At 52.3% G+C, this 56600-nt stretch carries 60 protein-coding genes (2 of these 60 only partly in view); 45 read left to right on the top strand and 15 right to left on the bottom strand.

The window, feature by feature from the left end; all coding sequences use genetic code 11:
* The 10 genes from D467_RS0110615 to D467_RS0110570 all read left to right on the top strand — a co-directional run.
* Positions 1-245, top strand: partial view of a hypothetical protein gene (locus D467_RS0110615; RefSeq protein ID WP_244147822.1) — the 3' portion only. Its footprint begins 313 nt before the window's first position; the window shows 245 of its 558 coding nt (coding positions 314-558); the start codon falls outside the window, past its left edge; the stop codon is at positions 243-245.
* A gap of 61 nt (positions 246-306) precedes the next feature.
* A complete protein-coding gene (locus tag D467_RS0110610) occupies positions 307-783 on the top strand; it encodes a YbhB/YbcL family Raf kinase inhibitor-like protein (RefSeq protein WP_018917502.1) in 477 nt (158 codons plus the stop codon).
* A 77-nt stretch (positions 784-860) separates the two neighbouring features.
* Entirely contained in the window at positions 861-1202 is a 342-nt protein-coding gene (locus D467_RS0110605) for a zinc ribbon domain-containing protein YjdM (protein WP_018917501.1), read from the top strand.
* 243 nt (positions 1203-1445) lie between these two features.
* On the top strand, positions 1446-1910 hold the full coding sequence (locus D467_RS0110600) for an SUF system Fe-S cluster assembly regulator (protein WP_018917500.1): 465 nt from the start codon (positions 1446-1448) through the stop codon (positions 1908-1910).
* Between the two features lie 67 nt (positions 1911-1977).
* The gene (gene sufB / locus D467_RS0110595; RefSeq protein ID WP_018917499.1) at positions 1978-3420 is read left to right on the top strand and encodes a Fe-S cluster assembly protein SufB; all 1443 of its coding nucleotides are present in this window, start codon (positions 1978-1980) and stop codon (positions 3418-3420) included.
* 79 nt (positions 3421-3499) lie between these two features.
* A complete protein-coding gene (gene sufC, locus D467_RS0110590) occupies positions 3500-4249 on the top strand; it encodes a Fe-S cluster assembly ATPase SufC (protein ID WP_018917498.1) in 750 nt (249 codons plus the stop codon).
* Complete coding sequence (gene sufD, locus D467_RS0110585) at positions 4246-5589, top strand: Fe-S cluster assembly protein SufD (RefSeq protein WP_018917497.1); 1344 nt, start codon at positions 4246-4248, stop codon at positions 5587-5589. Before sufC ends, sufD begins: the two co-directional genes overlap by 4 nt.
* A 40-nt stretch (positions 5590-5629) precedes the next feature.
* Positions 5630-6895, top strand: a complete 1266-nt coding sequence (locus tag D467_RS0110580; RefSeq protein WP_018917496.1) for a cysteine desulfurase — start codon at positions 5630-5632, stop codon at positions 6893-6895.
* An 8-nt stretch (positions 6896-6903) separates the two neighbouring features.
* Positions 6904-7473 carry a putative Fe-S cluster assembly protein SufT gene (gene sufT, locus D467_RS0110575; protein ID WP_018917495.1) on the top strand — a complete coding sequence of 190 codons (570 nt, stop codon included), beginning with the start codon at positions 6904-6906 and terminating at the stop codon, positions 7471-7473.
* Between the two features lie 18 nt (positions 7474-7491).
* Positions 7492-8214 (top strand): SanA/YdcF family protein, encoded by a 723-nt coding sequence (locus D467_RS0110570; protein WP_040460354.1) that lies wholly within the window; start codon positions 7492-7494, stop codon positions 8212-8214.
* 3 nt (positions 8215-8217) lie between these two features.
* Here the strand turns inward: D467_RS0110570 and D467_RS0110565 are convergent, their stop codons facing one another.
* The 4 genes from D467_RS0110565 to D467_RS0110550 all read right to left on the bottom strand — a co-directional run bounded on the left by D467_RS0110565 (position 8218) and on the right by D467_RS0110550 (position 11214).
* The gene (locus tag D467_RS0110565) at positions 8218-8664 is read right to left on the bottom strand and encodes a hypothetical protein (RefSeq protein WP_018917493.1); all 447 of its coding nucleotides are present in this window, start codon (positions 8662-8664) and stop codon (positions 8218-8220) included.
* Positions 8665-8752: 88 nt separating this feature from the next.
* Positions 8753-9661: a 30S ribosomal protein S6--L-glutamate ligase gene (gene rimK, locus D467_RS0110560; protein ID WP_018917492.1), complete on the bottom strand. Its 909-nt coding sequence runs from the start codon at positions 9659-9661 to the stop codon at positions 8753-8755.
* A gap of 40 nt (positions 9662-9701) precedes the next feature.
* Positions 9702-10142 (bottom strand): ATP-dependent zinc protease family protein, encoded by a 441-nt coding sequence (locus D467_RS0110555; RefSeq protein ID WP_018917491.1) that lies wholly within the window; start codon positions 10140-10142, stop codon positions 9702-9704.
* Positions 10143-10179: 37 nt separating this feature from the next.
* Entirely contained in the window at positions 10180-11214 is a 1035-nt protein-coding gene (locus tag D467_RS0110550) for a DUF3549 family protein (RefSeq protein ID WP_018917490.1), read from the bottom strand.
* Positions 11215-11500: 286 nt separating this feature from the next.
* Between D467_RS0110550 and D467_RS0110545 the strand changes: the two genes are divergently transcribed.
* Positions 11501-11833, top strand: coding sequence for a YqcC family protein (locus tag D467_RS0110545; protein ID WP_018917489.1), 333 nt, complete (start codon positions 11501-11503; stop codon positions 11831-11833).
* A 109-nt stretch (positions 11834-11942) separates the two neighbouring features.
* On the opposite strand, the gene putP is transcribed toward D467_RS0110545, so the two are convergent.
* From putP to D467_RS0110520, 5 genes are all read right to left on the bottom strand, one after another.
* Positions 11943-13433 (bottom strand): sodium/proline symporter PutP, encoded by a 1491-nt coding sequence (gene putP, locus D467_RS0110540; RefSeq protein ID WP_018917488.1) that lies wholly within the window; start codon positions 13431-13433, stop codon positions 11943-11945.
* 293 nt (positions 13434-13726) lie between these two features.
* Entirely contained in the window at positions 13727-16918 is a 3192-nt protein-coding gene (gene putA / locus D467_RS0110535) for a bifunctional proline dehydrogenase/L-glutamate gamma-semialdehyde dehydrogenase PutA (protein ID WP_018917487.1), read from the bottom strand.
* 143 nt (positions 16919-17061) lie between these two features.
* Positions 17062-17901: an AraC family transcriptional regulator gene (locus tag D467_RS0110530; RefSeq protein WP_018917486.1), complete on the bottom strand. Its 840-nt coding sequence runs from the start codon at positions 17899-17901 to the stop codon at positions 17062-17064.
* A gap of 32 nt (positions 17902-17933) precedes the next feature.
* On the bottom strand, positions 17934-18293 hold the full coding sequence (locus tag D467_RS0110525) for a hypothetical protein (RefSeq protein WP_018917485.1): 360 nt from the start codon (positions 18291-18293) through the stop codon (positions 17934-17936).
* A gap of 247 nt (positions 18294-18540) precedes the next feature.
* Positions 18541-18948: a CBS domain-containing protein gene (locus D467_RS0110520; protein ID WP_018917484.1), complete on the bottom strand. Its 408-nt coding sequence runs from the start codon at positions 18946-18948 to the stop codon at positions 18541-18543.
* A 281-nt stretch (positions 18949-19229) separates the two neighbouring features.
* Between D467_RS0110520 and D467_RS0110515 the strand changes: the two genes are divergently transcribed.
* The 8 genes from D467_RS0110515 to D467_RS0110480 all read left to right on the top strand — a co-directional run bounded on the left by D467_RS0110515 (position 19230) and on the right by D467_RS0110480 (position 25578).
* Positions 19230-19910, top strand: coding sequence for a YqaE/Pmp3 family membrane protein (locus D467_RS0110515; protein WP_018917483.1), 681 nt, complete (start codon positions 19230-19232; stop codon positions 19908-19910).
* Between the two features lie 99 nt (positions 19911-20009).
* A complete protein-coding gene (locus tag D467_RS0110510) occupies positions 20010-20879 on the top strand; it encodes a carboxylate/amino acid/amine transporter (RefSeq protein ID WP_018917482.1) in 870 nt (289 codons plus the stop codon).
* Positions 20880-20964: 85 nt separating this feature from the next.
* Positions 20965-21897, top strand: coding sequence for an NAD(+) kinase (locus D467_RS0110505; protein WP_026285719.1), 933 nt, complete (start codon positions 20965-20967; stop codon positions 21895-21897).
* Between the two features lie 2 nt (positions 21898-21899).
* Positions 21900-22850: a metallophosphoesterase gene (locus D467_RS0110500; RefSeq protein ID WP_018917480.1), complete on the top strand. Its 951-nt coding sequence runs from the start codon at positions 21900-21902 to the stop codon at positions 22848-22850.
* 243 nt (positions 22851-23093) lie between these two features.
* Complete coding sequence (locus D467_RS0110495) at positions 23094-23945, top strand: rhomboid family intramembrane serine protease (RefSeq protein WP_018917479.1); 852 nt, start codon at positions 23094-23096, stop codon at positions 23943-23945.
* A gap of 10 nt (positions 23946-23955) precedes the next feature.
* Complete coding sequence (locus tag D467_RS0110490; protein ID WP_018917478.1) at positions 23956-24240, top strand: YeaC family protein; 285 nt, start codon at positions 23956-23958, stop codon at positions 24238-24240.
* Positions 24241-24268: 28 nt separating this feature from the next.
* A complete protein-coding gene (locus D467_RS0110485; protein ID WP_018917477.1) occupies positions 24269-25069 on the top strand; it encodes a DUF2797 domain-containing protein in 801 nt (266 codons plus the stop codon).
* Positions 25070-25152: 83 nt separating this feature from the next.
* Positions 25153-25578, top strand: a complete 426-nt coding sequence (locus tag D467_RS0110480) for a CopD family protein (protein WP_018917476.1) — start codon at positions 25153-25155, stop codon at positions 25576-25578.
* A 21-nt stretch (positions 25579-25599) separates the two neighbouring features.
* Here the strand turns inward: D467_RS0110480 and D467_RS0110475 are convergent, their stop codons facing one another.
* Positions 25600-26061: a DUF2231 domain-containing protein gene (locus D467_RS0110475; protein WP_018917475.1), complete on the bottom strand. Its 462-nt coding sequence runs from the start codon at positions 26059-26061 to the stop codon at positions 25600-25602.
* A gap of 35 nt (positions 26062-26096) precedes the next feature.
* On the opposite strand from D467_RS0110475, the gene coxB reads away from it, so the two are divergent.
* Genes coxB through D467_RS0110455 form a run of 4 tightly spaced genes read left to right on the top strand, consistent with a single transcriptional unit; the run spans position 26097 to position 32245 of the window.
* Positions 26097-27164, top strand: coding sequence for a cytochrome c oxidase subunit II (coxB, locus tag D467_RS0110470; protein ID WP_018917474.1), 1068 nt, complete (start codon positions 26097-26099; stop codon positions 27162-27164).
* Positions 27161-29689 (top strand): cytochrome c oxidase subunit I, encoded by a 2529-nt coding sequence (ctaD, locus tag D467_RS0110465; RefSeq protein ID WP_018917473.1) that lies wholly within the window; start codon positions 27161-27163, stop codon positions 29687-29689. The genes coxB and ctaD overlap by 4 nt, the downstream gene beginning before the upstream one ends.
* A gap of 3 nt (positions 29690-29692) precedes the next feature.
* The gene (locus tag D467_RS0110460) at positions 29693-30049 is read left to right on the top strand and encodes a hypothetical protein (protein WP_018917472.1); all 357 of its coding nucleotides are present in this window, start codon (positions 29693-29695) and stop codon (positions 30047-30049) included.
* 9 nt (positions 30050-30058) lie between these two features.
* On the top strand, positions 30059-32245 hold the full coding sequence (locus D467_RS0110455; protein WP_018917471.1) for a heavy metal translocating P-type ATPase: 2187 nt from the start codon (positions 30059-30061) through the stop codon (positions 32243-32245).
* A 22-nt stretch (positions 32246-32267) separates the two neighbouring features.
* On the opposite strand, the gene D467_RS0110450 is transcribed toward D467_RS0110455, so the two are convergent.
* The gene (locus tag D467_RS0110450) at positions 32268-32579 is read right to left on the bottom strand and encodes a winged helix-turn-helix domain-containing protein (protein WP_018917470.1); all 312 of its coding nucleotides are present in this window, start codon (positions 32577-32579) and stop codon (positions 32268-32270) included.
* A gap of 84 nt (positions 32580-32663) precedes the next feature.
* Between D467_RS0110450 and D467_RS0110445 the strand changes: the two genes are divergently transcribed.
* From D467_RS0110445 to D467_RS0110430, 4 genes are all read left to right on the top strand, one after another.
* Positions 32664-33473, top strand: coding sequence for a helix-turn-helix transcriptional regulator (locus D467_RS0110445; RefSeq protein ID WP_026285717.1), 810 nt, complete (start codon positions 32664-32666; stop codon positions 33471-33473).
* Between the two features lie 86 nt (positions 33474-33559).
* Positions 33560-34822, top strand: coding sequence for a tyrosine--tRNA ligase (gene tyrS, locus D467_RS0110440; protein ID WP_018917468.1), 1263 nt, complete (start codon positions 33560-33562; stop codon positions 34820-34822).
* A 171-nt stretch (positions 34823-34993) separates the two neighbouring features.
* Entirely contained in the window at positions 34994-36178 is a 1185-nt protein-coding gene (locus D467_RS0110435; protein ID WP_018917467.1) for a Na/Pi cotransporter family protein, read from the top strand.
* Positions 36179-36188: 10 nt separating this feature from the next.
* On the top strand, positions 36189-36419 hold the full coding sequence (locus D467_RS0110430; protein WP_018917466.1) for a hypothetical protein: 231 nt from the start codon (positions 36189-36191) through the stop codon (positions 36417-36419).
* Between the two features lie 100 nt (positions 36420-36519).
* Here D467_RS0110430 and D467_RS0110425 read toward each other — a convergent pair whose 3' ends face one another.
* Positions 36520-37605 (bottom strand): PA0069 family radical SAM protein, encoded by a 1086-nt coding sequence (locus D467_RS0110425; protein WP_018917465.1) that lies wholly within the window; start codon positions 37603-37605, stop codon positions 36520-36522.
* Between the two features lie 258 nt (positions 37606-37863).
* Between D467_RS0110425 and D467_RS0110420 the strand changes: the two genes are divergently transcribed.
* The 4 genes from D467_RS0110420 (at position 37864) to D467_RS0110405 (ending at position 41003) form a co-directional block, all read left to right on the top strand.
* Entirely contained in the window at positions 37864-39303 is a 1440-nt protein-coding gene (locus D467_RS0110420; RefSeq protein WP_018917464.1) for an alkaline phosphatase, read from the top strand.
* 84 nt (positions 39304-39387) lie between these two features.
* Positions 39388-39858: a hypothetical protein gene (locus tag D467_RS0110415; protein WP_018917463.1), complete on the top strand. Its 471-nt coding sequence runs from the start codon at positions 39388-39390 to the stop codon at positions 39856-39858.
* Between the two features lie 139 nt (positions 39859-39997).
* Positions 39998-40450 carry a hypothetical protein gene (locus tag D467_RS0110410; RefSeq protein WP_018917462.1) on the top strand — a complete coding sequence of 151 codons (453 nt, stop codon included), beginning with the start codon at positions 39998-40000 and terminating at the stop codon, positions 40448-40450.
* Entirely contained in the window at positions 40443-41003 is a 561-nt protein-coding gene (locus D467_RS0110405; RefSeq protein WP_018917461.1) for a cysteine hydrolase family protein, read from the top strand. Before D467_RS0110410 ends, D467_RS0110405 begins: the two co-directional genes overlap by 8 nt.
* A 195-nt stretch (positions 41004-41198) precedes the next feature.
* Here D467_RS0110405 and D467_RS0110400 read toward each other — a convergent pair whose 3' ends face one another.
* Both D467_RS0110400 and D467_RS0110395 read right to left on the bottom strand, forming a co-directional pair.
* Positions 41199-41513 carry an AzlD family protein gene (locus D467_RS0110400; RefSeq protein ID WP_018917460.1) on the bottom strand — a complete coding sequence of 105 codons (315 nt, stop codon included), beginning with the start codon at positions 41511-41513 and terminating at the stop codon, positions 41199-41201.
* Positions 41510-42232: an AzlC family ABC transporter permease gene (locus tag D467_RS0110395; protein ID WP_040460352.1), complete on the bottom strand. Its 723-nt coding sequence runs from the start codon at positions 42230-42232 to the stop codon at positions 41510-41512. The genes D467_RS0110400 and D467_RS0110395 overlap by 4 nt, the downstream gene beginning before the upstream one ends.
* Before the next feature lie 180 nt (positions 42233-42412).
* Between D467_RS0110395 and D467_RS0110390 the strand changes: the two genes are divergently transcribed.
* The 14 genes from D467_RS0110390 to D467_RS0110325 all read left to right on the top strand — a co-directional run bounded on the left by D467_RS0110390 (position 42413) and on the right by D467_RS0110325 (position 55376).
* The gene (locus D467_RS0110390) at positions 42413-43549 is read left to right on the top strand and encodes a C4-dicarboxylate TRAP transporter substrate-binding protein (RefSeq protein WP_018917458.1); all 1137 of its coding nucleotides are present in this window, start codon (positions 42413-42415) and stop codon (positions 43547-43549) included.
* Positions 43550-43611: 62 nt separating this feature from the next.
* The gene (locus tag D467_RS0110385; RefSeq protein WP_018917457.1) at positions 43612-44241 is read left to right on the top strand and encodes a TetR/AcrR family transcriptional regulator; all 630 of its coding nucleotides are present in this window, start codon (positions 43612-43614) and stop codon (positions 44239-44241) included.
* Complete coding sequence (locus D467_RS0110380; protein ID WP_018917456.1) at positions 44238-44738, top strand: TRAP transporter small permease subunit; 501 nt, start codon at positions 44238-44240, stop codon at positions 44736-44738. Before D467_RS0110385 ends, D467_RS0110380 begins: the two co-directional genes overlap by 4 nt.
* A gap of 10 nt (positions 44739-44748) precedes the next feature.
* Entirely contained in the window at positions 44749-46056 is a 1308-nt protein-coding gene (locus D467_RS0110375) for a TRAP transporter large permease (protein ID WP_018917455.1), read from the top strand.
* A gap of 23 nt (positions 46057-46079) precedes the next feature.
* Positions 46080-47306 (top strand): metal-dependent hydrolase family protein, encoded by a 1227-nt coding sequence (locus tag D467_RS0110370; RefSeq protein WP_018917454.1) that lies wholly within the window; start codon positions 46080-46082, stop codon positions 47304-47306.
* A 227-nt stretch (positions 47307-47533) separates the two neighbouring features.
* The gene (locus tag D467_RS0110365; RefSeq protein ID WP_018917453.1) at positions 47534-48130 is read left to right on the top strand and encodes a GNAT family N-acetyltransferase; all 597 of its coding nucleotides are present in this window, start codon (positions 47534-47536) and stop codon (positions 48128-48130) included.
* 384 nt (positions 48131-48514) lie between these two features.
* Positions 48515-50341, top strand: coding sequence for a DUF4209 domain-containing protein (locus D467_RS0110360; RefSeq protein ID WP_018917452.1), 1827 nt, complete (start codon positions 48515-48517; stop codon positions 50339-50341).
* A gap of 136 nt (positions 50342-50477) precedes the next feature.
* The gene (locus D467_RS0110355; RefSeq protein ID WP_018917451.1) at positions 50478-51416 is read left to right on the top strand and encodes a DUF4238 domain-containing protein; all 939 of its coding nucleotides are present in this window, start codon (positions 50478-50480) and stop codon (positions 51414-51416) included.
* A gap of 87 nt (positions 51417-51503) precedes the next feature.
* A complete protein-coding gene (locus D467_RS0110350; protein ID WP_018917450.1) occupies positions 51504-51809 on the top strand; it encodes a hypothetical protein in 306 nt (101 codons plus the stop codon).
* Between the two features lie 283 nt (positions 51810-52092).
* Entirely contained in the window at positions 52093-52605 is a 513-nt protein-coding gene (locus D467_RS0110345; protein ID WP_018917449.1) for a hypothetical protein, read from the top strand.
* Between the two features lie 127 nt (positions 52606-52732).
* Positions 52733-53686, top strand: coding sequence for a restriction endonuclease (locus tag D467_RS0110340; protein ID WP_018917448.1), 954 nt, complete (start codon positions 52733-52735; stop codon positions 53684-53686).
* Between the two features lie 182 nt (positions 53687-53868).
* A complete protein-coding gene (locus D467_RS0110335; RefSeq protein WP_155826473.1) occupies positions 53869-54441 on the top strand; it encodes a hypothetical protein in 573 nt (190 codons plus the stop codon).
* Positions 54442-54565: 124 nt separating this feature from the next.
* Positions 54566-55000 carry a GNAT family N-acetyltransferase gene (locus D467_RS19565; RefSeq protein WP_018917446.1) on the top strand — a complete coding sequence of 145 codons (435 nt, stop codon included), beginning with the start codon at positions 54566-54568 and terminating at the stop codon, positions 54998-55000.
* A gap of 100 nt (positions 55001-55100) precedes the next feature.
* Positions 55101-55376: a hypothetical protein gene (locus D467_RS0110325; protein WP_018917445.1), complete on the top strand. Its 276-nt coding sequence runs from the start codon at positions 55101-55103 to the stop codon at positions 55374-55376.
* 191 nt (positions 55377-55567) lie between these two features.
* Here the strand turns inward: D467_RS0110325 and pgi are convergent, their stop codons facing one another.
* Positions 55568-56600: the 3' portion of a glucose-6-phosphate isomerase gene (gene pgi, locus D467_RS0110320; protein WP_018917444.1), read on the bottom strand. 629 nt of this gene lie beyond the right edge of the window; 1033 of the gene's 1662 nt are visible here — the last part of the coding sequence; its start codon lies off the right edge, out of view — the gene reads right to left on this strand; it ends in the stop codon at positions 55568-55570.

Genomic DNA, 56600 nt, shown 5'->3' with positions numbered 1-56600 from the left:
TAGGCGAAATTGGCTTGCCCGCCGTGCCTCTGCTGTTTTCACGTTTGGATACACACGATGAGTATGAGCAAATGCTGGTGCTGTATGCGCTACAGCTGGCAACGCAAGATCCGCTCTTGATGATGAACACAGGTGGAAGCTACGTTCAGCTGCCCACCGTGCTGAATCCTGCCGGTAACGCAGAAAATACCGTAATCGCTCGGCAGTGGTGGCAACAACACTCAGGTTCACTGAACCGGCCTTGATCGCGTCACTATTTCCAGCCACCCTGTAATAAGCGTTATTGGCTAACCCAAGGAGAGACAAATGGCATTTGCACTATCATCCATGCAAGTTACCAGTACGGCTTTTGAGCAGCATCAAGCGATTCCTGCCCGCTATACCGGCGAAGGTGACGATGTATCTCCACCACTTGCCTGGCATAACGTGCCTGAAGGTACCAAAGGGTTTGCGGTGATCTGCCATGATCCCGATGCGCCGCTTGTTAAAGACGGCAGCTACGGGTTTATCCACTGGAGCCTTTATAATCTGCCGGGGGATATCACCGGCCTTGACGAAAATACCCCGATCGGTACGCCCGGCAGCAACGACTTCGACAAACGCGGCTACGGCGGCCCAATGCCACCCGAGGGGCATGGTAAGCACCTTTACTACTTTATGGTGCTGGCGCTGGATCATCAAACGGCGCTGCCGGAAGGGCTCAGCATGGCCGAGCTTTTAAAAGAAGTTGAGCCGCATCTATTAGGCATTGACCGCTTGGTGGGCACTTACCAGCGGGGCTGATAGTCTCTCAGGCTGGAGCATTTTGTCCATTCGGTGTAGGCTCCATCGCTTTCTTATTGCCCGCGATGGAGCCGTCCATGAACGAACTGCCTAATTGTCCTTCCTGCGCCTCGACTTTTACGTACGATGACGGACTGCAGTACGTGTGCCCGGAATGTGGCCATGAGTGGTCAAAAACGGCAAATACCGACGCGGCGGATGACGTTCCAAGCGTGCGTGATGCTAACGGTAACCCGCTTTTTGACGGCGACAGCGTCACGGTCATCAAGGACCTGAAGGTAAAAGGCAGCTCTTTGGTGGTTAAGGTAGGCACGAAGGTCAAGAGTATTCGCATCGTCGAGGGCGACCACGATATCGACTGTAAAGTTGATGGTATTGGCCCTATGAAGCTCAAATCAGAGTTTGTTAAAAAGGCCTGATCGCTTAATGAACGACAAAACCTACCCCTTTACGCGGTAGGTTTTTTTATACCTGACGGCAAATAGATTTTTTAAATGATAATGATTGGCGTTTTTGATGCCATCTGCGCCGAACGTGCCCAGAATTAAGCTAATTTTCCAATGATTGTGCGTTAGGGCTTCACATCAAATTTATACAGGACTAAAATGGTACCCAATTAATACGCAGCCAGCTTGATGACTGACTAATCAATGGGAGTCGACATGCTAAAGCTTTCTCGGCTGACAGATTACGCCGCTGTGGTCATGGCGCAGATTGCCCGTCATCCGCAGGCTTCGCACGCCGCGGCTGATCTTGCTGAAGCCGTGCAGTTGCCGCACCCCACGGTTAGCAAGACGCTTAAAATGCTGGTTAGGGCAGGGCTCTTGGCATCCCAGCGTGGCGCTCAGGGTGGCTATCGGCTTGCCAGGCCTGCCTCGCAAATCACCGCAGCGGATATTATTTCGGCTATTGAAGGGCCCGTTGCGATGACCGAGTGCAGTCAGGCACAAGGTGAGTGTGAACTGGCCGCCACGTGTGGTGTGGCAGATAACTGGCAGCGCGTGTCGCTGGCTATTCGAACGCTGCTGGAAAGCGTGACGCTGGCCCATTTGGCGGCGTCGACGCCCCTCAAGCTGCCCGTGCAATTACCGATTCAAAGTATCAGTCTGTCGGCGGTTTCTGCGTAACGACTAGACAACTTATCCTTATTGACGGCGAGGAGACCTCGCCACCAACTGCCCGGAGGGTAACACCATGGCAACTGAAGAAATGGAACAGTTGGTTCGTCGCGAATACAAAGATGGCTTTGTAACCGATATTGAAAGCGACACTCTTCCCCCTGGCCTGGATGAAGACACTATTGCCTTTATTTCCAAGAAGAAAGGCGAGCCAGAGTGGATGCTTGAGTGGCGTCTTGACGCTTATCGGCAGTGGCTGAACATGAAAGAACCCTCCTGGGCGCACCTGGATTACCCGCCGATCGATTATCAGGCTATTTCCTATTTCAGTGCTCCCAAGCGCCCGGAAGATGGCCCGCAAAGCCTGGATGAAGTCGATCCCAAGCTGCTGGAAACCTACGAGAAGCTGGGTATTCCGCTGCATGAGCGCGCAGCGCTTGCCGGTGTGGCCGTCGATGCCGTGTTTGACTCAGTATCGGTCACCACCACGTTCAAGAAAGAGCTGTCCGAAGCCGGGGTTATCTTCTGCTCCATTTCCGAGGCGATTCGCGACTACCCCGAGCTGATTAAACAGTATCTGGGCACCGTGGTGCCGGTGGCGGATAACTATTTTGCCGCGCTTAACTCGGCGGTATTTACCGACGGTTCGTTCGTGTTTGTACCGGAAGGCGTTACCTGCCCGATGGAGCTATCCACTTACTTCCGTATCAACGCCGCCAATACCGGGCAGTTCGAGCGCACGCTGATTATCTGTGAAAATCGTGCTCAGGTGTCTTACCTGGAAGGCTGTACCGCGCCGATGCGCGATGAGAACCAGCTGCATGCGGCGGTTGTTGAGCTTGTTGCGTTAGATGATGCGTACATCAAGTACTCCACCGTACAGAACTGGTACCCCGGTGATGAGAACGGCAAGGGCGGTATCTATAACTTTGTGACCAAGCGTGGCGATTGCCGCGGTGCGCGTTCGCGCATTAGCTGGACGCAGGTTGAAACCGGCTCGGCCATTACCTGGAAGTACCCTTCTTGCGTGCTGCGCGGTAAAGACAGCATCGGTGAATTCTACTCTGTCGCCGTCACCAACGGCCGCCAGCAGGCAGATACCGGCACCAAGATGATTCACATCGGTGAAGGCACGCGCTCTTATATCGTGGCCAAAGGTATCTCGGCAGGTAAAAGTGACCAATCCTACCGCGGCCTGGTGAAAATTGGCCCACGTGCCAAAGGCGCACGTAATTTCACCCAGTGCGATTCGCTACTGATTGGTGACAAGTGCGGCGCGCATACTTTCCCTTATCAGGAAATTGGCAACAGCACGGCCACTATTGAACACGAGGCTACCACCTCCAAGATTGGTGAAGACCAGCTGTTCTACTGCCGTAGCCGGGGTATTTCCGAAGAAGACGCGGTCAGCATGATCGTGAATGGTTTTTGTAAGGATGTATTCCAGGAGCTGCCGATGGAGTTTGCGGTAGAAGCGGAAGCGCTCTTGAACGTGACGTTGGAAGGCGCGGTAGGCTAATCGTTTAGCCGGTTTGCCGTACAAATTACTTTGATACGCGTCGCGCCAGCGACTCGCCAGAATTAGAAGGTTTAAGATTATGCTGCAAGTTACTGACTTACACGTCACCGTTGAAGATAAAGAAATCCTCAAGGGCCTGACCCTGACCATCAATGCAGGCGAAGTACACGCCATTATGGGTCCTAACGGCGCGGGTAAATCAACCCTGTCAGCGGTGATTGCCGGTAAAGATGGCTATGAAGTCACCCAGGGTAGCATCACCTTTGAAGGTAAAGACGTACTTGAAATGGAAATCGAAGAGCGTGCCCAGGCGGGCCTGCTGTTAGGTTTCCAGTACCCGGTTGAGATTCCGGGGGTTAAAAATATCTATCTGCTGAAATCCGCGCTTAATGCTCAGCGTAAAGCCCGCGGTCTTGAGGACATGCCGGCACCTGAGTTCATGAAGCTTGTTAAAGAAAAGCTCGGCTTTATGAAAATGGATGCCAGCTTCCTGCAGCGCGCGGTTAACGAAGGCTTCTCCGGCGGCGAGAAGAAACGTAACGAAATTCTCCAGATGCTGGTGCTTCAGCCCAAGCTTGCCATGCTGGATGAAATCGACTCAGGCCTGGATATCGATGCCATGAAAGTGGTGGCCGACGGTGTTAACAGCCTGCGTGCCGAAGAGCGCGCGATCCTGCTGGTAACTCACTATCAGCGCCTGCTCGACTACATCGTTCCCGATAAAGTCCACGTTCTGGTGGATGGTCGAATCGTCAAAACCGGCGATGCCGAGCTTGCCAAGCAGCTTGAGGCCAATGGTTACGAAGGTATTGAGGAGTCCGCGGCATGAGCGATACGCAAACCTTTCTGGACACGCTGAAAACGCGTAGCCAGCAACGCGGGGCGGAACCGACGTGGATTGCCGCGCGCCGTCAGGCGGGCGCTGCACGCTTTGAAGCGCTGGGCTTCCCCACACGCCGTGATGAAGAATGGAAATACACCGACGTTCGCGCCATCGCCCAGGGCAACTTTGCGCTGGCCGATGACGCTAACTTTTCGCCGGCGCAGGCGGCAACCGTCACGCTGCCTATCGTGGGCTATCGCCTCACGTTCGTCGACGGCGTGTTTGCACCGGCGCTTTCAGACCTGGACGCACTTCCCCAAAGCGTTCATGTGCTGCCGCTTTCCAAAGCGCTTAGCGAAAACCATGAAGCGGTGGGTGGCCCGCTTGGTCGTCTGACCGGTGTGGATTTCTCTTCGTTTGCTGCGCTGAATACCGCATTTATGGAAGAGGGCGCTGTGGTACGTATCGCGCCCGGTACGGTGGTGGATAAACCCATCGTACTACAGTTCCTCTCCAAGGCTAGCAGCACGCCAGTGATGAGCCACCCGCGTATTCTGGTAGAAGCCGGTGCACGCAGTGAAGCTACGTTGATCGAGCACTATTGCGGTGATCAGGATGCCGCTAACTTTACCAACGTGGTGGGCGAGTTCATGCTTGACCGCGGCGCTATTTTCAATCATTACAAGCTGCAGGAAGCGCCGCTTAACGACATGCATATTGCCAGCATGCATGTTGAGCAGAGTCGCGACAGCCGCTACACCTCGTACAACCTGAACCTGGGCGGTGCGCTGGTACGCAATGATCTGATCAGCGACTTGAACGGTGAAGGTGCTGAAACGCACTTCTACGGTTTGTTCTTCGGTCAGGGTCGTCAGCATGTGGACAACCACACCAAGGTCAATCACAACGCGCCCTTGACGTTCTCCAACGAGAACTATAAAGGCATTTTGGATGACCGTGCTCACGGTGTATTTAACGGTAAGGTCTACGTCAAGCGTGACAGCCAGAAGATCGAAGGTTTCCAGAGCAACCAGAACCTGCTGCTGTCTGACCGCGCCCAGATTGATGCCAAGCCTGAGCTTGAAATCTACGCCGATGATGTGAAGTGCTCTCACGGCACCACGACCGGTCAGTTGGATGAAGAGGCGATTTATGCCCTGCGTACCCGCGGTATTGATGAAGCCACGGCACGTGGTCTTCTGACCCTGGCGTTTGCAGGCGAAGTGCTGGACAAAGTCGCGCTGGATGAAATTGCCGAGCGCGTCGAGCTGGCCGTTGCCGGTAAGCTGCCTGAACGCTTCAACCTGGCAGGCCTGGTGGAAACCGCCGTCGCGCTTAACGACTAATCTTAACGACTAAGCTCAACGCTTACATGAGGAGTGATGAATGTCGTCAACGGTTCTTGAGAAAGCGACAGCGAGTAGTCAGGCATCCTATGATGTGCTGGCGGTTCGTGAAGACTTCCCGATTCTTCGTCGGGAAGTCCACGGCAAGCCGCTCATCTATCTAGACAACGCCGCGACCAGCCAAACGCCGCAACAAGTTATTGACGTGTTTAGCGATTACTACTCGCGCTATAACGCCAATATCCACCGTGGCCTGCATACGCTGGCCGATGAAGCGACGGCGGCGTTTGAAGGCACGCGTGAGCGCGTAAAAGCGTTTCTCAATGCCGAAGATACTCGTCAGATTATCTTTACTCGTGGAACGACGGAAGCGATCAACCTGGTGGCTCAAACCTGGGGGCGCGTTAACCTCACCGCGAGTGATGAAGTATTGATATCGCTGCTTGAGCATCACTCCAATATTGTGCCCTGGCAGCTGCTGGCCGCTGAGCGCGGTTTTACCATCAAGGTCATTCCGGTCGACGACACGGGTGCGCTGGATATGGCCGCTTATCGTGAGCTTTTGAGCGAGCGCACCAAGCTGGTCGCCGTTAACCATGTCTCCAATGCGCTGGGCACAATTAACCCGGTAAAAGACATGGCGGCGCTTGCTCACCAGCACGGTGCGCTGATTTTTGTCGATGGAGCGCAGGCTGCACCGCATCAAACCGTCGACGTGCAGGCGATTGATGCCGACTTTTACGCCTTCTCCGGTCATAAGGTTTATGGCCCCACCGGTATTGGCGTGCTGTATGGTAAAAAAGCGCTGCTCGAGGCCATGCCGCCTTGGCAGGGCGGTGGTGAGATGATTAAAACCGTCTCTTTCGACGCGGGCACCACCTTTGCCAGTATTCCGCATAAATTTGAGGCGGGTACGCCAGCCATTGCGGAAGTTATCGCGTTGGGCCGGGCGCTTGAATGGGTTGAAGGCGTGGGGATCACCGCGATTGGTCAGTGGGAGGGCATGCTGCTTGAACATGCCACTCAGGCGGTGCAGCGTATTGATGGACTGCGTATCTTGGGAACTGCGCCGAACAAGGCGGGCGTGCTGTCGTTCGTGGTTGACGGCGCACATTCTCAGGATATCGGCCTGCTAATTGACCAGCTGGGTGTGGCCATTCGTACTGGGCACCACTGTGCACAGCCGCTGCTGCATCATTTTGGCGTGGATGCCACGTGTCGCGCTTCGTTTGCTGCGTATAATACCTTCGACGAAGTGGATGCGTTTGTCGCAGCACTCAATCGTGTTATTGGTATGGTGCGCTAAGGAACTCTATGGATATCGAGCAAATCGCTAGCCTTGATCGAGGTCAGAAACTGCCGCTCCAGCGTGATGTGGAGGCTATTGCGATTCCGTTTGGCAAAACGGAAACCTTGGCGGAAGATAGCATCGTCAGCGTTATGCAGGCGAAAGGTAGCTCGGTCAGCGTTGGTTTTGAAGGGCGCCTTTATCTTATTGAAGGACGCAACCTGGACGCCTTGGGGCTTGAGGCGCTGCCGCGCCCAACCCTGGCTGAAAGTGCCAGTGAAGATGAGATCGAGCAGTTTGTATGGGAACAGCTGCGCACCTGCTTTGACCCGGAAATCCCCGTTAATATCGTGGATCTGGGGCTGGTATACGGCTGTCGTATTGAGCGCCTGATTACCGGCGAGCGGTTAGTAACGATTCGCATGACGCTAACGGCCCCCGGCTGTGGCATGGGAGATGTCATTGCGGCAGATGCACGTAATAAAATTTTAGGGGCGCCGCAAATAAATAAAGTGCACACCGAGATTGTTTTCAGCCCCCCCTGGAGCCGTGACATGATGAGCGATGAGGCTAAGCTTGAGCTCGGCATGTTTTAAACGCCTCTGGGTCGCTAGATGTACAACATGTTGTTGAGGTGGGCAAAACGTCTGCTGATGTCGCTAGGAGCCTTGTTGCTGCTGGCGGCATTGTTGTTTGTGCTTGGTAATTTATATGTGCTCGGCAGTACGGCACGCTATATCGATCGACAGATACTTGAGTGCCGTCCGGCGGATGTAGGCATCGTTTTCGGCACGTCTCACTGGACGCGTAGCGGGTTACGCAACCCTCACTTTCACGCGCGTATGCGCACCTCCGCCACGTTGATTGCCGAGCAGCGTGTATCGCATCTGCTGCTATCCGGCGATAACCGTACCCAGGCCTATAACGAGCCGCGTGCCATGTGGCGTGATCTGCATCGGCGGGGGGTGCCTGCTGACCAGCTCACCATGGATTTTGCCGGCTTTAGTACTTACGACACGCTGGCGCGGGCTCGGGATGTTTTTCAGCTTGAACGTGCGCTATTGGTAACCCAAAGCTGGCATTTGCCGCGGGCAATATTCATTGGCCGGGCGCTGGGTATGGATGTGACCGGGTGTGTGGCCGAAGAAAGACCCACCGCCGATGAATGGCGTTTGAAAGCGCGCGAGTGGGCGGCACGCGTAGCCACGCTTGGGGATATTTACGTGTGGGATAGGCAGCCCTACTTTTTAGGACCCGCCGAGCCGATAGAGCTGCGAAGCGTCGAGCCAGTCATTACGCCGACGCTTTATATATTTGAACCGGAATCAAGCGAATAGATGCTAGCGGTGCACTTTACGTTTTTGTAGCCCGTAAAGCTCACGAATCAGCTTACGACATCCCTGCATGCACTCATCAACGACCGGCTCGATAGGGTCGGGTAGTGGATGGGTAAAGAGGGTGGATAACGCCTGCATCAGCACACGCTCTTGCTCTAACAGTTCATTGATCAATACTTGGCTATCGTTGCCCACAAAACTTTTAAGACGGCTCCAGAGCCATAAAAAATCATCGCGTTCAACGTCAGCATCTCGGGGTAACATCTTTAAATGCGCACGCGCCAGTTCCTGCAGTTTACGCATCTGTTTTAACCGCGCAGTGTAGTGCGGTTTCAGAGCATCGCGCAGCGAGGGGCGCAGGCGTTCGATATTATCCTGGAAATAATCAATGCTATCGGCCAGCGCTTCCAGAACGCTGTCCATCGCCACTTGGCGATTGTCGAGAAACATGAGCGTCTACCTCCTTCGGTGACGCAGATTGTGGGGGCGGCAGAGACTATTTGCCACCCCTAATGCGGATTATTTTTGGTTTTTCCCCTTAGCCTTTAGGCTTGGGAGGCGCTTTAAGAACCGGAGAGGCATTTTTTTCGATATGCTCGATAATCATGCCCGCAATATCTTTGCCAGTGGCATTTTCAATGCCCTGCAAACCGGGCGAGGAGTTAACCTCCATGATGACCGGCCCGTGGTTAGAGCGTAAAAGGTCAACACCCGCCACACGAAGCCCCATGGCTTTCGCCGCGCGAATCGCTGTAGAGCGCTCTTCAGGCGTAATGCGAATAATGCTGGCGGTACCGCCGCGGTGAAGGTTGGAGCGAAATTCGCCCTCTGCCGCTTGGCGCTTCATCGAAGCAACCACTTTATCGCCAATCACGAAGCAGCGAATATCCGCACCGCGCGCTTCCTTGATATATTCCTGAACCATGATGTTGGTTTTCATGCCCATAAAGGCTTGGATAACCGACTCGGCCGCCTGGTTGGTTTCGGCGAGTACCACGCCGATACCCTGGGTGCCTTCCAGCAGTTTAATGACCAGCGGTGCGCCCTTGACCATGGTAATCAGGTCGGGGATATCATCCGGCGAGTGGGCAAAACCGGTAATCGGTAGCCCTAGCCCCTTGCGTGACAACAGTTGCAGCGAGCGCAGCTTATCCCGCGAGCGGGCAATCGCCACGGAATCGTTGATCACATAGGTGCCCATCATTTCAAACTGACGCAGCACCGCGCAGCCGTAAAAGGTGACCGACGCGCCAATCCGTGGAATAACCGCATCAAACGGCTCGATCTCCTGGCCCTTGTAATGAATTGAAGGGTGATGCGAGGCGATACTCATATAGCAGCGCAGCGTATCCACCACGCGCGCCGTATGGCCCCGAACCTCCGCAGCCTCAATAAGGCGGCGGGTAGAGTACAAGTTGCGATTACGTGAAAGTAGAGCGATGTGCATTCAGGACTCCGGGCCAAAAAAAGGACTAGTCATCGTTAGGTCAGGGCTCGCCATGTAAAAATGCAGCGCCTGGGGCAACCAGCAGGCGACGCATGGCGCGGCGTCCAAGCAGCATAGGGTGACGCATATTGCTGCGGTCTGTCAGGGTGAGCTCAACAAAAAAGTTCAACTGGCCCATCTGCATTGGTGTACGGATCACGTAGCGCCACTCACTGTGTCCGTTTGAACTGGTGATCCGGCGCCGATCATGAAGATGCAGTTTGATACGGTGTTCAGGCGTTGTCGGCCCGCCGCTATGGGTAATGAAGCTTACCCATAGCTGGCCGTGCTCATCTTCATGAGTTTGAATATCTTCGGCGTGCAGCGCTGAAGTCCGGGCGCCTGTATCTGCTTTACAGCATAGATGAAGGCCCAGTTCAGGCAACGTTACCATCTCGCGGCGGCCAATGACCGCTTTAGCCTGATAGGGTAATTCCTTCACGGTTTACTCCTTGCAATACATAGATAGCGCTACCCGTTTAACGGCTAGCTGCCTGTGTCATGACTGCCAGCCGACGCTGTACCGCTGAGTCTGCCGGCGCATCCCGCAGCGCCATCATGACAGGTAACCGCAAACGGGGGACAAGCGCAATATCACGCACGACAGCGGCAAAATTAGTCCGCTCATCTTCAGCCAAACGGGTGAGAAAAAGCGGTAAACGGTACGCGTCTTCCAATAATAGCCAGCCGCGCCCGGCAATTGCTGCGAGTACATCTGGCCCGCAGGCGTGTGTATCTTCTAAAAGGCTCGAGTACCAGTCGCCAACGGCCGACTGCGAGGTGCTACCTACTGCACGTATACAGGCACATAGCGTTTCCATGTCGCCTCTACTCGCTGCCTGCTCGCCAGTCTCACGCAGCGCCAATACTACTGGTTCTGGCAAGGGCTGGTGTTCTAAACAGTAGCAGAGTGAGTGCACAACGCTAGTAGGTAGTGTCGCAAGCCGAGAAGTAAGGGCCTCGGCCTGGGTGTCGTCCAGCCTGACCGTATAATCGGCGATACCCTGAAGCCCCAATGCTTGCCAGTCGATGGCTAGCTGCCCGCTCAAATAGGCGTCAACCGGCTCAAAATGCTGGCTGGCGGGCAATCCTCGCTCCAGGGTAGCGTAGGCATTAAGCATCGCCTGAAAGGTGACACTCGGTGTAAAAGCGAGCGGATTATCCTTCATTAGATGATCCACGTCTTTAACGTTTTGCCCCACTTTAGCAACATTTTTTCCCAGGGTTTCTATCAGCCGATTTAAAAAGCCGTCGCGCTGGGCAGGGGAGAGTAATCCTTGTTCATCCAAAGGCAGTGCTAAAAACCAGATCGCAGGCTCGGGCATATCCCCAAGGCGAAAAACCGCCGCTATTCGCGCCTGGCCTTGCCATGGTTCGGGCCAGGCGATTTGGCCCTGCTCAAAGCTTGCCAGCGTGTCGCGAGCGCAGGCGGTAACGCGTCGGCCCATATGGTAGATCGTAACCTCGGCGCCGCTGCGTATAAAAAATTCATCAATAGTCTGAATCGGTTGCATGATGTCCTTCCGCATTTCAAGCTTGCACTCTACCTTGCCCACCGCACAGTGTCAGCCGAAACGGCGGTTAAATCGCTGCTTTCTTTAGGCGAATGATCAAAAAATGAACAATTTCCTGTAAGCCTTCTGAGAGTAGCGATTGCGACACCTTTCCATAGTTTATCCACAGGCTCTTGCAGGTTTTCTGTGAATCGGTGGGTAACTGTTAATTACTGGGTATAAGTAGCAACTCAAGAATAGAGTTGGGATAATAAAGGTGAACCGTTACTGATTAATTAAGGTGTTTATGAGCGTCCATCAACAGCTTCAAACCGCGCTTCTCGAGCTTGAAGCCGCCATGAAGGCCGCCAACTTATGGCGTGTCGAAACTCCCCAGGCAAGTGCTTTTGCAAGCCAGGAGCCCTTTTGTATCGATACCATGTCGCTACCCCAGTGGGTGCGCTTTGTGTTTGTCGCCCGGCTCAATGCGCTTATTGATGCCAACGCGCCGCTGCCTGCCAAATGTGAAGTAGCCCCTGCTATTGCCGCCTATCTTATGCAGGAAAAGGTGCGTCCCAGTGATCAGTTTCTGGTGGTGCGTGCGTTTGAGAAGGTTGACCAGCTAGTCACGGAAAACTAGGTGTTAATCCACCGGGTCTGTGTAGTGGCAGGCCCGATGGGCAAAGATGGGTGGCGCATGAAAAAGGCCACCCGAAGGTGGCCTTGAAAGATAGCATCAGACTCTTTGTCTATCGCTCGATATGCTGATATTCGCCCGCATCGGCCGTCATGCTGCTCACCACCATAATGGCAATGAAGGAAGCAATGAAGCCAGGAATGATCTCGTAGACGCCAGGGCCGCCCATGAATTCGCCATTCCAGCCCAGTGCAATCCAGACCATGACGGTGACAGCACCGACGATCATGCCTGCGATGGCGCCAGCACCGTTAGTGCGCGACCACATCAGCGACAGGATGATCAGCGGGCCGAACGCCGCACCAAAGCCTGCCCAGGCGTTACTAACCAGCCCAAGCACCTGAGAGTTAGGATCAGAGGCAATAAAGGCTGCCACCAACCCTACCAGCACGACACTGATCCGACCGACGGTAACGGTCTGCTTTTCCGATGCCTGCTTGTTCAGGAAGAGACGGTAGAAGTCTTCGGTGAGTGAGGAAGACGCCACCAGCAGCTGGCTGGAAATGGTACTCATGACCGCCGCAAGCAGGGCCGCATACAGGAAGCCGGTAATCAACGGGTGGAACAGCAGCTCCGCCAGGATAATGAAGATCGTTTCCGGATCCTGAATATCCATACCGTTACGGATAGCGTAGGCCCGTCCAAAGATGCCGAGTGAAACCGCACCAATCAGGGAAATCGCCATCCAGCCCATACCAATATTACGCGCAGTAGGTACATCCTTCAGGTGTCGAATGGCCATGAAGCGCACGATGATATGCGGCTGGCCGAAATAACCTAAGCCCCAGGTAACGGCAGAAAGCCAGCCGATAAAGGTCAGGCCGTCCGTCCACGACAAGAGCGTGGGATCGACTTCGTTAAGCGTCTGCGATGCTTGAGTGAAACCGCCGCCGCCTTCACCAAAGAGTACGACTGCCGGCATGATAATCAGTGCCAGCATCATGATGCAGCCTTGCACAAAATCCGTCATGCTCACGGCCAAGAAGCCGCCCACTACAGTATAAATAAGCACCACGCCGAGGGTGATGATAATGCCCAGAGCGTAGTCACTCATATCGCCAATGTTGATGATTCCCGCAAAGGCGCTTTCGAACAGCTTCCCGCCAGCCACTAGGCCTGAGGCCGTGTAAACTGCAAAGAAGATCACGATAACGATCGCGGATACCGTTCTCAGCGACATCGCCCGCGTAGGGAAGCGATTGGCCAGAAAGGCTGGAATAGTAATCGCATTACCATAGTGAACGGTTTGCTCACGCAGGCGTGGTGCGACTAATAACCAGTTAAAGAAAGCGCCAACGAACAGGCCAATACCTATCCAGGCCGAGCCCAAGCCAGATACGAACATCGCACCGGGCAACCCCAGCAGCAGCCAGCCGCTCATGTCTGATGCACCCGCTGACAGGGCCGCTACTTTGGGGCTCAAGGTTCGACCGCCCAGCACATAATCTTCAGAGGTCGAGGTGGATGTGCGCATGGCATAAAGGCCAATGCCGATCATAAGCGCAAAGTAAGCAAAAAGGCTGATCCAAACGCCAATAGCCATGAAATTCTCCCGTTTATCAAGTCGGATAACCCCGACCGGTGAGTGCGCTTACCGAGCAACGCTTGGTAATCGCACAGACTTATTGTTGTTAACCCTGTCTCTAATTCACGTTACGACCTTCGAATGTTCATCGAAGGTACCGTCAACAAGAGGTGTAGGACGTTTATGTGTAATGTTCCCTATGCCTAATATCCCCCTCCTGTAGAGGGGGTATGTGAAGGCTATTGCGCTATTATTTTCAACCATGAGAGATCCTTTTTGAGGAGTTCAGGTTCGTTATTAAGATGAGCTATTTACTCATCGCCTAGCGCCAGCAAAGACGCGTTACCACCTAAAGCGGCGGTGTTATTGGTAACGGTTTTTTCGGTGATAAAGCGCTGCAGGTAGTTCGGCCCGCCCGCTTTAGGACCTGTACCTGAAAGCCCTTGGCCACCAAAGGGTTGGACGCCCACCACGGCCCCAATGATATTACGATTGATGTACACATTGCCCGCACGAATTTTCTGCGCAATTTCAGCAGCAAAGGACTCATTGCGGCTATGCACCCCAAAAGTCAGGCCGTAGCCACGGCCATTGATATCGCTGATTGCCCGGTCAAGCTCGCTGGCCTTGTAGCGCACAATGTGCAGCACAGGACCAAACTGCTCTCGGGTCAACGAATTGATACTGTCGATGGTAAAGGCCACTGGTGCCACGAAAGTACCGTTCTGAGTATGCTCGGCAGCCATCGGCGTTTCAGCGACTAAGCGGTTTTCGCCTTTAAGCTTTTCGATATGCTCAAGCAGGCCTTTGCGGGCTTCTTCGTCAATCACCGGGCCTACGTCGGTCCCCAAATCGCGCGGATCACCGATACGCAGCTCGCTCATTGCGCCTTTAAGAATCGTGATGACGCGGTCGGCAACATCGTCTTGCAGGTAAAGAACCCGCAACGCCGAACAGCGCTGGCCAGCGCTTTGGAACGCAGACTGAATAACATCGACCACAACCTGCTCGGGCAGGGCGGTAGAGTCGACGATCATGGCGTTCATGCCGCCGGTTTCAGCGATCAGCGTGGGCAGCGGTGCGTTTTCACGCGCAGCCAAGGCGCGGTTGATAATCTGCGCCGTGTCGGTGCCACCGGTAAAGACCACTCCGGTGATACGCGGATCGGACGTCAGCACGCTGCCCACGGTCGGGCCATCGCCCGGCAGTAACTGAACCACATCGCGCGGCAGGCCTGCTTCGTAAAGCAGCTCAATCACACGATGAGCAACAATCGATGTTTGTTCGGCAGGCTTAGCCAGTACGGTATTGCCCGCAACGGCAGCGGCAACAATCTGACCGCAGAAGATCGCCACCGGGAAGTTCCACGGGCTTATCGCGGCAAACACACCTTTACCGCCCATGATCAGGCGGTTGGATTCGCCGGTAGGGCCAGGCAGGTCAATTGGCTCGCCGAAAGATTCCTCGGCACGCATGGCGTAGTAGCGGCAGAAATCGACGGCTTCCTTGATTTCGTCCACACCGTCCGTCAAGAGCTTGCCGCCTTCGCGTGAGCAAAGGGTCATAAGCTCCGGCATGTTGTCTTCCATCAGGTCGGCCAGGCGACGCAGTATGGCCGCGCGCTCGACAACCGGCGTCGCTTCCCAGCGGGGGAAGGCATTCCAGGCCGCATCCAGTGCCTTGGTTGCCTGCTCTTTTGTCGTCCATTGAATGCTGCCTACGCTTTGACGACGATCAAACGGGCAGGTCACGCTGTGGGTATTGGCGGCATCGTCTGCCACGTCGAACGCCAATAGCGGTTTGGCCAGGTACGGCTTATCCATGAAGGTGGCCATCTTATCCATCAGCGGATAGAAGTGGCTGCGGATATTTAGGTTAACGCCCCGCGAGTTACGCCGCTTGGGTCCGTAAATATCCTTGGGTAATGGAATCCGCGTATTGGTCAATGATTTCTGCTGGCGCAAGGTCTCAATCGGGTGCTGGCAAAGCCATTCCACCGGAACTTCCGGATCAACCAGCTGGTGGACGAACGACGAGTTGGCACCGTTTTCCAGCAGGCGGCGCACCAGGTAGGGCAGCAGGTCTTTATGCGCGCCTACCGGGGCGTAGATGCGACAGTACGTGCCTTTGGGCGCGCGCTCCAAGGCCGCATCGTAAAGCGCTTCACCCATACCGTGCAGGCGTTGGAACTCAAACGGCCGACTGTTATGGTTGGCAAATTCCAGAATGTTGGTGACCGTATGAGCGTTATGCGTGGCGAACTGCGGAAAAATGCGCCCGACGGTATCGTTTGAAAGCAGGAACTGGGCACACGCCAGGTAAGCAACATCGGTACATGCTTTACGGGTATAAACCGGGTAGCCATCGACACCCAGCTGCTGCGACTCTTTGATTTCGCTATCCCAGTAAGCGCCTTTCACCAGGCGCAGCGGAACCTCATCGCCTTGCTCATCCGCCAAGCGGTTAATGTAGTGAAGTACCGGCAGGGCGCGTTTGGAGTATGCCTGTACCACCAGGCCAAAGTGGCCCCAGCCTTTCACCGCATCGCTTGAATACACGGCGCGGAAAACTTCCAGCGAAAGCTCCAGACGATCGACTTCTTCGGCATCAATGGTAACGGCAACATCCAGCTCGCGGGCTTTGGCTACCAGTTTGATAACGGTGTCGACAAGCTCTGCGAGTACTTGCTCACGACGGCCAAATTCATAGCGCGGATGAAGCGCAGAAAGCTTGATGGAAACCGACGGCGCGGGCGTCTTGTCACCCAGCGTTTTAGATGTTTTACCCACCTGCTCAATGGCGCGGGCGTAATCATCAAAGTAACGCTTGGCGTCATCACGCGTACGCGCGGCTTCACCCAGCATGTCGTAAGAGTAGGTGTAGCCTTTATTGAAAAGCGGTTTGGAGCGTTTCAGGGCTTCGTTGATATCACGCCCCAATACGAACTGCTTACCCATGATTTTCATCGCTTCAACCATCGCGCGACGAATCACAGGCTCGCCCATACGATTAACCATGCGGTTAATAAAGGTAGCTGGCTGGCCATCCCGCGGGTGGTCGAGCTTTAAAACGCGGCCGGTCATCAACAGACCCCACGTGGAAGCGTTGACCATCCATGACTCGCTTTTGCCTGCATAGGACTGCCAGTCGGCCGGGCCCAGCTTGTCTTCAATCAGAGCGTCGGCGGTCGCCTTATCGGGGATGCGCAGCATGGCTTCGGCCAGGCACATCAGCATCAACCCTTCATGGGTATCCAGGCTGTACTGCTGTAAAAGCTCATCAATGGTGTCGACGGCGGTGTCCATGGCACGTACATCGCGTATCAGCGCTGCCGTGTTAGCCTCAATGCGGGCAAAATCTTCGCGATCCGTATCCAACAGCTTGATAAGTTCGCTAACGTAGGTTTCTTCGTCCACCAGGTAGTGGTCGCTCACCTGGGCCATCAGCGTATCAAGGTCAGTTTGCCAGGTGGCAGAATCACGCATTTTTTTAGCGTTGAGCATTGAGGCCCCCGAAAATCTAGATAAAGATGAATAGGTGGTAGGGCTTTTCGCCCAAGCAGCGCTCGAATGTAGAGTGCTATCCGGTTCGGTGTATGTCGGTTTCTCGGAAAAATATGTCAATATCGTGGCAAGCGTCGCGATTTTTAGACTTTAGTGGCATGTTTTTGTGCTGCCAACGGATTTTTACCTCCGACGGGTGACGCTTTAGCCAGCGGTGCCGTTGTCGCCTGGCGCAGCATACGAGGCGATACGCCATAGCTGCGTCTGAACGCATGAGAAAGCGCGCTCTGGTTGGCAAAGCCGGTTTGAATGGCAATATCGGTTAAAGGTAGTCGGCTTTGCAGAATAAGCTGACGGGCGGCATGCAACCGCTGGCGCTTGACGTATTGCCAGGGCGAAAGCCCGGTTTGGCCTCGAAAGCGCTCCGAAAAGTGCGCCTCACTCAGGCAAGCGAGCTTAGCTAAATCAGCCACACGCAGCGTATCGGCCAGGTGACGGTTGATAAAACGATCAATCTGGTTAAGGTCGATCCGCCGCTGGTATGCTGAATCGGGTTTGCCAAGCCGGGCTTTTAACGAGCCAAGTAGGGTGGCGGCTAAACGGTCCTGTTGAAAGCAGGCGCCGGACGTGTCAAATCCCTGGGCGAGTTCGCTCTCCATAAATGCCAGGTAATGGCGTAACGGGTTATCCAGGGCGAAAAAGCGCGGGGCATCAAAGAGGGCGACCAGCTCGCGATGCTCGCCGGTAAGCGCTGGCGCATCTTCTGGAAGATCAAGAATGAGCTGCCGATTGAGGCCCTGACCTGAGTAGTAGTGCTCATGGTTCGCCGGCACAATGCAGCCTGAAAAGGCATTTACGCGGCCACCCAGCCCCTCAATCTCAAATTCCGATGAGCCACACAGGGTTATCACGATTTGATGAAAATCATGCGCGTGATGGTGAGTGGCGCTATCCAGTGGGATTCTGCGGATGGTACTCGGCATGGCTATTATCTCCTCGGCGCGTTCAGCCGCATCTACTTCTGATGCAACGCCGTATGGGCCGCCAGATGATCGCGTAATGCTTGCAGCTCTGCCTGCCCTTCATGATTTAAAAGCGGTTTACCCTGAGCGATCAGCCAGCGCCGACCATGTAGCTCCATTAGGTGCGCGGCACGTCGGCGAACCCCATCCAGATACTCATTATGGCGTATCGGGTAGCCGATAATCGCATTCCACTCGGTTTCGCTCACCTGGCTATCTAACGCCTTGTCAAAAAGGGCCAGCAAATCTTTTGGCTCGGTGCGATAACGGGGTGTCCCCGCCGTCATCAATACCAGTAAAACGGCACCTATCACCAACAGGCAAACCCCGAGTACCAGTAGGTAAAGTGCCATGCATTCACTCCTAGCCACTTTCGCGTATATGTAGGCTTTAGTATACGCGTGCACCCCTTCGGAGACGAAAATTTTACGTTTTAGAGAACTTTTTGATTAGAGAGTGTCTGAGTTAGTACAGGCAACGTAGCGATAGCAGTCGCTAATAGTGTTGTCCTAGCTATTGTTTTCGATCCCTTGCTTCCGCTGCTTTTTAAAGCAGCGGTTTTTTTTGATTATTGATCAGCAGTTAGCTTGCTATTAACGCTCAATGGCAGCGAATTTTGAGTAGCGCAATCAGGATATCACGCCGGGTAACAATACCTACCAAGCGAAGCTGCTCCACGACCGGATAGACTTTGGGCTTTTTGCCGAGCATTTCCTGAGCAAGATCGGTAATGCTTTTATTGGGGGTAGTCGTCAGCACCTCATGGCGCATTAGCTCGCCGACCAGGGGTGTCTCATGGTCATGATAAAGGCAATCGAGCACGCGACCCAATACATCCTGTTCAGAAATAAAGCCAACTAATCGGTCTGACGCATCAACAACGGGTGCGCCCGGCAGGCGATGAAGCGCCAAGCCTTGCGCCAGGTTGGTAATGGATGTTGAGGGTGAGACGCGGTAGCAGTCACGGGACATAATATCGCGAACGGTATGCGGGGCTTGCTGGTTCATAGGTCACTCCTTATGCACACTTCTTATATAAATCACCTTGTGTGCAATGAGATCTTAAAGCGTGATAGCTAAGTGCAACGCAGGCCAGGTTATTCGATAATACTTAGATTCGGTAATACCTAGAGTCAGTAATACTTAGAGTAACCTTGCAAACGTTCTCACAGCTTAAACGTTTTACAGCTTTAACGCTTTTACCACTGTAGATGATTTAGCCATGCTTGGTATGAACAGGCACTATTTACATTCAACGCTTTGCGTATCGTTTACTTAAGGAGCTTCACATGGATGCACGCGAGTACCTTAATCGCAAAGGTGTGGGCGTTGAGCGGGAGCCCGATCGCCCGAATACCCTCGAGGAAAAATCCTGGGAACGCGCCCGTGGGGCAGGGCAGCAGCGACCCAAGTCCGGAACACCACACGACTGGGAAGATTGGGAGCGCTATCACGATGATCTTGCTCAGGGTGCGAACGAGTTAGAACAAAAAATCGATAAGCAGGCCCATCGCAAAGAAGCCCGTGAGCAAGCCGACACTCAGCGTGCCCAACCGGTAGTGGAGCATTTTACGCCTCCGGTATCTTCTTCCCAGTCCAAGCCATCGTCATCTTCTGCCAAGCCAGGTAACGCTCATTTGGAGGCGCAGTTTGATGAGAGCAGGGTTGATGAGAGCAGGGTTGATAAGACCAGAGTTGATGTGACCAGGGTTAATGAGGCCAAAGCAGATGAGATTAAGCCCGAAAAGGCTCAGCCTAAGAAGGTTCGTGAAGAGCCTAACGCAGCCTCATCAGCAAACGAGCCTAAGGCGTTGAAGGCTGCCTATATGGCGCTAGCAGTTTTATTACCACCATTAGCATTGGGATTAACCGGTGCCGGGGGCCCGCGTATTCTTATCGGCGTGGTGCTTACTCTGCTTGGCTGGCTGCCTGGCGTAATTTATGCCCTGTGGTGGGTGAAGCGTGTGTAGAACTCCGTTAACTAATATATTTATACAGGTTTACCGATTGGCAGGCCCAGATAAGTCCGTATAATCTGCGTAAACCATTTAAATAAACGAGGTTTACCAGTGGGCTATCTGATTAGTGTAACGGCGCTATGGGCGTTTTCATTTTCTTTAATAGGCGTTTACCTGGCGGGTCAGGTCGATGGCTATTTCGCGGTGCTGGTTCGGGTAACGCTGGCAATGCTGGTTTTTTTACCTTTTTTACGCCCAAGCCTGCTGCGCGGTAAGCAGCGCCTCGCTTTGATGGGCCTTGGTGCGATACAGCTTGGCGTGATGTACACGTTTTTTTACCAATCTTTCTTGCTGCTTTCCGTACCGGAAGTACTCCTGTTTACTATCTTTACGCCTGTGTATATCGCTCTGCTTGACGATTTACTGTTTGGCCGCTTTACACCTATGTATCTCATCACCGCGCTGTTGGCGGTAATCGGCGCCGCCATTATTCGCTACGATGGGATTGATAGCGGTTTTTGGCAGGGGTTCTTTGTGGTTCAGGGCGCCAACCTTTGTTTTGCGCTTGGCCAAGTTGGCTATCGCCGCTTAGCGGCCGACCTGCCGCCAACGCTTGCCTGGCATAACGTGTTTGGCTGGTTTTTTATCGGCGCCATGGTAGTTGCGCTGCCCGCTTACCTTCTGTTTGGCAATAGTGCAGCGCTGCCCAGCACGTCACTGCAGTGGGGGGTATTGGCGTGGCTGGGCCTAGTGGCTTCAGGCGTGGGTTACTTTGCCTGGAACCAGGGCGCTACCAAGGTAGATGCGGGTACGCTGGCGATTATGAATAATGCCCTTATTCCGGCCGGTTTACTGGTCAACCTGCTAATCTGGAACCGTGATGCGGATATCGTGCGGCTAGCATTGGGCGCGCTCATCATGGTCGGGTCACTATGGTTGAATCATTGGTGGCTGACGCGTCGAAGCGCAAGCGTGGCCTGAGTTATTACCTTGGTTTCGTTAAGCTTATTTGCCCGATACTCCTGGTATCGCCATAATGTGAGGCTGATGCCAGCGAGAGCCGCCCATGCTTAACACTCCACCGCCATCTTCCGCGCCGTTATCCGGCGAAAGGAGTACACGGCCCTTTAAAACGATTGGTTTGATTGGTCGTTTAGGCAGTGACAAAGTCGTCGACTCGCTTCAACGGCTGATCAGCTATCTGGTAGCGCACGGCTATAACGTGTTGGTTGAAGATCGCACGGCCACCGTGATCCCGAGCCACGGCCAGCCCGAAGCCAGCCGGCGGATGTTGGGCGAACTGTGTGACTTGGTGATTGTGATTGGTGGTGACGGCAGCCTGCTGGGCGCGGCACGCACGCTTTGCCGCAGCGGCACGTTGATGTTGGGCGTGAACCGGGGGCGGCTGGGGTTTCTTACCGATATCTCGCCCGACGAACTGGAAAGCCGGGTGGGTGAAGTGCTGGCCGGCGAGTTTGAAATTGAAGAGCGCTTTTTGCTTGATGCAGTGCTGTATCGTAACGGGGTCGCCGTAGGCAATGGTGATGCGTTAAACGAAGTGGTCGTGCACCCTGGCAAAGCCGTGCGCATGATCGAGTTTGAGCTGTTCATTGATGGCCAGTTTGTTTATAGCCAGCGCAGCGACGGGTTGATTATTGCAACGCCGACGGGTTCGACAGCCTATGCGCTTTCCGGCGGCGGCCCGATTATGCATCCCAAGCTTGATGTGGTGACGTTGGTTCCCATGTTTCCGCATACGCTTTCCAGCCGCCCCATCGTGGTTGATGCGGCCAGCGAAATTCGAATTCATATTGGTGAAACCAATCAGGCCTACCCACATATAAGCTGTGATGGACAAACACGGGCAGTGGCCAAGCCAGACGACATACTAGTCATTAAGCGCAAGCCAGAGCGCGTCAAGCTTGTACACCCTATTGGGCATAACTTTTATGAGGTGCTGCGCAGTAAATTAGGTTGGAGCCACCGGCTGGGAGATTAAGCATGGAAGGTTACGACCTGATTGGTGATGTGCATGGTTGCGGTGCAACGCTGATTGCCCTGTTGGAAAAACTGGGTTATCGCGACTGTGGGGGCGTTTATCGTCATCCCCAGCGAAAAGTTATTTTTCTAGGCGATTTAATTGATCGTGGCCCGCGTATTCGTCTTGCCGTCACCGTTGCACGGCGTATGGTGGAAGCGGGGGAGGCGCATATCGTCATGGGTAATCACGAGCACAATGCTCTGACGTATACCCACCCGGCGCCGCCAGACAGCCATAAACGCTGGCTGTGTGAGCACACACCGCGCCATAACCGTATTATTGAAGCCACTTTGGCCCAGTACCAGGATTATCCAAGCGAGTGGGAAGACACCCTTGCCTGGTTTAAAACGCTGCCGCTTTTTCTAGAAATAGACGGTATTCGCGTAGTACACGCCTGCTGGGATGATGCGCTGATTGGGCAACTAAAGCAGCGACTGCCTAATGGCTGTCTGGATGACCAGTTTTTAATTGAGTCCGCCGACACATCTACCGAGGCTTATCGTATTATCGACCGGCTAACCCGGGGAGCGAATATCCCGCTGCCTAGCGGCATTGCCATTCAATCCGGCGATGGTTATACCCGGCAGAGCTTTCGGGCGCATTTCTGGTCGGCTCACCCTGAGCAGTGGGGCGATGTCGTTTTTCAACCGGATAACCTGCCGGGCGATTTGGAAGAGCGTGTGCTTTCCGAGAGTGAGCACCAGCGCCTGAGCTATTATGGCCCGGAAGAGCCACCGCTTTTTATAGGCCATTATTGGTGCGAAGGAATCCCCGCATTGCCTACCCAAAATATCGCCTGTCTGGATTATAGTGCGGTTAAATATGGCCGTTTGGTGGCTTATCGGTGGAGCGGAGAAAAGCAGCTAAGTTCGGATAATTTTGTTTGGGTTCAAGTGGTTAACGAAGGTTAAAAGTATTTTTCACTAAATGCGAAAGATTTTGATTAACCTGGGTTAGTCGTAGATACAACTGGTTACATTTTTTTTATGAAACTGCTGAACTAACTGTGCGGTCGGCTATCAGAGTAAGTGTTCCCTTGAATGATCCCTTGCTTTTTTCCGGCGGCCCCTCCGCCGGATTTTTTTTGTCTATAGATTGGCGGCTTGATCTATAGGGTGGTGGTTAAGTTTCAAGGCCTTCAACAGGGAGAGGCTATGCACCCCGTTATACGTTTACCCAGTGGCGTCGATACGCAGGAATTGCGTAAAGCACTATGGCACTACCGGATCGGCCACCGTATTACTGATGAAGCCGATGGCCCGCTGTTATGGGTGGCCGACCCGCGCCAGCATGAAGAATTAAAAGCCCTGGTAGGGCGTTGGGAGCGTGGTGAACCACTGATTCTGGATCGGCCTGCCACACGTAAGCGGACGACAGGCAATATGCTGGCGCTGCTGCGTCGCGTGCCGGTAACCGTGCTATCCATTGCGATAAGCCTTGCGATATTTGCCTTAACCGAAATGTTTGGTGACGTTATCGTCATGGCTTTGACCATTGTGCCGGTAGGCATCGAGGGCAATCAGCTGGTGTACGGCAATTTAACGCAAGCCCTGACGTCTGGTCAGGTGTGGCGCCTGCTTTCTCCGGCATTTCTGCATTTCGGCTTGATGCACCTTATCTTCAATCTAATGTGGCTATGGTATTTTGGGCGCCAAATCGAAGCGTTACAGGGCAGCCGTACCATGCTGCTTATGCTGTTAATCGCCGGTATTGGCGCCAACCTCGCCCAGTACGTCACCGGCACGGTGCTGTTTGGCGGAATGTCGGGCGTGGTATATGCCTTGCTGGGGCATGTCTGGCTGATGTCTCGCCGCGTGCCGCATAGCGGTTTTTTCGTTCCGCAAATGCTGGTCGTATTCATGTTGGGGTGGATGGTATTCACCATGACGGATCTGGCTGGTTCAGTAGGGTTTGGCAATGTCGCCAATGAAGCACATTTAGGTGGGCTTCTCGTGGGGCTTGTCACAGGCTGGTATTATTCTTCACGCCGTTTGAAAACAGATTAAGAGGCCCGCTATGAGCGATATGACGTTTGATAAAATGATCAACCAGATGACCCCGGCGATTTATGAAAGCCTTAAACAGGCTGTGTCGTTGCGTAAATGGCCCGACGGCCGCTTTCTGACCGCCGAACAAACAGAGCTGTGTCTGGAAGCGGTAATGCGCTACGAGGCCGAAAATAACGTTGCTGAAGAAAACCGAGTGGGCTACCTGGAACAGCGTACCTGTGGTGCAGCGTCATCAGGTGCTGGCGTTACACCGGAAATGGCAGGTCTGGGTCGGGATGCAACGCGTGACTGAACAGGTAGTGCAAGGGTGTTTACGTAAGATGTCCGCCACATTGCCCGACCAGCCTGGCGACAAGGTGGTCTATCACCTGCGGGCAGGAGATCAAGAGATTCCACTCAATTCACGTATTGGAATGCCGTTATCGCTTGAATGGAGCGGCGCCATTGCCTGCACGCACTGCGGGCGGGCAACCAAAAAAAGCTTTGCCCAAGGTCACTGTTATCCCTGTTTCAAACGCTTGGCGCAGTGCGATACCTGCATTATGAAGCCTGAAACCTGCCACTTTTTTCTGGGTACCTGCCGCGAGCCGGAATGGGGTGAAACACACTGCTTTCAACCACATATTGTTTACCTGGCTAATTCATCAGGCTTAAAAGTAGGTATTACGCGTAAAACGCAGATGCCTACTCGCTGGTTGGATCAGGGCGCCATTCAGGCGCTGCCCATACTCGAAGTCAATACGCGTCAACAGTCGGGGTTTGTCGAGATGCTTTTTAAAGAGCAGGTAAGCGACCGCACTAACTGGCGCGCTATGCTGAAAGGGGAAGTCGAGCCGCTTGACTTAAACGCTGAGCGCGATCGCCTGTTGGATGTATTGAGTGACGGATTAGACAAGCTACGCGATCTGCATGGGCAGGACGCTATCCGCACGCTGGATGAGGCACCGTACGCCTTTGACTACCCGGTTGAGACGTTTCCACGCAAGGTGGTATCGCATAATTTTGACAAGCAGCCGCGGGTCGAGGGAGTGCTTCAAGGCATTAAAGGACAGTATCTGATATTGGATACTGGCGTAATTAATCTCCGAAAATTCACAGGTTACGAAATTAGCCTCACGTAAATCGGCTAGCTAGAGTGGCAAGTGTTGGCTAAGGTATAGGGAGCGCAATTCATCCAAGCCTAACGCAACGCAAGGAAGCCACAATGCCTTGGCTAAAACTTCTGCATATAGCTTCGCTCGTTATCTGGTGCGGCTCACTTTTATACCTGCCTGCGTTACTGAGCTACTCGCTTCAGCTGCGTAAAGACGCGGGTTTTGCTCAGGGCTCGCCTCCCATGCCGCGGTTTTTTTATATCTCCGTGGCAACCCCCGCAGCCCTGGTCGCTATATTTTCGGGCACCGCCTTATTTCTATTGCACGGATTAATGGGCGGTTGGTTAGCTTTTAAACTAGCCGCGGTAGTGGCCATGGTCGCGGCGCATGGCAGCTGCGGCTGGTTAATCCTGCGTTTGGAAATGGGCATTTATAAAGGTGTAAAAACGGCCTCGATTCTAGCGTTGCTGCTGGCTTTGGCGGGTATTCTCAGCGTATTAGGGTTTGTATTGGCTAAACCCTTGGACTGGAGTTAACCCGCCATGACCAGTGCCAAGCTATTCCTCTACTTCAACACCCACCGCATGTTCATACACCAACTGGCCACCCAGCCAGCCAGCCAGTGCCACCAAGCCCGCGGTGATTACGGAAATAGCAATGCCCCAGGGCAGTACCATTTCGGGCTGATTAAAGCGTATCAGCCAGTTAAACGATGCAAGCGAAAGCATGACAACGGCAACAATGGCGTGACTCCAGCCCGTGATCAAACGGCGAATCTGCCCAACGCTGACCAGGTCAATCGTGCCGGCGATGCTCGCAAGCCAGCCGCCGAGCGCGCCAATGCCCGCCAGCCAAAGTCCGACGCGCAGCCAGAACGGGTCGGCGGTATACCAGTAGCCCAAATCGCAAGCTACCAAGGTCATAAGCGCAGCAACGGGAAAATGCACCATCAGCGGGTGCAACGGGTGGCCAGCAATCGCGGCGCGGCTTTTAATTGTGCGCCTATTAGGGTTTGCCATAATCACTTCCTGTGGGCAGAAATAGGGATAAAAACATGAGGGAACGCTACTTATATCACGTCGCCTCGTTATGTATTCAACGTGCTGTTACGCGGCGGGTCAACCGGTTAACGTACGTTTCGCTGGTGGTTCTGCTTGGACTCACGGGCTGTGCCGGTGATAAGTCTATTCTAGACCCCGCTGGGCAAGCTGCACGCGATGTAGTGCTTATTTGGTGGATCATGCTGACCTTTGCCACGGTCGTGTTTATCGGGGTCATTGCGCTGTGGCTTTATGCGTTTAAGCGCAAGCACCAAGAACGGACACCTCAGCAAGAGCGTAAAATTGCCCGCCGCTGGATTGTGGGGGGCGGAATTTTATTGCCCGTGTTCAGTGTCAGCGCGCTCCTCATTTTTGGCGTGCCGACCGGCAAACGTATGTTGCCACTGCCGTTAAGCGAGCCACCGGAGGTCATAGAAGTTATCGGCCACCAGTGGTGGTGGGAAGTACGCTACCCAGGCGCAGAGGGTGGCGAAGTCGTGACCTCGAACCAGCTGATTATGCCGGCCGGTGAGCCCGTGGACTTTCACGTTACCTCCGCTGATGTGATCCACGCGTTTTGGGTGCCACGATTAGGTGGCAAGATCGATATGTTGCCCGGCCGGGTTAACGTTATCCGTCTTGAGGCCGATGAGCCGGGCATTTTTGGCGCTCAGTGCGCCGAGTTTTGTGGCGCGCAACATGCCCATATGAACCTTTACGTCGAGGCCGTCGAGCGCGAGGAGTATGAGGCATGGCTGGCTGATCGGCAGGAGGAACGGTTGGCCGAGCTGGCCATTGCCAATGAGAACTTTACCCAGGCCCGTGAAACCTTTGCCTCCACCTGCGCCGCTTGTCATAGCGTGGCCGGACTTTCTTCATCGTCCATCGGACCCGATCTTTCCGATATAGGCGCACGATACACCTTGGGCGCTGGCGTATTGCCTATGGAAGAGGGCGCCATCCATTACTGGTTGGAAAATCATCAAACGCTTAAACCGAGTAACAAAATGCCGCCGCACGATTATATGGATACTGCCACCTTGGAGTCCCTGGGTGCTTGGCTGGAGACCCTGACACCATGACCACGAGAAACCCAGAAGCAACCGGCCCAGAAAATCTGCAAAAACTGCATGATGACCTGTCTGATGTTTGGGGAAATCCACGCGGCTTAAAAGCCTTAACCATCGTTAACCACACCACGCTTGGCCTGCGGTTTATGGTCACCGGGATGGCATTTTTTCTGATTGGCGGCATATTGGCGATGCTGATTCGCACGCAAATTGCGACGCCCGATCAGAACTTTTTGACCCCGGATATCTACAGCCAAGTGACCACCATGCACGGCACGGTGATGATGTTCCTGTTCGCCATTCCCATCTTGGAAGGTTTGGCGATCTACATGATCCCCAAGATGATTGGTGCACGCGACTTGGTGTGCCCACGGCTAACTGCCCTGGGTTACTGGTGTTATCTGTTTGGCGGCATCATTTTGTGCTTCAGCATGGTGCTGGAAATGGCCCCGGACAGCGGCTGGTTCATGTATACACCGCTGAGCAGCAGCGAATACTCGCCAGGGCTTGGGTCCGACTTCTGGCTTTTGGGTATTACGTTTGTTGAGATCTCCGCATTGTCTGCTGGTGTAGAGCTGGTGGTTTCCATTCTGCGTACTCGTACGCAAGGTATGGCGCTGCATAAAATGCCGCTGTTTGCCTGGTATATCCTCGCCATGGCGCTAATGATCGTGGTGGGTTTTCCGCCGTTGATTCTGGGCAGTATTTTGCTTGAGCTTGAACGTGCCGTGGGTATGCCGTTTTTTGATATTGCAGGCGGCGGTGATCCGGTACTTTGGCAGCACCTTTTCTGGCTATTTGGTCACCCTGAGGTTTACATCATTTTCTTGCCGGCTGCGGGCATTGTGTCAACCATCATTCCCGTATTTGCTGGGCGGCCTATCGTAGGATATGGCTGGGTCGTCTTTGCGATTACCGTCATGGGGTTCGTCAGTTTCGGCCTGTGGGTTCACCATATGTTCACTGTGGGCATCCCTCAACTGGCCCAAGCGTTTTTCTCGGCAGCCAGTATGCTGGTGGCGATTCCGACCGGGATTCAGATATTTGCCTGGTTGGCCACGCTATGGCTTGGCAAGCCTAAAATGAAGCTGCCCATGCTATGGATCGTCGGGTTTCTGGTGATTTTTGTATGCGGTGGTTTGACCGGCGTCATGCTGGCGCTGGTGCCGTTCAACTGGCAGGTCCATGACACTCACTTTGTGGTCGCGCATATGCACTATGTGCTGGTGGGGGGCATGCTGTTTCCGCTGATGGCGGGCATTTACTACTGGCTGCCGCTGTTTTCCGGGCGTATGCCGTCTGAAACGATCGGCAAGTGGGGCTTCTGGCTGGTGTTTATAGGCTTTAATGCCACGTTCTTGATCATGCATTGGACAGGGCTTTTAGGTATGCCGCGGCGAGTGTATACCTACGATACCGGCTTTGGTTGGGACATATTCAATTTACTGTCGTCTGTCGGCAGCTTTGTGATGTCCGCCGGGTTTGCCATGGTACTGATCGATATTGCCTTGCACTTTCGCTATGGCAAGCCTGCCAAGACCAATCCATGGAACGCCGATACGCTTGAGTGGGCCAACCAACTGCCGCCTAGCCCCTATAACTTTGTCAGCCTGCCACCCGTCGAAACCCGCCACCCGCTTTGGGAGCATCCTGAACTGCCGCAGCAGATGCAGGAAGGCAAGCATGGCCTGGCGGCAGCCGACCACGGCCGCCGTGAACTATGGGGTACTGACCCGCTGACCGGCAAAGTGCGGGAAATCATTCATTTGCCCGGTAACTCCTGGTGGCCATTGTTTGCGGCCATGGCGTTGGCCGTGGTGTGTATCAGCCTGTTGCTGCGCTGGTATCCAGTGGCTGGGGTCGGCGTGTTGATTGCCATCGGCTTTCTACTACGCTGGTCGTGGGAAAATGGCGCTCACCCCAGAGCGGCGCCCGATGCCAAGGTGATGCCCGGCGATCCCCCGCTTCATTCGCGTACCATGGATGGCCCTGGTTTATGGGCCATGACCACGGCGATGATCGCCAACGGGTCTTTCTTCCTGTCTTATCTTTTTGGCTGGTTCTATTTATGGACCGTGTCGCCAGGATGGCGGATGCCTGACGCCTCACCGCTTTCATTAGTTGCGTTAGTGGTCGCCGGGGTTGCCTTGCTGGGAGGTTCGGCGCTAATGGAGAGCAGTGTCAGTAAACTGCGTAAGCAGCAGGACAGCGGCTTGGCGATGCGCCTTTACGGGGCAGCGATTTTAGGCGCCTTACAGTTTGCGTTGATTTTATGGGTAATGTGGCGCGCTGATTTGGCAGTTACGGAAACCTCCCATGACGCTATCTTAATGGTAGGCCTGTACTACGCATTGCTGCACAGCGCCTTGGGAGCAGTAATTTCTCTGCTTCAAGGTATGCGTGTTGGCTATCGCTATGTAGGCGTTCATGCGCCGTTTGAGCCCGTGGTAGTGGCCTATTTCTGGCGTTATAACGCAGTGGTGTTCTGGATGCTGATTGTTGCGCTGGCCGTGTTACCTAGAGTGATTGGGAGCTAAAGCATGAAAGCTATTATTCAGCGTTTGCATCTCACTCATCCGGGCCATTTTGTCGGCGGGCTAACGCTTTGGAGTATCTGGTTTATCACGATATATGGCGGCCTTTCGGTCGCCTGCGCCGTGGCGCCCCCCGACCCCGCGCAGGGTGCCCTCACCTCAATCAATATCAGCCTGTTATTGTTGAGCCTGCTGACTGCTTTGCTACTGGCAGGGCTAGCCTGGGGATGTTTCCAAGAAGCCAAAATGCATGAAGGACGGCGGCACTTTAACGCCTTTGTTTCCGCCTGGCTTTATGTGTTTTCTGCGGGAGGCGTGATGTTTGTTGCCGGGCCGATGGTGGGTCTGCCGCCTTGTTTATAAGGGTTTAGTGTGGCAACTCAAACGGCACCGGGTGAGCCGGGCAATAACGAGGCGCTCTATACGCTAAACGGTATGTGGTGCACCAGCTGTGCGCTCGCCGTTGAGGGAGTGCTTAGTCACCGTAAAGGTGTTGAGAGTATCAGCGTGCATTACCCAACGGCCACGCTATGGGTAAAGGGCGCCAGCGAAACTATCTCGCTCGAGGCCCTGGCTCCTAAAGTAAAGCGCCTGGGCTACCGTTTAACCGCGCTGGAACCCAATGCTGATGCGCATGCACGCTTAGAGCAGGAAAGCCGCTATTTGAGCTTGCGCCTGCTGGTGGGTTCGGTATTTGGCATGTGGACCATGCTCGCCTCCCTCCTGATCTATGCCGGCGCGTTGCCTGATCCAACGATTGAGTGGGTCGTCGCTTGGGTGTCCGGGGCGTTTTCTATTCCGGTTGTGACCTTTGCCGGCTGGCCGTTTTATCGGGCGGGCCTGCGTACGCTACGCGCCAAGCGACCGGGCATGGATGTACTGGTAACCCTCGGCGTTCTTGCTGCTGTAGTGGTTTCCATCGGGCTTTTATTGAGCGGCTCGGCAGAGGTGTATTTTGATACTGCCGTGATGCTGATTGTGCTGCTGCTAGGCGGGCGTCTGGTAGAAACCCTATGCCGCCACCGAGGGTTAAAGGCACTCGACGCCTTGCCCGAGCCCAATAACGAAGCCGCGGTATGGCAGGATGATCAGTGGCGGGTAGTTCCATTAGCCGCGATTGAGCCAGGGGCGCGGATAAAACTTGCGCCTCAAACGCTGATTGGACTGGATGGCATTTTGGAAAGCGCTGCCTGGGTGGATACCGCATCGCTCACCGGGGAAAGTGTTCCCCGGCATTTCTCCAGAGGGGAGGCGGTCTACGCCGGGTGTCGATTACTCGGCAGCGACGAAGTCGTCATTACCGTTACCCAGGCGTTAGGCCAGCGCCGCCTGGACCGTCTGCGCGAACAGATGCGTCACTATCAGGCCCAGAAAGGCGAGCTTCAAAAACTCGCCGACCGCTTTGCTGCCTGGTTAAGCCCCGTGGCATTGTTGCTTGGAGTCGCCGCCTTTCCGGTGGGTCTGTTACTCGGGCTGGGTATTGAAGAGGCTGCCGTGCGCGCACTATCAGTGTTGGTAGTTGCGTGCCCGTGCGCCGTTGGGCTTGCCGTCCCCTTGGCAAGCCTGGCGGGGAGTGGGCAACTGCTTCAGCAAGGCATTGCATTACGCGACCCGGCAGCGCTTGAAACGCTGGCTAAAATTCAGGCGATTGCACTGGATAAAACCGGCACGCTTACCCAGGGCGAGCCTGCGCTTATGGCCTGGGAAAGCCGAGAGGGTGTGGCAGAGCCTACGCTTAAGGCCACACTTTATCAGGCCGCGTCTAATAGCCAGCACCCGCTGGCCCAGGCATTGACGCGCTGGGCGCGTTCTGAGAAAACAACGACTATATCCGCCAGTGTGATACAGGATGTGCCAGGGCAGGGCGTGCATCTTCGCTTGCCTGAACAAGGCGATATCTGGCTGGGCAGCCAACGCTTTTTTGAAAGCCAGGGCATTAAGCTACCGCCTCAGGCGGCCAGTGCTTCAAGCCCATCGGCGTCAGAAGTGCTGCTCGCGGATGAGGAAGGCTGGCTAGGCAGCTTCTATCTAGAGGATGCCCTGTTGGAGGATACGGTGCAGAGCGTTCATGCACTTCAGGCTAACTACTGGGTCGCCATGCTCAGCGGTGACCGGCCTAGCGCGGTGTACGCCGCTTCCGAGCAGTTGGGGTTGCCCGCGGAAGCCTGCTATGCCGAGCGCTCGCCAGAAGCAAAAGCGCGCCTGGTGCAAGGGTTGCCTGCTCCCACCCTGTTTGTCGGTGATGGGATTAATGACACCTTAAGCCTGGCCGCCGCCGATGTCGGCATGGCCCCCTTTAACGCCAGCGACGCTGCCCGAGAAGGCGCCGCTGCGCACTTGTTAAAACCTGGCATTGCCAGTTTAGTGACGGGCCTTGCCACCGCGCGCGCTACCCGTCATGTGATGGTCCAAAACTTAACCCTTTCGGCGGTATATAACACGCTGGCACTAGGACTTGTCATCATTATGGCCATTCCACCGCTGGTGGCGGTACTGGCCATGGTCGCCAGTTCATTAAGCGTTACGCTGAACGCTGCACGGCTTGCCTGGCGCGACTGATCTGCTGGACCAAGCGGCCAAATCAAGAAGGGAGTGCGGGGTAGGCAAGCGCTTCGGCCAGCTGGTTTGCTTGCTTCTTGACCCAGGCAGGATCAATAGGGCCCCAGCTGATAATCCGGTATTCACCGCTGTTATGGCGCTCGCCTTGTGTCGGTTGAAACTGGCATTCAATATCCAGCTCGGCAAGCGAGGCGATGGTATCCTGAGCCGTACGACGCGGCATGCCGCAGAAGCTCACGAGCGCAGGCACGCTAGAAACTCCCTGATCGATCAGGTAAGCCACGTAAAGACGGCGATAGAAGCTGGATTTTGTCTTGCTGAGAGAGTCGGTCATAAAATCTACCGTGTGATTGCCTTATAAATGAGCGCGGACTAAAGCATACTGAACGTCCTCTGCCACAGCTACCGTTTAACACGTATGCCTACTCTCTTTAAAGACGCCATGCCGCATGCGTTAACGCAGACGATTGATGCGCTGCACACGGTGAGCTTCACCTCACGGCTGACGGCGCTGCTCAAAACCATTATCCACTTTGACTGTGCGGTGATCATTGGGTACCGGCCTGACAAACACCCTATCTACCTGTTCGATTCCATTCCCGAACGCCGTGAGCTGCTTTTTCAGCGCTACTTGCTGCAGGACTACCAGCAGGACCCTTTTCTGGTAGCGCTCAACCAAGCACCGCGCCAGGGCGTGCTGCGTATGGCCGATGTGGTACCGCCTGCCGGGTATAACGAATACGCCAGCAACTTCTATCAGCGAACCGGCTGGCAGGATGAACTTTGCCTCGCCATTCGCCTGGATGATGCCCGCTGGATTGTTATCTATCTGGGGTTGCTGGCGGGTGACGGGTTCTCTTCCTCCGATGCCCACTACCTTGAGCCGTATATTGAGCTGCTGGCCGCGCTGTGCCGCAAACAGTGGGGCAATAATCCGCTGCATCTTTCTGAGCCTTTACAGCTCGACCAGCCGATTAGTCAGCACATTCGCCAGGCCATTGGCAGCTTTGGGCAGGCGCATTTGACCCGCCGTGAACAGCAGGTGGCTGCCTTGATGGTGCAGGGCCTGGATTCCGAAGAGATTGCCGAGCGCCTGCAGATCACCCAGGGTACGGTCAAGAACCACCGCAAACGTATTTACGCCCAGCTGGGTGTGGCGTCGTTAAGCGAGCTCTTTGGCCTGTTTATCAATCATGCCATTACCGCACCGCCCGTAACCCAATCCTGATTTCTATCCCTTTAGGGATATCGCTGATTGCGCCGCTAACTTTTAGCCTATGGCCATCCTTTCTAATGGCTATAAAGGCGAACATGATGACCGCACAGGCATTGCTTCACGACCTTGAACGGCGTGGCTTGATTGCGCAGACAACTCACCTGGATGAACTTCAGGCTCTGCTTGAGTCACCGCAGACCGTTTACTGCGGTTTCGACCCCACGGCGGGTAGCCTGCATATCGGCCATTTGGTGCCCTTATTGATGCTCAAACGCTTTCAGGATGCGGGGCATCATGGTGTGGCACTGGTGGGCAGCGCCACCGGCATGATTGGTGATCCCAGTTTCAAGGCGACTGAGCGTTTGCTTAACTCACCCGAAACGGTTGAGGGCTGGGTTAACGCCCTAAGAGAACAAATTTATTGGTTGATGGCTCCCCACCTCGACGCGCCTTTGAAAGCCGTTAATAACGCAGAGTGGATCGGCCAGATTAACGTGATCGACTTCTTTCGCGATGTGGGCAAACACTTCTCGATGAACGCAATGATTAACCGGGAATCCGTTCGTCAGCGTCTTGAGCGGCCTGACCAAGGCATGTCGTTTACTGAATTCAGCTATGCGCTACTGCAATCCTATGATTTTGCCCACCTCAACAAGACGTTGGGCTGCCGGCTACAAGTGGGGGGCAACGACCAGTGGGGCAATATCGTCAGTGGTATCGACCTCACTCGCCGTCTGAATGGCGAGCAGGTATTCGGCATGACGCTGCCGTTAATTACTAAATCCGACGGTACCAAGTTTGGTAAAACGGAAAGCGGTACGGTATGGCTCGACCCGGAACAGACCTCGCCCTATCAGTTTTACCAGTTCTGGCTGAATACAGACGATGCCGATGTTTACCGCTTTTTACGCTACTACACGTTTATCGATTGCGATGAAATCGACGCAATTGAAGCAGCAGACAAGCAGGCCTCGGGCAAACCTCAGGCGCAACGCGTGCTTGCCGAAACCATTACCCGCTTTGTGCATGGCGAGGAGGGGCTGGCGGCTGCCCAGCGTATTTCCCAGGCGCTGTTCAGTGGTGAAGTGGCTGCTCTCTCTCGCAGCGAGCTACAGCAGCTTGAACTCGATGGGCTGCGCTGCCAGGACGTATCGTTTGAGCAGACCCTGGAAGAGGCCATGGTGGCAAGCGAGCTCGCCTCCTCCAAGCGCCAGGCCCGTGAGTTGATTGACCAGAACGCCGTACGCATTAATGGCGAACGCGCCGAGCAAGGACCGCTTAGCCAAGCGTTTGCGCTTTTCGATCAATACTGGATCGTGCAAAAAGGTAAAAAGCACTTTCGTCTTTTCAAGCGCGGGTAGCTATATGTGGAATGCCGCTTCAGGGATGAACGGCATTCGCGCTTAGCCGCCATTATTCGCACTAACACCATAGTGCCACGCCGTTGTCACGCTTATGTCACCTATAGCCGCCATTCTTCGATGGAGTAGGTGGGTATCAAGGCGTTTTTCCTTCCAATGAGGGTGTGGCAAATGGCCGAAAATATTAATAGCGCTGTACAAGAGGTGTTACCCAGCCAGCGGGGAAGGGTAAAGGTCAGGCGTAAAGGGACATTAAGGCAGTGGCTCACGCTTGCCTTGCTGGTGTATTTCCTGATTTGTGCGGTATCGATTATTGGCAACGGTTTCAAAATTGCCGCGGGCGAACACGCTGCTCAACTGTTTGAGTTTGCAGTCAATCCCTTTATAGGGCTGATGATCGGAATTACCGCCACGGCCTTAATTCAATCATCTTCGACCGTCACCTCCGTCATTGTGGCCTTTGTGGCCGGAGGGCTGCCGGTCGCCACTGCGGTGCCCATGATCATGGGGGCGAATATCGGTACAACGGTCACCAATACGCTGGTAAGCCTGGGGCATGTGCGCGATAAAGCCGAGTTTCGGCGCGCGTTTTCCGCGGCAACGGTGCATGACTTTTTTAACTTGCTGGCGGTAGCTATTTTCCTGCCTATCGAGCTTATCTTTCATCCGCTGGAGAAGCTGGCGCAAAGCATGGCGTTTTTATTTTACGGCGACGCCGACCTTTCCATGGGCAGCATCAATATTGTCGGCATGGCAACCAAGCCGATTACCTCTACTGTCGAAAGTGTGGCCATGAACCTGCCCACGATTGCCGGTGGGGTTGCCATGATTGTTTTGGGCATTGCCGTGATCTTTTTAGCAATTCGCTACATTGGCGCGCTGCTTAGAACACTGATGGTCGGGCGGGCAAAAAACATTATGCACAATGCCATTGGCCGCGGTCCTGTCACCGGAATTGCCTCCGGCGCCATGGTAACGTTTTTAGTCCAGTCCTCTTCCACTACTACAAGTTTGATGGTGCCGTTGGCGGGTTCAGGCGCGTTCTCTTTACGCCAGATTTATCCGTTTACATTGGGCACGAACATCGGCACAACGTTTACAGCGCTGCTTGCCGCCACCGCGATTACCGGAGCAACGGCCATACTCGCCCTTGAGATCGCGCTGGTTCACTTAATGTTTAACTGTTTCGCGGTGCTGGTTATCTTTGGGTTGCCGTTTCTTCGCCCGTTACCTGTTAAAGGCGCTGAATGGCTAGGCCGTGTGGCTTCGGAGAGAAAAGCCTTGGCGGCCGCTTGGGTATTAGGCGTATTTATATTAATACCGGCCATCCTGATCGCGTTTACTACGCTGCTTTGAGGTAAAACCCATGACAACTCAACATAAGATCGTTTCAACATCGACCGCTGAGCTTAAGTCCATGCTGGATGATTCAGCCGAGCTTATTGAAGAAATCAGAGACGAGCTGGCTGAAAGGGAAGCCCAAGAGCGTGAACTAGAGCCTTTCGATACGCTAATTGAAGAGGCGCGCCCGAAGTTAGACGAGATTCGAGGTTTTTTCGCGCTGGTACTTAACGAGCTACGCGACCGGCGCAAATAGGATTTGCGTAAAGCAAGCTGTTAACCATCATCCTCTAAGCATTTGCTGGGTACTTTCTCTCCGCTGAGAAGACTTGGCAGATGCTTTTTTTCTATAGCCGCTAATAAAAGAGATCGCCTTGAGCATTGGGCGGTCGAAAGTCTCGGGTATTCAGCCCCTGCTCGGTGCGTGCCTGGAAGTTCCACTGACGGCTGGCGCGATTAAATCGCTGGGCGATCATATCGGCAAAAATTCCTTCACCGCGAAAGCGTTTGCCAAACTGGGCATCATAGGCCTTCCCGCCCCGGCATTGGCGCATCAAACTCATTACTTTCGCTGCTCGCTCAGGGTAGTGAGCTTCAAGCCATGATTCAAAAAGCGGCGCTACCTCATGGGGTAGGCGTAGCAACATCCAGGTGGCCGTTCGTGCACCTGCGCGGCTGGCGGCTTCCAGAATGCGTTCTATCTCGTGGTCGGTAAGTCCTGGAATAACCGGGCTAACCAAGGTGCCCACAGGGATGCCTGCGGTATTAAGCTCGCGGATAACTTTTAAGCGTGCCTGAGGGGAGGCCGCTCGGGGTTCAAGTGTGCGCTTCATATTGGCATCCAGGCTGGTCAGGCTAACAAACACACGCACCAGACGGTGTTCCGCCATTTCAGCCAGTAGGTCAATATCCCTTAGCACCAGAGTGCTTTTGGTCACGATAGTGACCGGATGGCGGCATGCCAATAAAAGCTCAAGCAGCTGGCGCGTTAACTGGCGCTTGGCTTCCAGCGGTTGGTAGCAATCGGTATTGCCCGAGAGGTTGATAGGCCGGCAGACATAGCCCGGTTTGCAAAATTCCTCACTTAAGCGCTCCACCAAGCCGTTGCGAGCAATCAGCTTGGTTTCAAAATCAAGGCCCGGCGATAGATCCCAGTAAGCATGGGAGGGTCGGGCGTAGCAGTAAACGCAGCCGTGCTCGCAGCCTCGGTAAGGGTTCAACGAACGGTCAAAAGGAAGGTCGGGCGATTTATTCCAGGAGAGCGCGCTTTTACTGGTTTCTTCGCGTACTTCCGTGACCAACGTGGTGGAGGCTTCCTCTCGCCACCAGCCATCGTCCTCCGCCACGCTGTGGGTTGGCGCAAAGCGGTTGTGCGGATCATAAGTAGCCCCACGCCCTTTATGCACGGTAGTTTGCGCTGATGGTTTACCGAGAGACGCCATACGCCTGCCTCTATCTTTATATATGTTTATATATACAGTATATGTGGTGTGGCTGAACGTGCAAGCCTTGGGCGATTTATTAGCGAAGTGATGGCTAAGGCGGGGCGTTATTGAATGACCCGTTATTGTGTGAGTAGAAAGCAGCCAATCATTTATTAGCAAAAATTAATTTTATTAATTCAGATTCACAGAAATGACATTTTCGAACGTTAGGCTTAGCCGAATAACGAGTTAGCTAAATTTAGCCAAGGGATGAAAATGAAGAATTTTAAGCGAAAAGCACTTACGTTAGCACTGGCATCAATAATGGTTACGCCGGTATTAGCGCAGGAAGATACGGCTAAAAATGTCATTTTAATGGTCACCGATGGTGCCGGTATCGAGACGTTCCGCGCGGCAAGTTACTTCCGTCATGGCGCGCTGGGTCATGAAGTTTACGATGAGTTTGATGTGCAGCTTTTCATGGCCACTCATCCGCTGAATACCTCCAATATGCCCACCAATAGCGACGACGGAACGGTCACGTTTGAGCCAGCCCAGCTTTGGAACGACGAAGCGGTAGACACCGTTTACGAGGGCAGCCTGGGTAACTATAAAGGCTATTTTTCCGGTTACGACTATGCCCGCGCCGATTACACCGATAGCGCCGCGGCAGCGACTGCGCTGGCGTCCGGCCAGAAGACCTTCAACAATGCAATTAACTGGTCCAACGACGATGAGTCGCTCAAGCATATCGGCGAATACACGGTTGAAAGCGGCCGTGCTCTAGGCGTTGTCTCTTCAGTGCAGATTTCACACGCTACCCCAGCCGGTTTCCTGGCCCATAACGTAAGCCGCAACGACTACAGCGCGATTGGCCGCGAAATCGTTGATTCCGGCCTTGCCACTGTGGCCATCGGTACCGGTCACCCTTATTACGATGCGGCAGGCGAGCGTGTCGATAACCCCGGTGAGAGCGATTTTCGCTTTATTGGTGGTGAAGAGTACTACCAGCGCCTGATGAGCGGCGAAACGGATTATGCCTTTATCGAAAGCAAGGAAGACTTTGAAGCGCTGGCCGCCGGTGAAATCGACCTGCCCAAGGACAAGCTGTTGGGTCTGGTGCAGAACATTCAGACCCTTCAATACAACCGTCCTGGCGTGATCGGTGGCAACTTCCTGGATACCTCTCCGAGCTTGGCCACCCTGACCGGGGCTGCCCTGAACGTGCTTAACGCCAACGAAAGCGGCAACGACAATGGCTTCTTCCTTATGGTTGAAGGCGGCGCTGTGGATTGGGCCGCTCATGCCAATAACCTGCCGCGTATCATCGAAGAACAGATCGATTTCAACGAAGCGGTTGAAGCGGCTGTCGAGTGGGTAGAAAACAACAGCTCCTGGGACGATACCTTGATCATTGTTACTACCGACCACGGCAACGGCCTGCTGCAAGGTCCTGATTCTGACGTCAATGCCTATAGCCCGATCGTCAATCAGGGCGCCGGTGCGCTACCGCTGGTACGTTGGCACTCCGACACCCACACCCGTGAACTGGTGCCGCTGTATGCTCACGGTGCAGGTGCTGAGTTCTTCTATGACATCGCTCAGCAAGAAGAAGGGCTTTCCCGCTACGAAGTGGATGAAGACAGCCATTACTGGGTCGACAACACCGACGTATTCCGCGCGGGCATGAATGCCTTTGGTATCGACGCCGAGTAAATACTCACGTACTGCAATTACAGAGCCGCCTTCGGGCGGCTCTATTCCGTTAGACACTTACGAAACTCTCGAATAGAGCCAGCTATGAAGCTTCGAACCACTTTTTTAAGCCTTTCTTTTCTAATGCTGGCGACAGCGGCTAGCAGCCCGGCCCTTGCCCTCAACGCCGAGCAGGCACCCACTGCCAGTGGCCACGCCTATGCCGAGCCGTACAAGGCCGTGCGCAAGGATGGCGTTTTGCATATTGAGGTGCGCTTTGTGACCGACTACCCCGGTTACTCCGGTGAGCTCATTTATGAAGATATCCCGCTTGAGCGTATCGATGGATTGATCTACGCCGAGTTCGGTGACCAATCGTTCTCGCTGCTGCGTCAAGATGGTGGCGTGGTCGCCCCGGATAACCTGCATCTGGGCTTTAATTATGATCCCTCCAAGAATCCTCGCGTCGGTTCCTGGAAAGCGGACTTCGTTGCCCCTATGCATGATGTTAATGAGGTCACCATCTTCATGCCCAACGTTGCGCCTATTGGACCTATTGCCATTCGCGATCGTTAATTAACCGATCTAATAACTCTTGATATAACGGTGTTGCCTCATCGCCTTGGTAAGCAATTATCAGGGCGATGTTGTATCTGCTACCGGGCTTTCATGCCAAAGTTGGCTTATGCTTAAGTTTTGCATGTTAGGTAAACCCATGAAACCTTTTTCTATTCTGCTGATTCGATTGCTAGCCGTTTACCTCGCTATTAATCCAATCGTAAACTTGTCGATATTACTGTTTAACCCAAGCCTGCAATCTGATGCGCAATTATCTCAATGGCTGCCAGGGCTATTGGCAACCACCGTTATGCCTTTCATCGCGGGTGTTGCATTGTGGTTTTCTGCTGGATTACTGGCCCATAAAATTCATGACAGTGATAGCACTGACTTAGCCTTATCCATCAGCGAGACAGGCTTGGTACGGGCAGGTAGTTTCTTAATTGGCGTGTATCTTTTCGTTCACCACCTGGGTACGGCGATTAGCCAGTGGGTGTGGGGCGGAATAGTAGGTTACGGTTCGATGGCAGTGGTTTTACTCAGTATTGGATTAATGCTGGGCACACGCTTTTTAGGCAAGCTGTATAGAAGGTTGAAGTATTTTGAGTAATCAATTTGCCGCCCTGGTGATCATCGATATGCAGCGAGGAATGAGCGATCCCGCCATCGGTGAGCGCAATAACCTGGATGCCGAAAATAATATTCAGAGCCTGCTCACTGAATGGCGTAAAGCGGGCTGGCCCGTAGTGCATGTACGCCATATCTCACGCACCCCCAGCTCGCCATTTTGGGCGGGGCAACCAGGCGCAGAGTTCCAGCCCGCACTAGCTCCGCAACCTGACGAGCACGTAGTGGAAAAGAACGTACCTTGCGCATTTACCCATTCAGGTTTAGAACGTTGGCTTCACGCTCGCGAGATCAAGCGGCTGGTGATCGTCGGTGTGAGTACGAGCAATTCGGTTGAAGCCACTGCTCGCACAGCCGGTAATCTTGGCTTTGATACCCACGTTGTCGCCGATGCCACGTTTACCTTTGCCAAGCAGGACTACGCAGGCACTTATCGTACGGCGGATGAAGTGCACGCCATGTCACTGGCGAATCTGGAAGGGGAGTATGCGGCTATTGTTAGTAGTGATAAAGCGTTGACACTTTTATTAATTTAAATTAACAGTCAAAACGTTTACGCCTGATTCCTAGAAATAAAAATAGCATTGCTAATTTTTTGTAGTATGTATTATTTAAAAATTTATTTTTAAATAAAGTTGGTGTTCTATACCTTTATTTTATTTTTTTTTTAATAAAAGCTGACTGTTGGTCAGAGTTAAGAGACATATTAATTGGTTTGACTTAAATGTTTTTTATGACATAAACCACCAACGCCAACCCGCTGCGCATACGATTCCTATTGCAATTGATGCTAATGGGCTTCTAAAGATAATCGCCACCATGCCTGCCATGATAGCGGCGAGGCGGGTGCCGCCGTCACCATGCACAATGATTGGCGTTATAATCGCAATAAGCACTGAGCTAGACATGGCGTTAATAAAAAGCTGAACGTTAGGGCTTAATGGTAAACGCGCCATAATTAGCAGTCCCAGCACACGAGAGCCATAGCTGATGGCTGCCATTAACATAATTGCTAATAACGATTGCCACACCGTGATTGAACTCATGATGTCCCCGTCTTATACCAGCGTTTAGGTAATAAGATGGCGACCATCCCGCCCGTTAAAGCGCCTACCATTACATGCAGATAGGGAGGCAGCCACCAATACGCCAATAAGGCATTAATGGCTGCTGCCAGCCACGGTAAAATCATCAACGCCTTGGGATTTCCACCTATCACGATGACCAGCAGAAAACATAGCATGATCACGTCAAGGCCAAAGCGTTCGGGTTGATTGATCCCACCTCCGAATGCTAACCCTAAGCCAGTTCCTGCGATCCAGGCAGCCCATAGCGCAATACCCCCGCCTAAAAGAATGCCAATATTACGCTCGCCGCGATGATATTCACCTAACGCCATAGCCCAATTTGAATCTGTCAGCATGAATATTACGGCGAATTGTTGGCGTAAGGGCAATGCCTTGAGCCAAGGGTATAAGGACGCACTCATTAAGACATGCCGGGTATGGATCGTGAGGGTAGTGGCCGCTAGGGCCAGCATGGGCAGTGGCGTCTGCCATAGCTCAAGCGCTGCAAATTGCGACGGAGCAGCAAAGACAAGCACACTCATCAACATCGCTTCCCAATGAGTGACACCCTCATGTGAAGCAGCTACACCAAAGGCTAAACCAAACGCGACAGTGAAGGCCGCCAAGGGGAGCATCATGAGAATTCCTCTCCATGTGCCAGCCATGTCCAATTTTATTTTATTCTTATCTTTTTTCATAAGCTTACTCGTAATCTTCTGTACGCTTCATATAAAAACAAACAGACCTGCTTGTTTTTATGTTTCTTGAAGTTTAAATTGAATAGTGTGCATACGCTAGAAGATAGTATGCCGCCACGATTAAATGAAATAACATAACACTAAAAACTGCCGATTGATTCGGTTCGGGGATAATACAATATGAACTTCAACCGCAATGCACTCACTCTGGCTGTCGCTTCTCTTGCGTTACCTGCTTTTGCTACTTCCGCTCAAGCGGCAACTTCTTTTATTGCTAATTCGTTTTACGACCAACAGCACCCTCACTCTCGTTACGGTTATATCGAATGGGCTGAGATGGTTAAAGAGCTTTCTGATGGGGAGCTACAACCTGAGGTTTATACGGGTACTGTACTACTAGCGCCGCGCGCTAATTTGCAGGGTATTCAGGATAATATTGTGCAGGTAGCACACCATGCCGCTATTTACACACCTTCTGAAATGCCGGTAGCCAATGCGGTTCAGGAGCTAGGGTTTAACTATGATGATCCGCTGGTCAGCATACTGGCGGTTACCGACTTTAGCCTGAACAATCCCACCCAGCTCGCTGAATGGGAAGATCTGAATATCGTTTATCTGGGCGCTTATAGCACCCCGCCTTACATGATGTTTTGTCGGGAGCCGGTGCGTAATCTTGAAGAACTGCGCGGCAAGCGTATCCGCACCGCAGGTTCAACGGTATCTGCCTGGGTAGAACAAGCTGGCGGCACCCCCGTGAATGTTCCTTCCAGTGAAATGTATAGCGGTCTTGACCGTGGATCACTGGATTGTGCTACCAACGCCACTAACGACCTAATTGATCGCTCCCTCTGGGAGGTGGCCAAACACACAACGCTTCTGCCTACCGGCATGTACTGGTCTGGCCCTCAGTGGGGCTTTAACGAAGAGTTTTGGTCAGGCCTTGATGACGCGCAGCGCGATGTTTTCAAGCAAGCCACTGCTCAAGCCATGACGCGCATGATTGTGCAATTCATTAGCGCTTCAGAGTCTGCTATTGAAGAGGCCAAAGAGCTAGGTAACAACGTCTATGAGCCGGAAGCTGACCTCATGGAATCCGTGGTCGCGTTCCGCGAGCAAGCACTTGCCAACGTCTACGACAAAGCGCGCGATGAGTATGGCGTGGAAGACCCCGAAGCCTTGATTGATGACTTCCTAAGCACCTATGAAAAGTGGCAAGCACTGCTTGAAGGCGTTGATCGCAGTGACGAAGAGGCCTTGGCCCAGTTAGCGATAGATGAAATCTACAGCAAACTTCCCGCTGATTACGGCATTTATTAATTTAACGTACTCTGTATGCCTGCTAGGCAGCCAACGTTAATGCAATAAAAATAGGGACCGGTATGACGAAGCGACAAAATCAGGAAGAGCGCTCACGCAACACTCAAGCTCGCGTGATGCAGGCAACGATCGAATGCGTTCTTGCCAAGGGAATTCGTGCCACTTCGACGGTTGATGTCGCTCGTCAGGCCGGTGTGTCTCGTGGGGCTTTGGTTCATCACTATCCGTCTAAAACGCTTTTGATGCAGTCAGCTCTGGAGGACCTGCTTAACCAAGAGGTTGAGAACGTTCGCCAGCTGGCAGTCAGCGTGCAAGAGGGTAATTTTGACTTCGATAGCCTGTTGAGAGTACTGCACGAGCATTTCAAAGGGGATCTGTACATGGTGACGTTGGAGTATTTGACCACTGCCCGTACCGATCCTGACATCATGAAAGTGCTTATTCCCCTTGCTGCCAGGTTCAATAGCTCTTTAGAGACAATCTGGCAGCAGCTTGTTGCCAGCTCAAGGCATACGTCACGGCAAAATCGCGTGGCTTTGAACGCCACACTCTGCATGATGCGCGGTATGGGCGCCCAGAGCATATGGCGTGATGACCCAGAGCTTTACCGCGACATGCTGCTGTTCTGGAAAGACGCCCTTATCGAGCTTGGCTTTGCATCTTCGCAAGCGAAGACAAGAGAGTATGTATGATCACGCGCATTGTTGAGTCATTAAGCCAATGGGTTGCCAAGAGCGCACTAGTGTTGGCGGCGCTGTTTCTTATCCTGATGGCGCTACATGTCACGCTTGATGTAGGGCTGCGTTATTTTTTTGGTAAATCGTTTACCGGCACGCTGGAATTCGTCTCCTTCTACTACATGGTCGCGGTAGTGTTTCTGCCCATTGCCTACGTGGAACTCCAGCGGGAGCACATCAGTGTCGATGTTTTTGTAGGCAGGTTTTCGCCCCCTGTGCAGCTGGCGTTTTACCTGTTTGCCGGTACGCTTGGCCTGGTTTACTTCGGCATGCTCTGTTACCAGAGCTATCTTGATGCCGTTCGTGCCACGGTGCGTCAAGAAACCGCCATGGCCAACTTTACCTTCTATTTATGGCCCAGCCGCTGGGCATTACCGGTCGGCTTTGCCGCCATGTGCCTGGCCATTCTCGCCAACATGATCAAGGCAGTGCATCAACGCCAAGCACTGTAGGAGCTAATCAATGACTAACATCGAGATAGGTGTGGCGGGTATCGCCATTGCCTTGGCCCTTATCGCCCTGCGCGTGCCAATCGGTATTGCCTTGGGATTAGTATCGATTATCGGCATTGGCGAAATGACCAACATGCGAGTGGCATGGGGGATGATTTCTGCCACGCCGTTCGATTTTGCGGGTACTTGGGAATTAACCGCCGCGCCCATGTTTCTATTCATGGGCTACTTGTGTACCTCCACTAACATGACTCAAGGCCTCTTCCAGGCCATGCGCCTCTATCTGGCGAGGCTTCCTGGCGGGCTTGCGGTTTCCAGCGTGATGGCGTCGGCTTTTTTTGCCGCCGCATCGGGGTCAAGCGTTGCAACATCTGCCGCCATGTCACGCATCGCAGTGCCCGAGATGCTCAAGCATAATTACGATAAGGGACTGGCAACGGGCACGGTTGCTGCATCAGGTACGCTAGGCTCGCTGATCCCGCCAAGCGTTTTATTGGTACTTTATGGTGTTTATGCCCAAGTATCAGTTGGCCAGCTGTTCATGGCAGGATTCATCCCGGGCGTTATTTCGGCGCTGTTATATATTGCCATGATCATGGTGCGTACCAAGCTCAACCCAAGCCTGGCTGGGGATACCAATGTACGCTCTACCTGGCAAGAAAAGTGGGATGCATTCAAGCATATCTGGCCGCTGCCATTACTCATTGGCTCTGTGCTTGGCGGGATTTTTCTGGGTGTTTTTTCACCTACCGAAGCGGGCGCAGTAGGCACCACCATTGCAGCATTAATCGCCTTGGCCCGCCGTACTCTAACCATCGCTGCCATTCGTGAAGCGGTCGTCCAAACGGCGGTAAGCACGGCTAGCATCTTTATTATCTTGATCGGCTCGCTGTTCTTCACCCGCTTTTTGGCCATGAGCGGTGTACCCGCTGCGTTTTCAGAGTTAATCCTGGGTGTGAGCACTGAGACGTGGTGGATCATCCTAGCGGTAGCCGTTATTTACCTTGTCTTAGGCATGTTTATCGACTCCATTGGTCTGCTGTTACTGACGTTGCCGCTAATACTTCCCCTGGTTGAAGGCGCCGATCTTAATTTGATTTGGTTTGGCATTATCGTGGTCAAACTGCTCGAAGTCGGGCTGGTCACGCCGCCTATCGGGCTTAACGTCTATGTCATCAAAGGCGCACTTGGCAACAGCGTTACCTTGAGCGAGGTTTTTAGGGGCGTGAGCTGGTTCATCGTGATGGACATCGTTGCGCTGCTGCTCATCGTGCTGATTCCTGCGCTTTCGCTTTATCTTCCGCAGAAAATGTTCTGACGCTTATACAATAAGGAACACTCATGACTACCACTCGTTTTATCAACGCCAACGTTATCGATTCACGCAACGGTAAAGTGCTCCCTAATCATGAGGTGCGCATCAAAGATGGGCGCATTGAAGCGGTAAGCGAGTCCCCACTTGAGGGCAACGACGACCAGGTGATCGATGTAAAAGGCCACTACCTGATGCCAGGTCTGGTGGATTCCCACGTACACGTCACCGCCATCACGCCCAACTTTGCGCTACTGGGCACGCTTTCGCCGTTTTACGTGGGCGCCAAATCCAGCGAGCTGCTCGAAGCCATGTTGATGCGTGGGTTTACCACCGTACGCGATGCCGGTGGGGCTGATTACGGCCTTGCCAAAGCGGTAGATGAAGGAACATTGGCCGGGCCACGTATCATGTACGCTGGCCGGGCGCTCTCACAAACGGGTGGCCACGGTGATATGCGTGGGCCCGGCCAGCAAACCTTTGAAGGCTGCTTCTGCTGTGCAGGCCTTGGCCGTGTATGTGACGGCGTTAGTGAAGTACGTCAGGCCGCACGTGATGAGATTCGCAAAGGCGCTACTCAAATTAAGATCATGGCGTCTGGTGGCGTGTCGTCACCCACAGATCGTATTGATAGCACACAGTTTTCGCTTGAAGAGATCGACGCCATTGTAGAAGAGGCGACGGCTGCCAATATTCATACCATGGCTCATGCCTATACAGCACGTGCTATTAATCGCCTACTTCCCCGCGGTGTTAAAACCATCGAGCACGGTAATCTTATGGACGAGGAGAGCTGCCGTCTATTCCTCGAACATGACGCTTATTTGACGCCTACGCTGTGTACTTACGATGCGTTAGCGAAAGAAGGCGTAGAAGCGGGTATGGCTGAAGAGCTGCAGCGTAAAGTGTTCGACGTACTCGATGCGGGTGGTAAAGCCCTTGAAATGGCGCAGCGCCACGGTGTGAAAATGCTTTACGGCTCTGACTTGCTGGGCCGTATGCAGCGCCATCAGCTCAATGAGTTCCATCTTCGCAAAGAGGTGGTACCTGCCGATGAGCTGATCCGTGCGGCCACCAGCCACGCGGCCGATGCCTACGGCCATACGGGCGATTTTGGTGAAATTATCCCTGGCGCCCGTGGTGATGTCATTATCCTTAAAGATAACCCCCTGGACGATATCACTGTGCTTACCGAGCCTGACGAACAGCTGATGCTCATTATGAAAGGGGGCGTTTCTTATAAAAATGTATTTTAAGCATTACGCTTAAATACTCAGTAGATAATTTTTATCTGACTGCACCGGCGCCGGGACTCAATAGTTCCGGCGTCTGCGTCGTTGGGCACTGCTAAACTAAAAGCTGGCCTCCATGGCAAATTCTTCGGGTTATTAATAGACATTAACGGCTATTTCGAATCTTATTTAAGTAATATCGACTTATTAGTATTTTTCGACTGCCAAATACAAGAGGCGTTTGGATAGATATGACTTTCGTGAGCCCTGTCACCCTTAACGCGCACGGTGTAAAACTTGAGCCATTAGCGCACGACCACGAAGCAGGCCTGCGCGCCGCAGCCGCCGATGGCGAGCTGTGGAATCTGCGCGTTACAGCAGTGCCTTCACCTGATGAAACAAGCGCCTTTATTGAAACCGCCTTGAAAGACTGTGAGGCAGGCCACCGCTTTGCTTTTGCCGTTATTGATGAAGCCAGCGGTACCGTGCTGGGCACAACGAGCTATCACGACATCTTACCTGAGGTAGAGCGGGTAGAAATTGGCCACACCTGGTATGCCAAACGCGCGCAGCGTACCCATATCAATACCACCTGTAAGCTACTGCTGTTAACACATGCTTTTGATACGTTGGGTTGTAACGTGGTTGGCTGGCGCACCGACAACTTCAACTACGCAAGCCAACGTGCCATTGAGCGCCTAGGGGCTAAAAAGGATGGTGTTATCCGCGGCCAAAAGTTACGCCGTGATGGCACCATTCGCGACACGGTGATGTATAGCCTGCACAGGGGAGAGTGGCCAGAAGTGCGCGCGCATCTCAACTACTTATTGAGCCAGCCCCGCAGCTAATCATAGCGCTCTGGCTCGGCTGCACACACATGGAGGTAGGACGCTGCTCTCAGCCATCCATGTGCTACAGGCAAAGCGAGAAGGCACGCGATTTTGGATAGGCAGCCAAAATTTGCTTTGCTAGCAATAGAATCAATGAGGTAGATTTAATCTAGGCGGCTAGATAACCCCAATGAACGTGCTGGCGCGTTCATTGGGGTTATGCAGACAGATATATAATCACTGTTATGTGTCACTCAGAGATGGATCATGAGTAGAAATGTCACGAGGCCTGTCAAGAACGTTAAACGAAGACGGGATGTGAAAAGACGTAGAGCACGTAAAATTAACGCTCTCAAAAAAAAGCGGAATGAGTCATTTTCAAGAAGAAAGGAATTCTGGGTGATGAATAGTTCAATAAAAAGCTATAGCCGTGACGAGTTTGTTGCATTGAACTGGAATTATGACGACTCGACAGAACGGCATTATGGCTATTCTTCCGTTATGCAAAGTCTTGATAAGAGTGCGAAGGAAAAGTCAGAAGCGGGTCAAGAAGAACAGGGAAGAATTCTGAATTTATTAAGTCGCTGTGCGTCAATGATGCTGGCCCCCAGTAGTCTAAATGAACCATTCAAGCCCTTTTTTCAAGACTTTCAGGCAGGGCGTCGATCAGCTCTCCCAGATGACTTTACCCAAGAAGAGTTGGCGTTTTTCGAGGAAATTCTCCACGACATCAAAGAGCCATGGCTGAAGGCAAGAATCGCCGACCTGCTATGGCTATTAAGAAAACCAAAAAAACCAGAACATGCGAAGGCGGCAATAGATTCGTATGTTTATCAACCGATTGACGATGAAACTTGGCATCGTGATGTAAACGACTGCTGGGAACGTGCCGCACGGCTATGTATGCAAATCAGAGACTTTGATCGTTTAAACGCGATCAAGAGCCAGCTGTTTTCAGCCTTTTGTTCTGAATATCCAAGAAGCAAATTTATGACGCTTTGGATAGCGGACTTATTGGATATTCTTAAAATTGATGGTGATTTTAGAGAGGATATAGCTGCTTCTCTTCATAGAAAGGCAAAAGATTTACTGGGAGATAGTGACTTTCATTCCGCTAGGTCCTACTTTGAGTTGGCTTCAAAGAAGTACAACCAATGCAATGATGAGAATGGATGGCTGGAGTCTCTAATTGCGATAGCTGAATGTTTTGAACTAGAAGCAGATTCACGATCTAGCGGGAGCAATATGGTTGCTAACTCCTTCTATGAAAACGCTATACAAGCATATCGTCGAATTCCTACTAAACATCGAGGTGCTTATGGTGTTGAGGAGAAAATAGTATCAATTCGTGACAAAGTAGCAACCTCAGGAAAAGCCTCCCTAGATGAAATGGGTATGGTTCAAACCCCGGGGATAGATATTTCCGGCATGTCGAAACAATCTGTTCAGCATGTCTCTGGGAAGCGAAGCTCAGAAGAAGCACTACTATATTTCACCGGATTATTCGCCGGACCAAAATACAAGAAGCTTAGTGAAAGCGCAAAAGAAATAATGCAGAAAAGCCTGTTTGGCAGCTTATTTGGATCTAGCCATATGAGCAGTGATGGGCGTGTCATTGCAAAAATCCCCCCCATGAATTTGGGAGCAGGTGAAGATGATCCTGCTAATCAAGCAGCGCTGCATAGGCAAATACAACAACAGTTTTCTATTGAAATTCAGCTTGTGGTTGAAGGCCAAATACTACCGGCGCTTAGACAATTGCTTATGGAGTATAGATTTACAAAAGAGCTTATGGTGGCCGCTTGTCACCACTCGCCTATAGTTCCAAAAAATCGAGAGGAACTATTGGGATGTGCGCTTTGGCTAGGTTTCGAGCATGAATTTGGCACCGCGATTCACTTACTTTGCCCGCAAACTGAAAACATTGTTCGATCACAGTTAAAGGAAGCTGGAGCACATACGAGTAATATTGATAGGGAAGGGATTGAAAATGAGAATGGATTAAGCACGCTGATGGAGATGCAAGAAGCGATTGATTTATTCGGCGAAGATTTAACCTTCGAGATAAAAAGTGTGTTTACTGATGCGCTGGGATTTAATTTGCGCAATGAGGTGGCCCATGGATTGTTGGATGATAATACCTCGTCATCAATACATACCATTTACGCTTGGTGGATGATTCTTAGACTGGTGATTCGATCACTCGCTGATACAGGACCAAAGCAGTAATCGCTATATCAGTTGCCGACATTGGCCAGGCACATAACAAGTTGCTGCACGCGGATAAATTACTCGCTGCGCTCCTAATTTACCGGTGAGCAAAGCGTTAGGCTCATCTTTGGATCACCGTGCTTTAGGAGTTTGAATGAGTGCATCACGACATCACCACTATTTGTCTCAGTGTTATTTGAAAGGATTTACTCAGGGAAATGCTAAAAAATCTAAACTTACGGTAATAGATCTAAAAGAATCAAAAACGTTTGAAACAACTCCTAGGAATGTTGGCGGAATACGGGATTTCAATCGAGTAGAAATTGAGGGAGTAGATCCTGAAGTAATTGAAAAGGCGCAGTCTGAATTCGAGAGTAAAGTAGCCAAAGCATTACAAGAACTACCAGAAACCTTAAACTTTTCGGGTGAAACTAAGGATTTAATTCTTGAGCTTATTGGTATGCTTGCTATCAAGTCACCTGAGATGCGTGAACACTTGTCTAAACCACTTATTCAAATTGCTAAAATGACGATGGCAATGACTTTGGAAGCTAAAGAAAGGTGGGAGTCACAAATCACAAAAGTAAAAGCTGATACAGGTGAGGACATCTCCAATGGTAAGACCTATGAAGAAATGAAGGCGTTTGTTGAAGGGCAAGAGTACGATATAGCCGTTAAGAAAGAACATAAAATTCATATGGAGTTAATTGGAATGCAACAGATCACTGAATTGCTTCATATGAGAAACTGGACACTAGTTAAAGCTGGAGGGGAATCGGGAGAGTTTATTACTACTGATAACCCAGTAAGCTTAACTTGGCATAATCCAGATCAAGCTCCACAGTTTATGTCTCCTGGGTTTGGTTTAAGAGATACTATGGTTTATTTCCCGATTTCAAAAAAATTAGCGCTCGTTGGTGAATTTGATCGTGATGATGCAGTTGCTGAGGCCAATAAGCCCTTAGTAGCCATTCTAAACAGTAAAATTATTGCTAACAGCTACCAAAGAGTTTTTGCTGCAAAAAATAATTTCAATTATGTAGCAAAAGGTGGAGAAATCTGTAAGGGAAATACTCTGCTAAAGCGAGCCTAACAAGTGTAATCACGCGGAGCTATTTTCCGTCGCTTCGCGCCAAAAAATAGCCCGGTGTTACGGGCGTTAACTTTAAAGGAGAGTACGGTGTCTATTCAAAGAATGATGACAGACGACGCATATATTGAAGATTCCCAAGGAAAGCGATACGGCCCTATTAAAACTAAGTTTGGTGGGAATAAACTCACAGTTTTTGATGATAAGCTATCCGTGTGCGAAGGCGATGTAGTGATTCAGCCACTCCCTAATGGCACCGAAGTCCGGTACGTTGTAGTTGACTCCCAGTTCAGTACTGGATTGGGAAGTATCAAGGCGCACTATTCACTTACAATTGAAAAAGAATCAAAACAACAAAAGGCCGAAAAAAGGCTTCTAATACAACTTATCATATAAGTAATTCTAATGTTCAGGTTGGTGACGGCAATGTCCAAAATATAGTTAATTCATTCGAGCAACTAGCCAGAGAAATCGAAATTTCGGACTCATCGCCAGCGCAGAAGGAAGAGGCAAAGGGGCTTTTAAAATCCTTAATTACTAATCCAACTGTAGCATCAGTTTTGGGTGGTTCGGTTTCGAGTTTACTGGGGGCAATATATAGTTAACAAAGCCAGTCAGCAGGACCTCGCTTTGCTCGGCCTCTGCTGGCGGCGTTAGGCACTTTCACGGGAGATTCCATTTGGAACCAGTAACGTGGGGCTTTATCGGAACGGTCGTTGGTACGGTTGCTGGTGCTTCAGCCAGCATCCTTACCACGGTGATAACTGAGAAGAACCGTCGAGGAATAAAAAGGGATGAGGCTGCCTACGCCCGAGAAGAAAAATTGCGCGAGTTTCAATGTAATAACTTTATAAGGATCCAGGATGTTTTATCCAGCACAATGCGACTGGTAGCCAAAGCTCACTTGGAAGATATGGATCATTATAGAAACCGGCAATCCGAGTCTGTGCCCGCACTGCTTAATTGCGATCTGGACAATGAAATACGTCTGTCGAACAAGGAACTCTCAATTCTATCTGAGCGAATCGCTGATGACTCACTGCGAGAAAACATCAAGCTTTTGCGGGCTAAGATGACAGCGGTATTGCTCGCAAAGAGTGCAGCAGAAAGTGAACGCGCCCTAGAATCTTTGTCTTATGCTTTCGATGAGAGCATGGCGAAAATCGGTGTAGTTTTGCGCTGCACATTTTAATTATGTTGCAACCAAGCCTAACAAGGCCAGTCACGGCGACGTCCACTACATTGCGGCTTCGGCTCCATTCCATAGCCGCGCATGCTGGCTGGCGTTAGAATTACTCACAAACGGAGCTAAGTTTAACGTGTATGATGAATTAAAAAAAGGATGGCAGTGGGCGCTAGGTCGATTCTGGAACCTATTTAGCCTAGTTGGTGTTATTGCAACCTTCTATTTTGGCTTGTTTTACATACCTGACTATGTGAAAGATAATCTATATAGTAAATCTGCGCTGGCGCAAGGAGAGATTATTCATGAAGTTGGGGAAAAACTTTTTGCTGGCGAGGAACTGTCGATTATGGAGGTCGAGTCAGCAATAGAGCAAAAGGAAGTTTTTTATAAAATAGACTTTCCTTTTTCCACAAAACAGACATTGCTGCTTGTTCGCAATGGCTTCTCAAAGAATATTTATATTCCATTAGAAAAAAGAAATGATATTAGATCTAAAGTCCAAGAATTAATCGATAGCGTAAGCGATATCCCTGCTAAGGAAGATAGGTGGTGGCAATTCAATTATTTGACCACTCTTTCGGTTTTATTAGGTCTTATATCTGGAGTTGTTGGTTTTCTAAGCATCATACAAAAGAATAAAAAAGATGCTGAGGTAGAAATTGAATTGGACGAGGAAAACATACCTTTTGAAGAAGGTACAGTAAGCCATAGAGGCTATGAATATAGTAGAATGGTGGGCGAAGTACTCAAAGAGATGAATTTAACTTTGAGCCAAGAATTGAAAGCTACTCCGCAGCAACCAGTTTATGGCCCTGAATTCGAGGTCTCCACACGGAAAGGAGATCTACTAATAGAAACGAAAGCGTATCAACAAAAAGTCGGGGTAAACACCATGCGCGGCTTCCTGTATATGCTTAGGCAAGCTGAAAAACCAGGGGTTTTGGTTTCCACTTCGACCCTGACAATTCGCGCTAAGCAACTCCTTCAACAACACAATGAAAAGAACGGTTTCGCGCCGGGATATTTCATCTCAGCTTTTACAAAGGGAGAGGTAAAATCTGGCTTACAACCTATAGTCGATGGCTAGAAGCTTCTAACAAGCGGCAGCAATCAGAGCCATTTTTCGCTTTCACGTCGCTACAAATGGCCCGCTGTGCCGGGCGTTAGCAATACCCGACCTCACGAAGCATAAATGGAGAAAATTTGATACCCAAACTAAAGCAGTACAAGAAGTGGTCTCTTCCAAGCAAATATTCGTTTTGGGGTCTCATGGTAGGAATTGCCGCATTGGCAATCGCTATTTACACACTTTTCCCAGAAGAAGATGTTCTTAAACAAGTCGCGCAGGAGGAGTACAGACCGAAAGTGGAATTGGTTGATGCGAACGCCATGCAATGGTTAGGTGACCCTGAACCATTTCTAACTCTTTATTTTGAAAATAGATCGAAGGGGCCAGCTAAAAATTTCAATGTAGATATTTATGACGGAAACGACAAAATTATTTCAAAACAGATTAGTGGGTCAAATATGCTGGGTTCTGGAAACTTGTCCTTGCAGCCAGATCAGGAGCTCGGTATTCCATTGATCTCGGTAAGTGAACTACAGGAACTATTGTCAGACAAAGGCCGAATTCGGGATATCGTAGGTTTTGGACTGAAGGCAAATGTTCCAGAGCAGTTTATGACGGAGTTGCGTGAAAAACATGTTAAAGATGAGAATGAATTTTATTCAGCCAATGCATATCCTCTTTTTGTGCAATTCTCATATAAAGGAATAACAGGTTCAGATAATGAGACTACGACAGGGTTCTTCGTTTATCTGGATACCACTGGAAATGGCTAACAAGGCCAAGCACAGGGACATCTTTTGCGTTGCGGCTTCGCCTCCACTCCAAAGCTGCCCGTGTTGGCAGTGCTATGCCATGTTACATTAAGCTTCCAGTGATCGATTTGAGCGCTATAAAAAAATGCAAATTGCCAGATTGATAGCAGAAGAAAGTGATCGCGATTTCATCTGGAGCGCATATTCAAGCGCCTATCAAAAAGTTGTCGAGCGTCAGTTCGGCGCTTGGGAAGTTAAACCTCAAAAGTTGGCTTTTGATGAGAAATGGCACCAGGGTGGTTTTGAAATCATAGCGCTAAACGGTACCTATGTAGGCGCCGTATGGATAACAAACGAAGAGGGATTTATTCAGCTGCGAGACATATTTCTTGCGCCTGAATATCAAGGGCAGGGGATTGGAACGCAAGTTGTGCGTGAGGAACTGGAAAAGGCACGAGCGGCAGGCATGCCTTTACGGCTTCGTGTCTTAAAGCAGAGCCATGCTATTGCTTTATACGAGCGGCTGGGGTTTACAAGATGTGGTGAGACAGCAACGCAGTACTGGATGGAAGCCGTTTGAAGGGGCTGAATGAAGCGCCAGATTGTTGTGTGCAAGACAATATTGCTTCATCTAAAGGGAGGCGCTAAGTTAAGTTATTTTTTAATAAAGCGAGGTTCGTATGGCCAAACCGGATAAATCGAGAAAAATGACCGTGCTGAATAGCGTGGGTAGCCTGTCTTTACTGAGTGCCGTGATATATATGCTTTTCGCAGGGTTTAATTTATTGGGTCTGGTGGTTTGCGGTATCGCGCTTTCAGCCGTTGCTACGCCAGTTGTAATGCATGGCGATGGTATTTTCGAGATGCTAGTGGGGCTTTTCGAAGCTCTTTTCGAGGGGGTAATGGCCGTTTTAGAGGGCATATTCAGTATTATATCTGCATTATTCAGTTGGTGAATATTTATGAACAAGTATCCGTCGCGGTGTGCAACTGGTTCTACGTGAAGATACTGAAAAGAATACAAGAGTTCGATGCCCTGAGGCTGGATTAACGCTGCAGTTGGCTCAGGCCAATGATACTGCTTGATAAAAACGCCCTGAGATTAGTCAAGGCGTTTCAGTAGTGGACCCAGCGATGTCAGCTCAGCTTACCCTCCTTTCTTGGCCGGTTTCTTAGCGCTTTTGCACTGACCACTCTTTACCGTGTCGCCACCCGGAAAATGCGCCCGCACCAACTCCAATAACCCCTGCGTAGAAGCATCAAAATCCGCCGCATTGGTATCAATGCGCTCGCTGATTTCACCGGCGATGCGTTTGCCGAGCTGTACGCCCCATTGATCGAACGAGTTGATGTTCCAGATCACGCCCTGTACGAATACCTTGTGCTCATACAGCGCAATAAGCGCGCCGAGGTTTCGGGGGGTGAGTTCGTCCAGTAGCAGCGTGCTGGAAGGGCGGTTGCCGGGGCAGCTGTAGGGGTCGTGCTGACTGAGTTCATTGCTATTGCCCTGGCTGCCTTCCATAAAGGCGTTGGCCTGGGCGAGCATATTGGTCAGTAGCGCGAAGTGGTGGTCTTCCACGCCGGGCTCGGGTTTGAGCGAGGCGATAAAGTCGATGGGCACGTAGCGGGTGCCCTGGTGCAGCAGCTGGAAGAAAGCGTGCTGGCCGTTGGAGCCAGTTTGCCCCCACACAATCGGGCCAGTCTTGTAATTGACCGGGTGGCCGAAAATATCCACTGACTTGCCGTTGGATTCCATATCCAGCTGTTGCAGGAAGGAGGGCAGCTGGTTCAGCGCCTGGTCGTAAGGCACGATGGCCTGGGTTTCTGCACCAATAAAGTTGATGTACCAGATGCCGATCAGTGCCATAAGTACTGGCATGTTCTGGGAGAAGGGCGCCTCGATAAAGTGGCGGTCCATCTCGTGGGCGCCTTCCAATAGCTCGATAAAGCCGTCAAAGCCGATAGAGAGTGCAATCGGCAGGCCGATGGACGACCACATGGAGTAGCGACCGCCCACCCAGGCCCAGAACTCGAACACGTTCTCTTCGCGAATACCGAATTCCATCGCCGCTTTGCGGTTGGTGGAAGCCGCCACGAAGTGGGCGCCTACATCGGCATCCTCACCGGCGTTCTCCAGAAACCAGCGCCGTGCCGTTTTGGCATTGAGCAGCGTTTCCTGG

The sequence above is a fragment of the Vreelandella zhanjiangensis DSM 21076 genome (assembly GCF_000377665.1).
In the GTDB taxonomy this organism is placed as follows: domain Bacteria; phylum Pseudomonadota; class Gammaproteobacteria; order Pseudomonadales; family Halomonadaceae; genus Vreelandella; species Vreelandella zhanjiangensis.
Note: the sequence above shows the minus strand (reverse complement) of the source record. Positions and strands in the feature narration are given on the sequence as shown.

What these genes read in the sequence shown, in the direction of transcription:
- D467_RS0110420 (WP_018917464.1), top strand. Translation starts at nt 37,864, where the DNA reads ATGAAGAATTTTAAGCGAAAAGCACTTACGTTAGCACTGGCATCAATA.
- D467_RS0110325 (WP_018917445.1), top strand. Translation starts at nt 55,101, where the DNA reads ATGGCCAAACCGGATAAATCGAGAAAAATGACCGTGCTGAATAGCGTG.
- rimK (WP_018917492.1), bottom strand. Translation starts at nt 9,661, where the DNA reads ATGCACATCGCTCTACTTTCACGTAATCGCAACTTGTACTCTACCCGC.
- D467_RS0110425 (WP_018917465.1), bottom strand. Translation starts at nt 37,605, where the DNA reads ATGGCGTCTCTCGGTAAACCATCAGCGCAAACTACCGTGCATAAAGGG.
- D467_RS0110500 (WP_018917480.1), top strand. Translation starts at nt 21,900, where the DNA reads ATGGAAGGTTACGACCTGATTGGTGATGTGCATGGTTGCGGTGCAACG.
- D467_RS0110600 (WP_018917500.1), top strand. Translation starts at nt 1,446, where the DNA reads ATGCTAAAGCTTTCTCGGCTGACAGATTACGCCGCTGTGGTCATGGCG.
- D467_RS0110610 (WP_018917502.1), top strand. Translation starts at nt 307, where the DNA reads ATGGCATTTGCACTATCATCCATGCAAGTTACCAGTACGGCTTTTGAG.
- D467_RS0110410 (WP_018917462.1), top strand. Translation starts at nt 39,998, where the DNA reads ATGAAACCTTTTTCTATTCTGCTGATTCGATTGCTAGCCGTTTACCTC.
- D467_RS0110475 (WP_018917475.1), bottom strand. Translation starts at nt 26,061, where the DNA reads ATGGCAAACCCTAATAGGCGCACAATTAAAAGCCGCGCCGCGATTGCT.
- D467_RS0110335 (WP_155826473.1), top strand. Translation starts at nt 53,869, where the DNA reads ATGGTAGGAATTGCCGCATTGGCAATCGCTATTTACACACTTTTCCCA.
- sufT (WP_018917495.1), top strand. Translation starts at nt 6,904, where the DNA reads ATGGATATCGAGCAAATCGCTAGCCTTGATCGAGGTCAGAAACTGCCG.
- D467_RS0110520 (WP_018917484.1), bottom strand. Translation starts at nt 18,948, where the DNA reads ATGAACCAGCAAGCCCCGCATACCGTTCGCGATATTATGTCCCGTGAC.
- ctaD (WP_018917473.1), top strand. Translation starts at nt 27,161, where the DNA reads ATGACCACGAGAAACCCAGAAGCAACCGGCCCAGAAAATCTGCAAAAA.
- D467_RS0110450 (WP_018917470.1), bottom strand. Translation starts at nt 32,579, where the DNA reads ATGACCGACTCTCTCAGCAAGACAAAATCCAGCTTCTATCGCCGTCTT.
- D467_RS0110605 (WP_018917501.1), top strand. Translation starts at nt 861, where the DNA reads ATGAACGAACTGCCTAATTGTCCTTCCTGCGCCTCGACTTTTACGTAC.
- D467_RS0110355 (WP_018917451.1), top strand. Translation starts at nt 50,478, where the DNA reads ATGAGTGCATCACGACATCACCACTATTTGTCTCAGTGTTATTTGAAA.
- tyrS (WP_018917468.1), top strand. Translation starts at nt 33,560, where the DNA reads ATGACCGCACAGGCATTGCTTCACGACCTTGAACGGCGTGGCTTGATT.
- D467_RS0110445 (WP_026285717.1), top strand. Translation starts at nt 32,664, where the DNA reads ATGCCTACTCTCTTTAAAGACGCCATGCCGCATGCGTTAACGCAGACG.
- D467_RS0110550 (WP_018917490.1), bottom strand. Translation starts at nt 11,214, where the DNA reads ATGCAACCGATTCAGACTATTGATGAATTTTTTATACGCAGCGGCGCC.
- D467_RS0110415 (WP_018917463.1), top strand. Translation starts at nt 39,388, where the DNA reads ATGAAGCTTCGAACCACTTTTTTAAGCCTTTCTTTTCTAATGCTGGCG.
- D467_RS0110485 (WP_018917477.1), top strand. Translation starts at nt 24,269, where the DNA reads ATGTCCGCCACATTGCCCGACCAGCCTGGCGACAAGGTGGTCTATCAC.
- D467_RS0110530 (WP_018917486.1), bottom strand. Translation starts at nt 17,901, where the DNA reads ATGCCGAGTACCATCCGCAGAATCCCACTGGATAGCGCCACTCACCAT.
- D467_RS0110375 (WP_018917455.1), top strand. Translation starts at nt 44,749, where the DNA reads ATGACTAACATCGAGATAGGTGTGGCGGGTATCGCCATTGCCTTGGCC.
- D467_RS0110490 (WP_018917478.1), top strand. Translation starts at nt 23,956, where the DNA reads ATGAGCGATATGACGTTTGATAAAATGATCAACCAGATGACCCCGGCG.
- D467_RS0110430 (WP_018917466.1), top strand. Translation starts at nt 36,189, where the DNA reads ATGACAACTCAACATAAGATCGTTTCAACATCGACCGCTGAGCTTAAG.
- D467_RS0110495 (WP_018917479.1), top strand. Translation starts at nt 23,094, where the DNA reads ATGCACCCCGTTATACGTTTACCCAGTGGCGTCGATACGCAGGAATTG.
- D467_RS0110365 (WP_018917453.1), top strand. Translation starts at nt 47,534, where the DNA reads ATGACTTTCGTGAGCCCTGTCACCCTTAACGCGCACGGTGTAAAACTT.
- putA (WP_018917487.1), bottom strand. Translation starts at nt 16,918, where the DNA reads ATGCTCAACGCTAAAAAAATGCGTGATTCTGCCACCTGGCAAACTGAC.
- sufB (WP_018917499.1), top strand. Translation starts at nt 1,978, where the DNA reads ATGGCAACTGAAGAAATGGAACAGTTGGTTCGTCGCGAATACAAAGAT.
- D467_RS0110400 (WP_018917460.1), bottom strand. Translation starts at nt 41,513, where the DNA reads ATGAGTTCAATCACGGTGTGGCAATCGTTATTAGCAATTATGTTAATG.
- D467_RS0110370 (WP_018917454.1), top strand. Translation starts at nt 46,080, where the DNA reads ATGACTACCACTCGTTTTATCAACGCCAACGTTATCGATTCACGCAAC.
- D467_RS0110435 (WP_018917467.1), top strand. Translation starts at nt 34,994, where the DNA reads ATGGCCGAAAATATTAATAGCGCTGTACAAGAGGTGTTACCCAGCCAG.
- D467_RS0110545 (WP_018917489.1), top strand. Translation starts at nt 11,501, where the DNA reads ATGAGCGTCCATCAACAGCTTCAAACCGCGCTTCTCGAGCTTGAAGCC.
- D467_RS0110580 (WP_018917496.1), top strand. Translation starts at nt 5,630, where the DNA reads ATGTCGTCAACGGTTCTTGAGAAAGCGACAGCGAGTAGTCAGGCATCC.
- D467_RS0110525 (WP_018917485.1), bottom strand. Translation starts at nt 18,293, where the DNA reads ATGGCACTTTACCTACTGGTACTCGGGGTTTGCCTGTTGGTGATAGGT.
- D467_RS0110360 (WP_018917452.1), top strand. Translation starts at nt 48,515, where the DNA reads ATGAATAGTTCAATAAAAAGCTATAGCCGTGACGAGTTTGTTGCATTG.
- D467_RS0110380 (WP_018917456.1), top strand. Translation starts at nt 44,238, where the DNA reads ATGATCACGCGCATTGTTGAGTCATTAAGCCAATGGGTTGCCAAGAGC.
- coxB (WP_018917474.1), top strand. Translation starts at nt 26,097, where the DNA reads ATGAGGGAACGCTACTTATATCACGTCGCCTCGTTATGTATTCAACGT.
- sufD (WP_018917497.1), top strand. Translation starts at nt 4,246, where the DNA reads ATGAGCGATACGCAAACCTTTCTGGACACGCTGAAAACGCGTAGCCAG.
- D467_RS0110460 (WP_018917472.1), top strand. Translation starts at nt 29,693, where the DNA reads ATGAAAGCTATTATTCAGCGTTTGCATCTCACTCATCCGGGCCATTTT.
- D467_RS0110565 (WP_018917493.1), bottom strand. Translation starts at nt 8,664, where the DNA reads ATGTTTCTCGACAATCGCCAAGTGGCGATGGACAGCGTTCTGGAAGCG.
- D467_RS0110390 (WP_018917458.1), top strand. Translation starts at nt 42,413, where the DNA reads ATGAACTTCAACCGCAATGCACTCACTCTGGCTGTCGCTTCTCTTGCG.
- putP (WP_018917488.1), bottom strand. Translation starts at nt 13,433, where the DNA reads ATGGCTATTGGCGTTTGGATCAGCCTTTTTGCTTACTTTGCGCTTATG.
- D467_RS0110515 (WP_018917483.1), top strand. Translation starts at nt 19,230, where the DNA reads ATGGATGCACGCGAGTACCTTAATCGCAAAGGTGTGGGCGTTGAGCGG.
- sufC (WP_018917498.1), top strand. Translation starts at nt 3,500, where the DNA reads ATGCTGCAAGTTACTGACTTACACGTCACCGTTGAAGATAAAGAAATC.
- D467_RS0110570 (WP_040460354.1), top strand. Translation starts at nt 7,492, where the DNA reads ATGTACAACATGTTGTTGAGGTGGGCAAAACGTCTGCTGATGTCGCTA.
- D467_RS0110505 (WP_026285719.1), top strand. Translation starts at nt 20,965, where the DNA reads ATGCTTAACACTCCACCGCCATCTTCCGCGCCGTTATCCGGCGAAAGG.
- D467_RS0110395 (WP_040460352.1), bottom strand. Translation starts at nt 42,232, where the DNA reads ATGAAAAAAGATAAGAATAAAATAAAATTGGACATGGCTGGCACATGG.
- D467_RS0110385 (WP_018917457.1), top strand. Translation starts at nt 43,612, where the DNA reads ATGACGAAGCGACAAAATCAGGAAGAGCGCTCACGCAACACTCAAGCT.
- D467_RS0110480 (WP_018917476.1), top strand. Translation starts at nt 25,153, where the DNA reads ATGCCTTGGCTAAAACTTCTGCATATAGCTTCGCTCGTTATCTGGTGC.
- D467_RS19565 (WP_018917446.1), top strand. Translation starts at nt 54,566, where the DNA reads ATGCAAATTGCCAGATTGATAGCAGAAGAAAGTGATCGCGATTTCATC.